This window comes from Chitinilyticum litopenaei DSM 21440, assembly GCF_000428145.1.
GTDB lineage: Bacteria > Pseudomonadota > Gammaproteobacteria > Burkholderiales > Chitinibacteraceae > Chitinilyticum > Chitinilyticum litopenaei.
Genome location: NZ_ATZJ01000018.1, coordinates 1 through 54,355 on the forward strand (window position 1 = coordinate 1; position 54,355 = coordinate 54,355).

At 65.2% G+C, this 54,355-nt stretch carries 59 protein-coding genes (1 of these 59 cut by a window edge); 24 read left to right on the forward strand and 35 right to left on the reverse strand.

Annotation, left to right across the window (positions count from 1 at the left end; genetic code table 11):
* Positions 1-535: 535 nt before the first annotated feature.
* The 11 genes from C515_RS0108585 to C515_RS23520 all read right to left on the reverse strand — a co-directional run bounded on the left by C515_RS0108585 (position 536) and on the right by C515_RS23520 (position 11,158).
* Positions 536-1,843 carry a DUF58 domain-containing protein gene (locus C515_RS0108585; protein ID WP_028455186.1) on the reverse strand — a complete coding sequence of 436 codons (1,308 nt, stop codon included), beginning with the start codon at positions 1,841-1,843 and terminating at the stop codon, positions 536-538.
* Positions 1,840-2,814, reverse strand: coding sequence for an AAA family ATPase (locus C515_RS0108590; RefSeq protein WP_028455187.1), 975 nt, complete (start codon positions 2,812-2,814; stop codon positions 1,840-1,842). The genes C515_RS0108585 and C515_RS0108590 overlap by 4 nt, the downstream gene beginning before the upstream one ends.
* The gene (locus C515_RS0108595; RefSeq protein WP_028455188.1) at positions 2,811-4,037 is read right to left on the reverse strand and encodes a DUF4350 domain-containing protein; all 1,227 of its coding nucleotides are present in this window, start codon (positions 4,035-4,037) and stop codon (positions 2,811-2,813) included. The genes C515_RS0108590 and C515_RS0108595 overlap by 4 nt, the downstream gene beginning before the upstream one ends.
* Complete coding sequence (locus C515_RS0108600) at positions 4,034-5,638, reverse strand: DUF4129 domain-containing protein (RefSeq protein WP_028455189.1); 1,605 nt, start codon at positions 5,636-5,638, stop codon at positions 4,034-4,036. The genes C515_RS0108595 and C515_RS0108600 overlap by 4 nt, the downstream gene beginning before the upstream one ends.
* Positions 5,635-6,579 (reverse strand): stage II sporulation protein M, encoded by a 945-nt coding sequence (locus C515_RS0108605; protein ID WP_028455190.1) that lies wholly within the window; start codon positions 6,577-6,579, stop codon positions 5,635-5,637. The genes C515_RS0108600 and C515_RS0108605 overlap by 4 nt, the downstream gene beginning before the upstream one ends.
* Positions 6,576-7,313, reverse strand: coding sequence for an RDD family protein (locus C515_RS20310; RefSeq protein WP_051304788.1), 738 nt, complete (start codon positions 7,311-7,313; stop codon positions 6,576-6,578). Before C515_RS20310 ends, C515_RS0108605 begins: the two co-directional genes overlap by 4 nt.
* Positions 7,306-7,830, reverse strand: coding sequence for an RDD family protein (locus tag C515_RS0108615; RefSeq protein ID WP_028455191.1), 525 nt, complete (start codon positions 7,828-7,830; stop codon positions 7,306-7,308). The genes C515_RS20310 and C515_RS0108615 overlap by 8 nt, the downstream gene beginning before the upstream one ends.
* 463 nt (positions 7,831-8,293) lie before the next feature.
* The gene (locus C515_RS0108625; RefSeq protein WP_028455192.1) at positions 8,294-9,070 is read right to left on the reverse strand and encodes a hypothetical protein; all 777 of its coding nucleotides are present in this window, start codon (positions 9,068-9,070) and stop codon (positions 8,294-8,296) included.
* A 12-nt stretch (positions 9,071-9,082) separates the two neighbouring features.
* Positions 9,083-9,832, reverse strand: coding sequence for a hypothetical protein (locus tag C515_RS0108630; protein WP_158380799.1), 750 nt, complete (start codon positions 9,830-9,832; stop codon positions 9,083-9,085).
* Positions 9,833-10,466: 634 nt separating this feature from the next.
* Entirely contained in the window at positions 10,467-10,718 is a 252-nt protein-coding gene (locus C515_RS0108635) for a hypothetical protein (protein ID WP_144290406.1), read from the reverse strand.
* Positions 10,719-10,951: 233 nt separating this feature from the next.
* A complete protein-coding gene (locus tag C515_RS23520) occupies positions 10,952-11,158 on the reverse strand; it encodes a hypothetical protein (protein ID WP_028455195.1) in 207 nt (68 codons plus the stop codon).
* Positions 11,159-11,384: 226 nt separating this feature from the next.
* Here C515_RS23520 and gspD point away from each other — a divergent pair, with 226 nt between their 5' ends.
* The 14 genes from gspD (at position 11,385) to vapC (ending at position 22,143) form a co-directional block, all read left to right on the forward strand.
* On the forward strand, positions 11,385-13,373 hold the full coding sequence (gene gspD / locus C515_RS20315; protein WP_081686839.1) for a type II secretion system secretin GspD: 1,989 nt from the start codon (positions 11,385-11,387) through the stop codon (positions 13,371-13,373).
* A complete protein-coding gene (locus C515_RS24360; RefSeq protein WP_028455196.1) occupies positions 13,370-13,741 on the forward strand; it encodes a hypothetical protein in 372 nt (123 codons plus the stop codon). Before gspD ends, C515_RS24360 begins: the two co-directional genes overlap by 4 nt.
* The gene (locus C515_RS0108655) at positions 13,738-15,117 is read left to right on the forward strand and encodes a GspE/PulE family protein (protein WP_211234018.1); all 1,380 of its coding nucleotides are present in this window, start codon (positions 13,738-13,740) and stop codon (positions 15,115-15,117) included. Before C515_RS24360 ends, C515_RS0108655 begins: the two co-directional genes overlap by 4 nt.
* Positions 15,117-16,064, forward strand: coding sequence for a hypothetical protein (locus C515_RS0108660; protein WP_028455198.1), 948 nt, complete (start codon positions 15,117-15,119; stop codon positions 16,062-16,064). Before C515_RS0108655 ends, C515_RS0108660 begins: the two co-directional genes overlap by 1 nt.
* A complete protein-coding gene (gene gspN, locus C515_RS0108665) occupies positions 16,061-16,711 on the forward strand; it encodes a type II secretion system protein N (RefSeq protein WP_028455199.1) in 651 nt (216 codons plus the stop codon). Before C515_RS0108660 ends, gspN begins: the two co-directional genes overlap by 4 nt.
* On the forward strand, positions 16,708-17,991 hold the full coding sequence (locus C515_RS0108670) for a type II secretion system F family protein (protein WP_081686842.1): 1,284 nt from the start codon (positions 16,708-16,710) through the stop codon (positions 17,989-17,991). The genes gspN and C515_RS0108670 overlap by 4 nt, the downstream gene beginning before the upstream one ends.
* Positions 17,991-18,410: a type II secretion system major pseudopilin GspG gene (gspG, locus tag C515_RS0108675; protein ID WP_043648804.1), complete on the forward strand. Its 420-nt coding sequence runs from the start codon at positions 17,991-17,993 to the stop codon at positions 18,408-18,410. Before C515_RS0108670 ends, gspG begins: the two co-directional genes overlap by 1 nt.
* On the forward strand, positions 18,407-18,904 hold the full coding sequence (locus C515_RS0108680; protein ID WP_211234019.1) for a GspH/FimT family pseudopilin: 498 nt from the start codon (positions 18,407-18,409) through the stop codon (positions 18,902-18,904). Before gspG ends, C515_RS0108680 begins: the two co-directional genes overlap by 4 nt.
* Entirely contained in the window at positions 18,888-19,262 is a 375-nt protein-coding gene (gene gspI / locus C515_RS0108685; RefSeq protein ID WP_028455203.1) for a type II secretion system minor pseudopilin GspI, read from the forward strand. Before C515_RS0108680 ends, gspI begins: the two co-directional genes overlap by 17 nt.
* A complete protein-coding gene (locus C515_RS0108690) occupies positions 19,249-19,752 on the forward strand; it encodes a prepilin-type N-terminal cleavage/methylation domain-containing protein (protein ID WP_028455204.1) in 504 nt (167 codons plus the stop codon). Before gspI ends, C515_RS0108690 begins: the two co-directional genes overlap by 14 nt.
* The gene (locus C515_RS0108695; protein WP_028455205.1) at positions 19,749-20,591 is read left to right on the forward strand and encodes a type II secretion system minor pseudopilin; all 843 of its coding nucleotides are present in this window, start codon (positions 19,749-19,751) and stop codon (positions 20,589-20,591) included. The genes C515_RS0108690 and C515_RS0108695 overlap by 4 nt, the downstream gene beginning before the upstream one ends.
* Positions 20,588-21,403 carry a hypothetical protein gene (locus tag C515_RS0108700; protein WP_028455206.1) on the forward strand — a complete coding sequence of 272 codons (816 nt, stop codon included), beginning with the start codon at positions 20,588-20,590 and terminating at the stop codon, positions 21,401-21,403. The genes C515_RS0108695 and C515_RS0108700 overlap by 4 nt, the downstream gene beginning before the upstream one ends.
* A gap of 147 nt (positions 21,404-21,550) precedes the next feature.
* Positions 21,551-21,745 carry a type II toxin-antitoxin system VapB family antitoxin gene (locus C515_RS0108705; protein WP_028455207.1) on the forward strand — a complete coding sequence of 65 codons (195 nt, stop codon included), beginning with the start codon at positions 21,551-21,553 and terminating at the stop codon, positions 21,743-21,745.
* Positions 21,742-22,143 (forward strand): type II toxin-antitoxin system VapC family toxin, encoded by a 402-nt coding sequence (gene vapC, locus C515_RS0108710; RefSeq protein ID WP_028455208.1) that lies wholly within the window; start codon positions 21,742-21,744, stop codon positions 22,141-22,143. The genes C515_RS0108705 and vapC overlap by 4 nt, the downstream gene beginning before the upstream one ends.
* 86 nt (positions 22,144-22,229) lie before the next feature.
* Here vapC and hisD read toward each other — a convergent pair whose 3' ends face one another.
* The 15 genes from hisD to C515_RS0108785 all read right to left on the reverse strand — a co-directional run bounded on the left by hisD (position 22,230) and on the right by C515_RS0108785 (position 33,383).
* Entirely contained in the window at positions 22,230-23,522 is a 1,293-nt protein-coding gene (hisD, locus tag C515_RS0108715) for a histidinol dehydrogenase (protein ID WP_373277250.1), read from the reverse strand.
* A gap of 45 nt (positions 23,523-23,567) precedes the next feature.
* Positions 23,568-24,509, reverse strand: coding sequence for a Cif family virulence factor (locus tag C515_RS0108720; protein WP_028455210.1), 942 nt, complete (start codon positions 24,507-24,509; stop codon positions 23,568-23,570).
* A 19-nt stretch (positions 24,510-24,528) separates the two neighbouring features.
* A complete protein-coding gene (hisG, locus tag C515_RS0108725) occupies positions 24,529-25,167 on the reverse strand; it encodes an ATP phosphoribosyltransferase (protein WP_211234020.1) in 639 nt (212 codons plus the stop codon).
* Positions 25,168-25,403: 236 nt separating this feature from the next.
* A complete protein-coding gene (locus tag C515_RS20320; protein WP_043648809.1) occupies positions 25,404-25,808 on the reverse strand; it encodes a DUF4870 domain-containing protein in 405 nt (134 codons plus the stop codon).
* 117 nt (positions 25,809-25,925) lie between these two features.
* Positions 25,926-27,179, reverse strand: coding sequence for a UDP-N-acetylglucosamine 1-carboxyvinyltransferase (gene murA / locus C515_RS0108735; RefSeq protein WP_028455212.1), 1,254 nt, complete (start codon positions 27,177-27,179; stop codon positions 25,926-25,928).
* A gap of 174 nt (positions 27,180-27,353) precedes the next feature.
* Positions 27,354-27,551: a hypothetical protein gene (locus C515_RS0108740; protein ID WP_028455213.1), complete on the reverse strand. Its 198-nt coding sequence runs from the start codon at positions 27,549-27,551 to the stop codon at positions 27,354-27,356.
* Complete coding sequence (locus C515_RS0108745; RefSeq protein ID WP_028455214.1) at positions 27,551-27,784, reverse strand: BolA family protein; 234 nt, start codon at positions 27,782-27,784, stop codon at positions 27,551-27,553. The genes C515_RS0108740 and C515_RS0108745 overlap by 1 nt, the downstream gene beginning before the upstream one ends.
* Before the next feature lie 165 nt (positions 27,785-27,949).
* On the reverse strand, positions 27,950-28,705 hold the full coding sequence (locus tag C515_RS0108750; RefSeq protein WP_028455215.1) for an ABC transporter permease: 756 nt from the start codon (positions 28,703-28,705) through the stop codon (positions 27,950-27,952).
* Entirely contained in the window at positions 28,702-29,619 is a 918-nt protein-coding gene (locus C515_RS0108755; protein WP_028455216.1) for an ABC transporter ATP-binding protein, read from the reverse strand. The genes C515_RS0108750 and C515_RS0108755 overlap by 4 nt, the downstream gene beginning before the upstream one ends.
* A complete protein-coding gene (locus C515_RS0108760; RefSeq protein WP_028455217.1) occupies positions 29,616-30,383 on the reverse strand; it encodes an MlaA family lipoprotein in 768 nt (255 codons plus the stop codon). Before C515_RS0108760 ends, C515_RS0108755 begins: the two co-directional genes overlap by 4 nt.
* Before the next feature lie 19 nt (positions 30,384-30,402).
* Entirely contained in the window at positions 30,403-30,684 is a 282-nt protein-coding gene (locus C515_RS20325) for an STAS domain-containing protein (RefSeq protein WP_051304790.1), read from the reverse strand.
* The gene (locus C515_RS0108770) at positions 30,681-31,283 is read right to left on the reverse strand and encodes an MlaC/ttg2D family ABC transporter substrate-binding protein (protein WP_081686845.1); all 603 of its coding nucleotides are present in this window, start codon (positions 31,281-31,283) and stop codon (positions 30,681-30,683) included. The genes C515_RS20325 and C515_RS0108770 overlap by 4 nt, the downstream gene beginning before the upstream one ends.
* 3 nt (positions 31,284-31,286) lie before the next feature.
* A complete protein-coding gene (mlaD, locus tag C515_RS0108775) occupies positions 31,287-31,766 on the reverse strand; it encodes an outer membrane lipid asymmetry maintenance protein MlaD (protein ID WP_028455219.1) in 480 nt (159 codons plus the stop codon).
* 19 nt (positions 31,767-31,785) lie between these two features.
* Positions 31,786-32,580, reverse strand: coding sequence for a lipid asymmetry maintenance ABC transporter permease subunit MlaE (gene mlaE, locus C515_RS0108780; protein ID WP_028455220.1), 795 nt, complete (start codon positions 32,578-32,580; stop codon positions 31,786-31,788).
* A 2-nt stretch (positions 32,581-32,582) separates the two neighbouring features.
* Positions 32,583-33,383, reverse strand: a complete 801-nt coding sequence (locus tag C515_RS0108785) for an ABC transporter ATP-binding protein (RefSeq protein WP_028455221.1) — start codon at positions 33,381-33,383, stop codon at positions 32,583-32,585.
* Between the two features lie 526 nt (positions 33,384-33,909).
* Between C515_RS0108785 and C515_RS20330 the strand changes: the two genes are divergently transcribed.
* From C515_RS20330 to C515_RS0108830, 9 genes are read left to right on the forward strand one after another with little or no spacing between them, the layout of a single operon-like run.
* Positions 33,910-35,607, forward strand: coding sequence for a pilus (MSHA type) biogenesis protein MshL (locus C515_RS20330; RefSeq protein WP_081686846.1), 1,698 nt, complete (start codon positions 33,910-33,912; stop codon positions 35,605-35,607).
* Positions 35,604-36,773: a tetratricopeptide repeat protein gene (locus C515_RS0108795; protein ID WP_028455222.1), complete on the forward strand. Its 1,170-nt coding sequence runs from the start codon at positions 35,604-35,606 to the stop codon at positions 36,771-36,773. Before C515_RS20330 ends, C515_RS0108795 begins: the two co-directional genes overlap by 4 nt.
* Positions 36,770-38,491 carry a GspE/PulE family protein gene (locus C515_RS0108800; protein ID WP_028455223.1) on the forward strand — a complete coding sequence of 574 codons (1,722 nt, stop codon included), beginning with the start codon at positions 36,770-36,772 and terminating at the stop codon, positions 38,489-38,491. The genes C515_RS0108795 and C515_RS0108800 overlap by 4 nt, the downstream gene beginning before the upstream one ends.
* On the forward strand, positions 38,488-39,681 hold the full coding sequence (locus C515_RS0108805; RefSeq protein ID WP_028455224.1) for a type II secretion system F family protein: 1,194 nt from the start codon (positions 38,488-38,490) through the stop codon (positions 39,679-39,681). The genes C515_RS0108800 and C515_RS0108805 overlap by 4 nt, the downstream gene beginning before the upstream one ends.
* Entirely contained in the window at positions 39,678-41,210 is a 1,533-nt protein-coding gene (locus C515_RS0108810; RefSeq protein WP_028455225.1) for a hypothetical protein, read from the forward strand. Before C515_RS0108805 ends, C515_RS0108810 begins: the two co-directional genes overlap by 4 nt.
* On the forward strand, positions 41,207-41,803 hold the full coding sequence (locus C515_RS0108815) for a hypothetical protein (protein WP_028455226.1): 597 nt from the start codon (positions 41,207-41,209) through the stop codon (positions 41,801-41,803). The genes C515_RS0108810 and C515_RS0108815 overlap by 4 nt, the downstream gene beginning before the upstream one ends.
* A complete protein-coding gene (locus tag C515_RS20335; RefSeq protein ID WP_043648812.1) occupies positions 41,800-42,138 on the forward strand; it encodes a hypothetical protein in 339 nt (112 codons plus the stop codon). Before C515_RS0108815 ends, C515_RS20335 begins: the two co-directional genes overlap by 4 nt.
* The gene (locus C515_RS23525; RefSeq protein WP_028455227.1) at positions 42,135-43,418 is read left to right on the forward strand and encodes a hypothetical protein; all 1,284 of its coding nucleotides are present in this window, start codon (positions 42,135-42,137) and stop codon (positions 43,416-43,418) included. The genes C515_RS20335 and C515_RS23525 overlap by 4 nt, the downstream gene beginning before the upstream one ends.
* The gene (locus C515_RS0108830) at positions 43,396-44,127 is read left to right on the forward strand and encodes a prepilin-type N-terminal cleavage/methylation domain-containing protein (RefSeq protein WP_051304792.1); all 732 of its coding nucleotides are present in this window, start codon (positions 43,396-43,398) and stop codon (positions 44,125-44,127) included. Before C515_RS23525 ends, C515_RS0108830 begins: the two co-directional genes overlap by 23 nt.
* A 175-nt stretch (positions 44,128-44,302) precedes the next feature.
* Here the strand turns inward: C515_RS0108830 and C515_RS0108835 are convergent, their stop codons facing one another.
* The 9 genes from C515_RS0108835 to C515_RS20340 form a co-directional block, all read right to left on the reverse strand.
* Complete coding sequence (locus tag C515_RS0108835) at positions 44,303-45,031, reverse strand: amino acid ABC transporter ATP-binding protein (protein ID WP_028455229.1); 729 nt, start codon at positions 45,029-45,031, stop codon at positions 44,303-44,305.
* A gap of 13 nt (positions 45,032-45,044) precedes the next feature.
* Entirely contained in the window at positions 45,045-45,698 is a 654-nt protein-coding gene (locus tag C515_RS0108840) for an amino acid ABC transporter permease (protein ID WP_051304793.1), read from the reverse strand.
* A gap of 1 nt (position 45,699) precedes the next feature.
* Positions 45,700-46,437, reverse strand: a complete 738-nt coding sequence (locus C515_RS0108845) for an amino acid ABC transporter permease (RefSeq protein ID WP_028455231.1) — start codon at positions 46,435-46,437, stop codon at positions 45,700-45,702.
* A 141-nt stretch (positions 46,438-46,578) separates the two neighbouring features.
* Positions 46,579-47,463 (reverse strand): transporter substrate-binding domain-containing protein, encoded by an 885-nt coding sequence (locus C515_RS0108850; RefSeq protein WP_028455232.1) that lies wholly within the window; start codon positions 47,461-47,463, stop codon positions 46,579-46,581.
* Between the two features lie 161 nt (positions 47,464-47,624).
* Positions 47,625-48,386 (reverse strand): amino acid ABC transporter ATP-binding protein, encoded by a 762-nt coding sequence (locus C515_RS0108855; protein ID WP_373277251.1) that lies wholly within the window; start codon positions 48,384-48,386, stop codon positions 47,625-47,627.
* Positions 48,387-48,773: 387 nt separating this feature from the next.
* Positions 48,774-49,589 carry a 16S rRNA (adenine(1518)-N(6)/adenine(1519)-N(6))-dimethyltransferase RsmA gene (rsmA, locus tag C515_RS0108860; protein WP_028455234.1) on the reverse strand — a complete coding sequence of 272 codons (816 nt, stop codon included), beginning with the start codon at positions 49,587-49,589 and terminating at the stop codon, positions 48,774-48,776.
* Between the two features lie 132 nt (positions 49,590-49,721).
* Positions 49,722-50,738, reverse strand: a complete 1,017-nt coding sequence (gene pdxA, locus C515_RS0108865) for a 4-hydroxythreonine-4-phosphate dehydrogenase PdxA (protein ID WP_028455235.1) — start codon at positions 50,736-50,738, stop codon at positions 49,722-49,724.
* Positions 50,735-52,012, reverse strand: a complete 1,278-nt coding sequence (locus C515_RS0108870) for a peptidylprolyl isomerase (RefSeq protein ID WP_028455236.1) — start codon at positions 52,010-52,012, stop codon at positions 50,735-50,737. The genes pdxA and C515_RS0108870 overlap by 4 nt, the downstream gene beginning before the upstream one ends.
* Positions 52,013-52,016: 4 nt before the next feature.
* Positions 52,017-54,194 carry an LPS-assembly protein LptD gene (locus C515_RS20340; protein ID WP_051304794.1) on the reverse strand — a complete coding sequence of 726 codons (2,178 nt, stop codon included), beginning with the start codon at positions 54,192-54,194 and terminating at the stop codon, positions 52,017-52,019.
* Between the two features lie 61 nt (positions 54,195-54,255).
* Here C515_RS20340 and C515_RS0108880 point away from each other — a divergent pair, with 61 nt between their 5' ends.
* Positions 54,256-54,355, forward strand: partial view of an aminoglycoside phosphotransferase family protein gene (locus C515_RS0108880; RefSeq protein WP_028455237.1) — the beginning only. It continues 905 nt past the right edge of the window; the window shows 100 of its 1,005 coding nt (coding positions 1-100); it begins with the start codon at positions 54,256-54,258; its stop codon lies off the right edge, out of view.

Here is a 54,355-nt window from a genome sequence, read left to right on the forward strand (position 1 = left end):
TGCTCAAGATCGGCGCGGCGGTGATCCGCAACACCCGGCGTATCCGGATCCTGTTTGCCAGCCATCACCCACTGCGTGAGGTGTATCGCCTCGCGGCAGAGGCACTGGCCAGCCCATAGTCAAAACGAGTGCGGCCCCGACACGTTGACGCTTCGGGGGTAGGGGAAGCTGCGCCCGCAATCTGGAAAGCAGGCCAGTGCCCGCGCTGCAGAGCGGCGATCTGCTATCCGGGAGGAGTTTCTGCTGCTTGAGCCCGCTCAGTGAGCAGGTGGTGAAAAATCCGGGCTAGCAGCGTAGCGGGCGGGATGTTGCGGTGCAATGTTGTGGTGTGTGCGAGGCACGCAAGCGGTGTGCTTGTTCGCAAACATGCCATCGATCCGGCTCTTCGCAGTTCGGTCATTAACGTGAGCGGGACTGCGCATGCCGCGTTGCTGCTGGCACGCAGGGCCGCTACCGATCTCGAAAGTGCCAAGAAATTTGTCTGGGTATTGGCATGTGGCCTTTTTCTATAAATGGCTACAGCCATACACCCTGCTTATAGTGCGCCGCTTTCCTTCAGCTTCAGATAGTTGTTGACCAGCGCCGTGGGCAGTTGCTGCGGGGTGACGTCGAGCAGGTCGCGCGTGCGCAGCGCCAGGCGGCCCATGGCCTCGCGGCGGGCGCGCAGGTAGTCGAGCGTGCCGGCGTGGCGCAGTGCGTCCTCGAAGCTGCCGACGGGCTGGGTGATGGCCTGGTCGAGTGCGGTTTCGCGCAGCGAGGCGCACAGCGTCAGGTGACGGCCGGACAGCAGCGTGAGGCTGGCGGCCAGCGTGTCCTCGTCCTCGTCGCGCAGATTGGTCAGCAGCACGACGAAGGAGCGCTTGCGCGCCTTTTCCAGCACCCGTTCGGCGGCGGCGAGGTAGTCGGGCGTCGCCAGTGTCGGCTGCAGGTCGTAGACGCCTTCCAGCAAGCGATCTATGCCGATGCGGCCCTTCTGTGGCGGGAGCCAGCGCTCGGTACCCCCAAAGGTATACACGCCGATGGCATCGCCCTGCTTTTGCGCCGTCCACGCCAGCAGGAGCATCGCGTCAAGGGCGTGGTCGAAGTGGCTGCGCTCGTCGTCCTGCGCCTGCATGCGCCGGCTGCAGTCGAGCAGGAAGATGATCTGCTGGTCGCGCTCTTCCTGGTATTCGCGGCTGATGGGCTTGTGAAAGCGCGAGGTGGCCTTCCAGTCGATCGCGCGCAGGCTGTCGCCCTGGCGGTATTCGCGCAGCTGGTGAAAATCGGTGCCCTCGCCGCGGCGACGACGGCGCAGCACGCCGCCCTGCGTGCGCGTGTCGGTGGCGTGGATGCTCTGGTGCAGGATGCGTGCGAAATCGGGAAAGACGCGCACGCTTTCCGGCTCGCCCAGCCATTGCCGGCGTTCCCACAAGCCCCAGGGGCTGGCAATGCGCGCTTCGAGGCGCTCAAAAAAGTGGTTGCCGCGCAGCAGCGGGCGCAAGCGATAGCTGAACTGGCTGGCGCTGCCCGCGAGCAGCTTGCTTTGCAGGCGGTAGGGCTGGCCCGTCATGTCCCAGCCCTGCGGGTAATGGTCGAAGATGCGCAGCTGCAATGGCCGGCCGGCCGGCATCGCCAGCGTCAGCTGCACCTCGCGCCAGCGTCCCTGCGACCAGACGCCGGGATGCTGGCGGCTGGCGCTGATCGGCGGCACGCGCCAGCCGCGCCAGGCATCCAGCAGCGCGAGCAGCAGCAGCGCGCCGGCCAGCAGCAGCCAGGGTAGCGCCAGCTGTGCGCGCAGCACCGGTGCGATGGCCAGCAGGGCCAGCAGCAGGATGAGCCCGAGCAGGCGCCGCGCCGGAATCATGCGCGCGGGGCCGGCAGTTGTTCCAGCAGGCCGCGCAGCAGGCGGTCGGCGTCCAGCCCTTCCAGCTCGGCCTCCGGCGTGATGGCGACGCGGTGGCGCAGCACCGGCAGCGCGCAGTGCTTGATGTCGTCCGGCGTGACGAAATCGCGGCCTTCGAGCAGCGCCCAGGCGCGCGCGAGGCGCACCAGCGCGATGCCGCCGCGCGGGCCGGCGCCGATGCCGATTCCCGGCCAGTCGCGGGTGGCGCGCACGATGCGCACGGTGTAATCGAGTACCTGCTCGTCAACGCGCACATGCGCGGCGACCTGCTGCAGCGTGACGACGGTTTCGGGCTTGATCACGGTATTGACCGCCGCGACATCGAGCCCGTCGCCGACGCGGTTCTGCGTGGTGAGGCGCGCCAGCGCCAGCTCTTCGTCCGCGCTCGGGTAATCCATCATTACCTTGACAAGGAAACGGTCGAGCTGCGCCTCGGGCAGCGGGTAGGTGCCCTCCTGCTCGATGGGGTTTTGCGTGGCAAGCACCATATAGGGGGCTTCCAGCGGGTGCGACTCACCCTCGATCGTCACCTGGCGTTCCTGCATGACTTCCAGCAGGGCGGATTGCGTCTTGGCCGGGGCGCGGTTGATTTCGTCAGCGAGCAGCAGATGGGTGAAGATCGGCCCCTTGCGCACCGCGAAGGTCTGGTTTTTCAGGTCGAAGACGGCGTGGCCGACGACGTCGGCCGGCATCAGGTCCGGGGTGAACTGGATGCGCGCAAACTGGCCGGCGAAGGTTTTGGCCAGCGCCTTGACCAGCAGCGTCTTGCCCAGGCCCGGCATGCCTTCGAGCAGCACGTGGCCGCCGGCAATCAGGCTGGCCAGCGTGGCGCGCACGGCATCGCTCTGGCCGACGACGGCGCGGCCGATTTCGGCCTGCAGGCGCTGGGCAATCTCGGTGGCCTGGGTGAAATGTTCCGGGCTGACGCTCATAAACGGTTCCTCAAGGTGTGCAACAGGGTGATGCGGCTGGTGAATTGCAGGGGATTGCGCGGGCAGGGCGCCTGCATGGCAGCCTGCAGCGCGGTGATGGAAATGTCGTAGCGTTGCGCCAGAATGCCCAGCAGCTCGGCGTCGGGCTTGCGCGCCAGCTCGGGCAGTCGCTGGGCAATGCGCAGCCGCAAGGCCTGACGCGCCGCGCCGAGCAGGTGCTCGCGCCCTTGGTCGCGTTGCCACAGCCAGCGCGCGCTGGCATCAATGTGTTCCAGAATGGCGCGGCGCGGCGCCGCGCTGGCTGGCAGCAGGGGGCCAAAGCGGCTGCCCGCGCGCCACAGGCCCAGGATCAGCAGGACAGCCAGCGTCAGCAGCAGCCAGTGGAAGTGCTGCCACAGCAAGGCATGCCAGGGCAGGATGCTTTGCGTGCGCACCAGCCAGACGCGCGGCTGCGGCGTGTTGAGGTGCGCCAGCTGCAGCAGCAGCTCGGCATGGTCGAGTTGCGGCAGATTGTCATTGGCAAACAGCAGTTCCGGCGAGCTGGCCACCACGATCCAGCCGTCGCCCTCCCGGAAACCGGCCAGATAGGGGCCGCGATCATCTTCCCAGTCTGGCTCGACCTCGCCGATGGCCAGCCGCCACTGGCCGCGATGGCGGAAGTGCAGCGGGTACTCGCTGTCGGGCAATTCGACGCTGGCGGCATTGGGCACCCGCAGCGGCTGACCTTCTTCGGCCTTGCCGGCGCTGTCGCCTGCGTCGCTTTTCTCGTCTTCCTCCTGGTCTTCGTCCTCGTCGTCGCTGCCGCTGTAGAGCTGCAGGTCGAGTTCGCGCAGCAGGGGGTCATGCGGGCGCGGGTCGACATAGTCGCCATCCTCGTATTCGGCCCGGCCGGTGGCGGTGATCAGCACGCCGCCCTGGCGCACCCAGGCCATCAGCCGTTCATGCTGTTCGCCGCTCTGGCCGCTGCTGCGCCAGGGCAGGATGATGACATCGGCATTCTTGAGCTGATCCAGGCGATTGGTCAGGTCCGGGATGGCGCTGACCGACCGGCCCTGGCTTTCCAGAAAGCGCCGGGCCAGCAGCAGCGGGTCGGCGCGTGTTTCGGCCGGTTGCGCCCGCCTTACCCATTCCGGGCGGCGTTCCATGGCGCTGAACCACCACAGGGCGATGCCGAGCAGCACGAGCAGGAACAGCGTGGGCCAGAGCAGGCTGCGCAGCTTCATCGTTCATCTCCGATGCTGGCGCGCCAGGAGCGGCACAGCGACGAGAAGCGCTCGTCGTCCAGCCAGCGGTCGGCATACGCCGCGGCCTGCCAGTGCCGGGTCAGCTCGGTGAAGAACTCCAGCGTGGCGGCGCGCAGCGTGCCGCGCTGCTGCGCCTGGCGAGCAACTGCCAGGCAGTCGCCCTCGGTAAAGCCGGCGGCCAGCTCCAGCTGCTGGGCATGCGCCAGACGCGACAGGCTGGCGCGGTAGAGCAGGGCCAGCGCGGCGCGGCGCTGGCCATCGCGCCACAGGCGCAGCACGCTGCTCGGCACATCGTCCGGCAGGCTTTCCGGGCGGATGTCCAGCCCGCAGATTTCGTGTGCCGGGGTCGGCTGCGGGTCTTTGTCGCGCGTTTCCAGCAGCCGGCCCAGCAGGGCGCGGTTGCGAAACAGCAGCCAGGCCACCAGCAGCACCAGCAGGGTGATGAAGGTCACCTTGAGTATTTCCGCCACCGGCAGGTTCGGGCCATCAAAATCGCCGAACAAATCCTGCAGCCATTTCGGTGGCGGATCTGCTTCGCGCTCCTTGTCCTCGACGGTTTTTTTGGCCTGCCAGGTTTCCCGGCATTCCCACACGCTGAATTCCGGGCCCGCGGCCAGCCGGTCGATGTCCGCGCGGATGGCCGTCTGCGCGCTGCCCTGGCTGGCCGGGCGCGACGCCGTGGCGCGCACGGGCATACCATATTTATTGGTTTTCGGCAGCTGGCTGCAGTCTGGCGCGGCTTGCGCTTCGGGCGCCGGCAGGGCCAGCCAGCACAGGCAGGCCAGCAGCAGGGTTGCGGCGGCCTTGCCGCTGGCCAGCAGCTGCGAGCTGCGGCGGTGCGCCAGCTTGCGCAGCGTGATTTCGATGTCCCAGCCTTCCAGCTCGGCGCGGCGATTCAGATAGAGCGTAAAACAGCCGGCGGTATAGATCGGCCCCATGATGCCGCCGCTGAGCAGATAGGTGAACAGCGGCAGATGGTTTTCCCAGCTGCCCGGCGCGAACTCGTCCTGCAGCAGCAGGAAGGGCGTGATGCTGTCCGGATCGGACAGGAAAATGCCCAGCAGGCTGATCAGCGCAAACTGCAGCACGAATTCGAAATGCGCACAGATCACGCCATACCATGCTGCCGAACCATAGGCGCCGCGCGCGCCCAGCACGCGCCGGCGCTGGCTGGCGAACTGGCCGCGCGCGCCTTCGAGCTGCCACACCGGCTGCCACAGGCCCCGACCGATCACGATGGGCCGCCACCAGGTCAGCGTGCGCAGCCAGCCCAGGCGCAGCTGCGCGGGCCAGGCGCGCAGCGTGTCGCGCACGCCGACTTCTTCATTGAAGACCGCGCGCGACAGGATGAAGATCGTGCTGCGTTCGATCAGCGGGCGCAGCCACCACAGCACCAGCCAGTTCCACATCAGCCAGTCCTGCGGCGTGAGCAGTGCCAGCAGCCCGGCCAGCGTCGCCCAGATCGCCCACCAGCTCAGGTAAACCGTGCGCGCGTGCCGGCGCAGCAGCGCCATGCCCAGATCGATGGCCTGCCAGTAGGGACGCGGGCGCGCGTCGATCTGCAATTGGTCGAGATTCATGCGCGCCCCCGCCCGGCAAGCAGGAAGTAATACAGCACAGCGCTCCACAGGAGGCCGCCGGCAATGTATTTCCCCAGCGGCGGCACATCGGCACGCGCCGACCAGAAGGCCTCGATGAAGGCCGCAAGAAAGGTCATGACGGCGGCACCGATCAGCATGGGCACGATATGGTCGGCGGCCTGGCGCAGGCTGGCGCGCCGCGTGAGACGCCCCGGGCGCAGCAGCGCCGCACCCAGCTTGAGCCCGGCGGCGGCGGCCAGGATCAGCCCGGTCAGCTCCAGCGCGGCGTGGCCGATGACGAAGGACCAGAAATTCTCGCGCGTGGCCGGATTCAGCGTCAGCCAGGTGGCGATCAGACCGAAATGCACGCCATTGAAGGCCAGGAAAAACAGCGAGCCGATGCCGAACAGCACGCCGCCGGCAAACACCCGGAAGCAGATCGACACATTGTTCCAGATGTAAAAGCCGAACATCATGATGTCGCTATCGGCCGTGCGCTGGCCAAAGCGCTCCTGGCCATCGGTGTACATGGTCTCGTAGCCAGCCAGCTCATAGGGATTGGCGAAGCTGTAGGCATAATCGCGCTGCAGCCAGACGGCCAGCGCCACCAGCCCGGCCGTCAGCAGGAAGAGGCCCAGCGACAGCAGCACCAGACGCCACTCGGCGCGCACCAGGCGCGGGAAATCGCGGCGCAGCCAGCGGGTGAGCACCAGCTCGCGCTGGCCGGGCGCGCCATAAAGCAGCCGGTGCGCGGCGAGCGCCAGCTGGTTCAGACGCTCGATCAGCGAAGGGGAATAGCCGCGCTGGCGCGCCAGCGCCAGCGTGTGGCACAGCGTGCGGTAGCGCTCGGGAAAATCGCTGGCCGGTGACTTGGCGGCAAGGCTTTGCTCGATGCTGGCCCACAGCGCGCGGTGACGCGCTTCGAATAGTTTCTGTTTCATCGCGCGGTATCGGAAATCGTGCCGGTAGAAGGGGGGGGCGCGGCCGCTTGCTGGCCCGCCAGTCCGGCGGCGTAATCACGCAGGCGTTCCAGCGAAGCGTTGCCCGCGCGGCCGGTCAGCGGCTGGGCCAGATTGGCCAGCTCCAGGAGGCGCGCCGGCGGCAGGCGCGGCGCGCGCTCCACCAGATCGAGAATGGCATGCTGCTCTTCCGGCTTTAGCGGAAAGGGCAAGTCACGGGGGGTACCTTCCGGCAGCCTTCGCTCCTTGAGCTTTTGCGGTCGATACACCACCAGGGTACCTGCCAGCAGATCGCCCAGCCGGCGAAACTGCGGATCGGCCAGCATCGTCAGCAGACCCAGCCCGTACCACATCGGCAGGAAATCGGCCGCGCGCAGCAGATTGCGCAGCAGGCCCTCGCGCCAGCCGATCGGCAGGCCGTTGTCACGTACCACCTGCACCCCGACCAGGCGCTTGCCCGGCGTCATGCCCGCGCCATACACCTCGAACAGCACCGGGTAGGCCCACAGCAGCAGGAACAGCAGCAAGAGCCACAGGCCGGTTCTCACTTCGCCGGAAAAGCCGACCAGGCTGATCAGCAGCAGCAGGATGCCGCCCGCCATCAGGCGCAGCAGGAAATCCACCAGCCAGGCCAGCGCCCGCTTTGGCGGCCCGGCGGGCGTCAGCGGCAGCGTGATGCCTTCCGGCGTTTGCAGATGCAGGCGACCGTCAAGCATGTTGCGGCTCGCGGATGACGATGGTGTCGGCCAGGTCGTCGTGCAGGCAGCGTAGCGAGCCGCGGAAAATGGCCAGAATGTCAGCCAGTGAAATCAGGTTGCCCAGTATCGGGATGGCTTTCAGAAGAATCATCAGGATTTCGCGCAGCAAGATGTAGCGCAGCAGGCCGCACGGCGAATAATCGCTGCGCACAACGCGAATGCCCAGCCAGTATTTGCCCAGTGTCTGGCCGTGTCGCACGATCCACACCACTTGCAGCAACAGGCCGGCACAGATGGCCCAGACGGGCATGAGAATGGCCACAAGGCTGCTGTCAAACGCGCGGTATGGCACGAATTGGCTGTAGAGCACCTCGACCAGAGTTGACAGGACAAGACAGACAATCAGGACCGCGACATTGAGCAGTACTGCGCTCAGGCGGCGCCAGCGGCTGGCCAGTTCCGGCCGTGGCTTTGGAGAGAGCGTGTCGGGAATGCTCAGATCCGCCTCGGGCGGCTGGTAAGGATTGGTACTCATCGCGAAAGGCTTGGCGGGTGGACGGCCATTGTAGCCAGTTTTGCAAAAGGCAACACCCCGCTTTCGATTTTTGTCAGAGCTGTATGGCGAAAGCGCCACGCTGCAGCACCTTCCCACCGCGTCCGACAGGGCAAGATCGGCCGCGCCTGCCCTTGGCGGATGTGGGCAGGAAGGCTTCATAAACCCAATCTGAATGCCGCACTATTGATCCGGCCTGTAGAAGTTTGAATTTTCGCAGGAACCAGCATGCTCGCGCAGCATTGCTGCTCGCGAGCATGCTGGCCCCTGCGACTGAAAACTAGCGGTCAGCATGCGCTTGCGTTTCCGCCGCCTCTTCCGCTGTTTCAATCGTGAACTGCAGTGGCGGCGCTGTCCGCCACGCTGAAGCTTACCTCCTGCTCCGTCGTGCGCAGCGGCGGCGTGTACTCGGGGAGTTTGCTGCTGATTTGCATGGCGCGCGCCTTTAGGCTGTCGTGTCGATGTGCGGTTGGAGTTGCTTGACGGCTAAAGCCAATGATTCTGAAAATCCATCGATCTTGATGATGATGGGTTTCCCTTTTACATATGGCTGCTCCATCATTGCTTCACCGTACTTGCTGTAGGCTTTAATGTCATTCAGTAGGGCGCGAAACTTGATGGCGCCGCTATCCAATTGTTTGGCGACATCCTTGTAGATGTTTTCGGATGATGCAAATCGATTGTTGAGCCGTCCACCCATATGGCCGCCGTACTTGTGATCATAGCCATCGATGATAGCCAGGCTGTATTGTGTAACCGCGTGGCGTAATATGTCATTATCGTTTAGCTGCTGCTCCAGCCATGCTTTGTCATCTTTGCTTAGCTTGTCAGATACTACGGTCAACTTCCCCTTCGGTGAAATGGAAGCATAGTCTTCATCTTTGTTCAGCGACTCTGATAGCGCACCAAGCTGCCCATTGGTCATGGTGAAATCAAAATCATGCCGAAGAATATGCGGGCGCTCCCTGTTGATTTTTTCGACAAGCTTGTCCCATTCCTGGCCAATGGTCCTGCTTGGTTCTATCGCTTTGGTCCTCGACCAAAAGCTGCGTGAAGAATCGAATTGGCGCTTTGAAAATTCCTCCGGTGTTTCAATATGGCCTGTAGGCACCTCCCCGGTTGCGCGGGGAGTGCGGCTGCTGTCCGCCACGGTGAAGGCGATTTCCTGCTCCGTCTTGCGCAGCGGCGGCGTGTAGTCGGGGAGTTTGTTGCTGATCTGCATGGCTGGCTGCCTTCAGACTTTTGTATCGATATGAGGCTGGAGTTGCCGCATGGCCAAATCTATGGCTGCAGTAAAGGGGTCCCTTATTAATACCTTGTCTGGCCCTTTTGCATAGCCAGCACTATATGTGGGCTCCATCCAATTTCCGTATTTTCTGAAGGTTGCAATGTCATCAAGAAATGCCCGGTATTTGAACCCGCCGTTGCCGAGCTGTTTGTCCACATCTTTGTAGATGAGGCTGTCGCCTACACCTGTTAAATGCTTGGCAAAAGAAGATGTGCTTCGATCAAATCCTCCGGCTAGATCCTTGTTGCTGTCATAGTACATGGCAACACTTTCATTATAAATTTCGATGGGTTCTTTAAGTTGCGTGTTGCTGTTGATTTTTTCTTCTAGCCATGACTTGTCTTTCTCGTTCAGCTCATCGGATATCACAGTCAGTCTGCCATTTATCATTGTGAAGTCAAAGTCTTCTCGCAGAATATTGGGGCGCTGCTTGTTGATATCGGCAACGATGTCATTCCAGGTGGATGCCATGTTTCGGGCGGCTTGTGGTCCGTACTCGTCATGTATTTTATACCAAAGGCTTCGTCGCTCCTCATGTTGTTGGCGAATGGCATTGTTGTCTTCAATTGTGAATTGCAATGTCTGCGAATTGTTTGTGTAAGAGCTGGCGGAGCTATCCTTTACGTCAAAAGAAATTTCCTGTTCGGTTGTGCGTGGTGGTGGAACATATGCGGGGATTTTGTTGTTGATATGCATTTTCTATCCTAGAGTGTGGCATGGCTAGCATATTGATAGCCATGCTTGCTGGAATAAATTTTTTGTAAATTACAGGCCTATGATCCGTTCTTCGCAAATGTGGATAAAGGACGGTCTTTTGTTGCGATCATCAAGTGCGGCAGATGAGTTGGGGAGGTTTATTTCGTATTTTTGGATTTTGTAGCGAATGCGCCATCGTGTTCCGCTATCGTCGGTGCGAATTGCTTCGCTAGCAGTTGAAACATCACAAATAGGGAGGGTCAAGTTAGCTGCAACCTGGCCCAGGCTGTCGGTCTAGCGGATGACCTTGGTCGTGCCGGGGACGTCCGTGTAAATTTCCACTTCCTCACCCGGCGCCACGACTTGCCCGCTGGCGTTCCTGATCGTGGCGCCAATCAGCAGCTGGCTGTGCGCTTCAACCTTTCCGCCATCCCTGACCAGGCGGGTGAGCGCTTCGGTATTCGAGGCATCTGGCGTTGACCACGAACTGGTAACAGTTCAGGTAGCCGGCTGCCGGTGTGGTGTGCTGGTAGGCCGTGTTCGGATTGATCGCGAGGCAACCCGGAACCGGGTTGGCGGCTGCGAGGGGGGCTGCCGCAGCGCTGCGCACGCTGCCTTTGCGCGCGGTTGAGGCCTAGGGGCTGCTTAGCCAGTGAAAGCCGCCAAGTTGCGCCAGCGCCGGAGCATCAAGCTGCTGCGCCTCGCCGGCCTGGCGGATAAGGACAGCGAAACCGGGGTCATCGCTGCCTGATGCCGGCGTCGCGAGCCCCAAGCCGGATTCGGCCTGCAGATGGCCATCCAGTGTGAAGGGCTGCGCGGCGGCGAGGCCGCTGCCAAGGGTGGCGCAAAGCATGAGCGCGCAGAGCGTGCGAATTTTCCTTTGCATTTTCCAATCGATTTCTTTCGGCTGAAGACAGCAATAACTCTATCAATTGCTTTCTTTTTTAGAAAGTGAAAAATATTAATGGTTTTCCTTTTGCTTTCGTGATGACGAGGAGTCGGCATGGGCCAACCAGCCTTGCCCCAGGCCATGCCGGGTGAGGTCGCGCAGCGGCGCTGCTGGCGGGCAGGGCGTGCTTCTCTGTGGTAATTCCTTGGGTATTGATCTGCAGCCCTTTCTTATAAAAGGGTGTAGATCAATACCCTCTGTTTTTTATCGGGAAGGATCTGCTTCGCGCGCCAGAGCGGCAGCAGCCGCACCGGTTTGGGCCGGTCAGTGCGCATGCGCAGGGGCAAGCTGTCTGGCGGTTTTTTCTGGCCGGCTTGCAATTCCCGCAGATGTGAACGGCTTGGCCCGCCCGCTGTCTGCTGCAAGGCGTGCCGCATGCGCCTGCACTTGCCAGTCGCGGCCGGGATGACGGTTTTCGCTGCACTTTGCGGCAGAAGCGGCAGGCCAGCGTTCTGGCCAGGTTTGCTTGCACAAGAGCGGGGAGGATTCCCGGTCTTGCCTGTAAGCAAAATGCACAATACGTTTAATATCCCGTCGATATAATTACCGATTTGCTACAAACCCTGCGGCCTTGCGGCTGCGGGTCTTCGGGCGCCAAATTCCATGAAATTCCGACACCTCCTGCTCAGTCTTGGTTTGTGTTCCGCGCTGGCGCAGGCCGCCGGCGACGGCATGATGCTCAACTTCGTCAATCTGGAGCTGGAGCAGGCTGCCAAGGTGCTGGCCGAGCTGACGCGCCGCAATGTGGTGATCGATCCGCGCGCCAAGGGCACGCTGAACGTGATTTCCTCGCGTCCGCTCGATCCGGCCGAGTCGTACCAGCTGTTTTTGTCGGCGCTGCGCAGCCAGGGGCTGGCGGCGCTCGATGATGGCGTGGTGCTGCGCATCGTGCCCGATACCGAGGCGCGCCAGCAGGCCGGCCCGGTGCTGCGCGATGGCAAGCTGCCCAGGGGCAGCCGCGTGGTCACGCAGCTGGTGCGCATCAGCAACAATTCGGCGCCCCGGCTGGTCGAGGCGCTGCGGCCCTTTGTCAGCCCCACCGGCACGATCTCGGCCTCGCCCGGCGACAATTCGCTGATCATCACCGACTATGCCGACAATGTCGCGCGCCTGTCGAAAATGGTGGACGGGCTGGAGGCGCCGGAAAGCAATGAAATCTTCATGCTCAAGGCCCGGCATGCTTCGGCGGTGACGCTGGCCGGGCTGATCGCGCGCGTGATGCCGGAAGTGGCCGTGCAGGGCACCAGCAGTACGCTGCCACCCAATGATGGCGCGCGGCGCTCGGTGATCGTTCCCGATGCGGCGAGCAACACGCTGGTGGTGCGGGTGATTTCGCTGGCGCATGGCAAGGAAATCCGCCGGCTGGTCGAGGCGCTGGATCAGCCCGAGTCCGGCAACAATTTCCGCGTGGTCTATCTGAAGAATGCCGACGCCTCGCGGCTGGTGGAAACGCTGCGCGGCGTGATCGGCGCGCGCGCCACCAATCTGAGCAGCAGCGGCGCCACGCCCGGCAAGGAGGGCGCGCCCAATGCCGCCGGCATGGCGATTTCCGGGCAGCTCGACGGCCTGCCGGTGTCGATCCAGGCCGATACCAGCAACAATGCCTTGCTGATCTCCGCGCCAGAGGCCGTCTACCAGTCGCTGAAGACGGCCATCGAGGCGCTGGACGTGCGCCGGGCGCAGGTTTTTGTCGAGGCCATGATCGCCGAAATCAATACCGACCGCGCCGGCGAGCTGGGCTTCCAGTGGCTGTTCGGCGGGCTGGGCGATGTCTCGACGCTGGGGGCGGTGGCGCTGGGCACGGGCAAGAGCAATCTGGGCAATCTGCTGAGCGCGGCCGCCAACAAGGATCCGGCCGGCATTCCCAATGGCATGACGCTGGGCCTTTTCAATGGCGACCCGAACAACAAGAACAATCTGCCCTCGATCGGCCTGATCGCCAGTGCGCTGGAGCAAGACGGCCTGGGCAATGTGCTGTCCGCGCCGACGCTGATGATGCTGGACAATGAAGAAGCCAAGATCCAGGTGGGCCAGAACATCCCCATCATTACCGGCTCGCAGCCTTCGACCGGCTCGAATCCCAATCCCTTCATCACCGTCGAGCGCAAGGATGTCGGCGTGATGCTCAAGGTGCGCCCGCAGGTGTCCGAAGGCGGCACGATCACGCTGAACATCGAGCAGGAAGTCTCGGCCATCGATCCGACCGTGCAGACCGGCAATGCCGGCATCGCCACGCGCAAGCGCGAGGTGAAGACCCGCGTGCTGGTACAGGATGGGCAGATGGTGACGCTGGGTGGCCTGCTGGAAGAAAAGATCGTCAATACCCAATCCAAGGTGCCCTTCCTCGGAGACATTCCCGGTGGCGGTTTTCTGTTCCGCAACGAGCAGCGCGGCTACAGCCGCACCAATCTGGTGGTGTTCCTGCGGCCCATGGTGGTGCGCGACAGCCTGACGGCCACCACCATCACCAATCAGCGCTACCAGCAGCTGCGCACGCAGCAGGGCGAATATTCCGACAAGATGCGGGGCCGCTCGGCCTTGCCGGATGTGCCGGCCGTGCAGCTGCCCGCCGTGCCGGGCGTACCGCAATGAAGTGGCTGAACGCGGCCAGCCCGCGTTTGCTGATCCTGCTGCTGCTGGCCGCGCTCATGCTGGTGCTGGCGCTGCGCGAGCAGCGCGCCGCCGCCGAAAGCGCTGCCCGGCTGGCCGCCGACGAGCTGGCCGAGGTGCGCATGTGGCTGGCCGCCCCGCCTGCGCCGCCCCGCCTGCCGGCGCGCGAGCTGGCCGGCAATCTGCCCGGCGCAACGCTGACGGAAGCCAATGGCCGCTGGCGCGTGCAGGCTTCGGCTGTCGCCGCCAGCACGGTCAGTGCCGTGCTGGCCCAGACGCGCCCGGCGCGCGTGACACTGACGCGCAGCGGGCCGGGGCTGGTCGATGTGGACATGGAGCTGCTGCGATGAGTGTGGTCCTGGATGGGGTGCAGCTGCGCTGGCAGCTGGCCGGCGATTGCCTGCTGGTCACGGCCTGCGAGGGGTTTGATCCGCGCGAACTCGATGTGCTGGCGGCGCGCCACGGTTTGCCGGTGCGGCTGCAGGCCGTGCTGCCGGCCGCCGAGTTTGCCGCGCTGGCGCAAAGCCCGGACGCGACGCTGCCCGAACTCAGCGGCCTGCCCGACAGCCCGGACGAGGAAGGCCAGGCGGCGCTGGACGACAATTCGCCGATGGCGCGCTATGTGGCCGACCTGCTGGCGCGCGCCAGCGCCGAGCGCGCCTCGGACGTGCACATCGAGCCCTATGAAAGCGGCACCGTCATCCGCCTGCGCGTGGACGGCCAGCTGCGCGAGCTGGCCACCTTGCGCCGCAGTGCGCATGCGGGCCTGCTCTCCAGGCTGAAGATCATGGCCGAGCTCGACATCGCCGAACGCCGCCTGCCGCAGGATGGCCGCATCCTGCTGCGCGAAAACCGCCTGAATCTGGATATCCGCCTTTCCACGCTGCCGACGGCGCATGGCGAGCGCGCGGTGATGCGCCTGCTTGACCCGGCGCAGGAGCGGCGCGGGTTGGATAGCGTCGGCATGCCCGCCGACATACTGGCGGCGCTCGACCAGGCGCTGGGTCGCCCGCATGGCCTCCTGCTGGTCACCGGCCCCACCGGCTCGGGCAAGACGACGACCCTGTATGCCGCGCTGGCCGGGCTGGACGTGGGCGCGCGCAACATCATGACCGTCGAGGATCCGGTCGAATATGACCTGCCCGGCGTGGCGCAGACCGCCGTCATGCCGCGCATCGACATGAGCTTTGCCCGTGCCCTGCGCGCCATCCTGCGCCAGGATCCGGACGTGGTGATGATCGGCGAAATCCGCGACCGCGAAACGGCGCAGATCGCCGTACAGGCCTCGCTGACCGGCCATCTGGTGCTGGCCACGCTGCACACCAATACCGCCGTGGGCGCGATTTCGCGCCTGCTCGACATGGGCGTCGAGCCCTTTTTGCTGGCTTCCTCGCTGACCGGCGTGCTGGCGCAGCGCCTGGTGCGCCGCAACTGTCCGGCCTGCGCCGCGCCCGATCCGCTGTTTGCCGGCGGCCAGCGCGGGCGTGGTTGCCCGGAATGCCGCCAGACCGGTTATCGCGGCCGCGTTGGCGTGTATGAATGGCTGGGGCTGGATGCGGGTCTGCGTCGCATGATCCATGACGGCCGCAGCGACGACGACATGCTGGCCCATGCCCGCCAGCAGCTGCAGATGCGCACGCTGGCCGAGCACGCGGCCGTACTGGTCGCTCAGGGCGTGACCGCGCGCGAGGAAGTGCTGCGCGTGACCGGCATGCAGGAGGACTGATGCTGCACATCCTTGCCCATGATGGCGCCTGGCGCTGGGCGCGCCTGCAGGCCGACCGCGTGGTCGCCGACGGTGTCGCCGCCGACTGGGCCGCGCTGCCGCCCGACAGCGAGCGCGTGCTGCACCAGCCCATGCTGGTGCTGCCGCTGGCGCTGCCGCCGCACAAGCCGGCCCAGCGCGCGGCGCTGCTGGACAACGCCCTGCTGGCGCAGGGCATCACGGCTGCGCCGCTGGGCGTGGTGGCAGCGGCTGGCCGCCAGTGTGTCTGCCTGCCGGTGCCCGGCGCCATGACGGATGCACCGGCAGACGTGCCACGCCTGCCGCTGGGCGCCACCCTGCTGGCCGGCGAGGCCTGCCGCATCGGCGCACAGCTCGTCCTGTGCCGCGCGCCGGGCGAGTGGGGCCTGCTGCAGGCGACCGACGAGTTGCCGCTGCCCTCCGGTTATCAGCCGCAGGACTGGGCCGCCACGCTGGGCCGTCCGCACTGGCGCGACTGGCTGCTGCCCGCCAGTGCGCCGGCCGCGCGCCGCAGTCAGCGCCAGCCCTTCCCCTGGCGCCGGCTGGCCTTGTGGGGTCTGCTGCTGTGCGGTGCGTTCGCCGCGCTGGAAGGCAGTGCCTGGCTGCGCGCCAGCCTCGCCGCCCGCGAGGCGCGCGCAACGGCGCTGGCGCTGGTGCAGGCGCGCCAGCCGGGCGTGACGATCAGCGACCCGGTATTGCAACTGCGTGCCGCCCAGGGCTGGTTGCCAGGGGGTATGGTATTGCTGGCCAAGCTGAATCAAGGGCTGCCGGCCAATACCCAGGTGGAAAAGCTGGAGGCCGGCAGTGACAGGCTGATTCTGCAACTCGCCGCGCCGCTGGCGCCGGCCGATGAACTGACGCTGCGCCAAACGCTGGGTGAGCCTTACCAGTCCAGCCCCTTGCGCTGGGAATGGCGGGTTGCCCCATGAAACGCCTGCTGCTCTGGAGCGTGGCGGGTGCGGCAGGCCTCTTGTTGCTGATGCCGCCGCTGTGGCTGCACGCGCTGCCGAATGTGCAGCTCGATGGCCTGAACGGTACGCACTGGCAGGGGCGCGCCAGCGCGCTGGGGGTGGGCGGCGTGCGCCTGCTGCGCGATGTGCAATGGCGCTGGGAGGCCGCCGGCCTGCTGCAGGGTGAACTGCGCTGGCAGCTGGACGCGGCGGGCGGCAATCGCGCCCTGCTGGTGCTGGATCGCGACGGCGTGGCGCTGCGTGCTGCCCGCCTGCAGCTGCCGCTGGCGCCGCTGGCCAGCCAGCAGCCATTGCTGAACGACCTGCGCCTTGACGGCGAGCTGCTGGCAGCGGTCGACGACTGGCGGCCCGGCCAGCCGCTGGGCCTGCGTTTGCAGGGGCTGCAGATCGTGCGCAATGGCGCGCCGCTGCCGCTGGGCGCCTGCATGGTGCAATTGCAGGGCGAGCGCTGGACGGTCAGCGCCGTATCCGGCTCGCCGCTGGCGCTGAGTGGCACGGGGCAGGGCCGCAAGGGGAATCTCAGCCTGCAGGCCGCATCGCCGGCCGGCACGGCCCTCCTGCAGGGTATGGGCTACGCCTCGGGGGTAATGACTTGGAGCCTATGAAGAAACTGGGTTCGCTGCTGGATGGGTTAAAGGGTATGTTGCCGGCCGCGCGCAGCAGCGGCTGGTGGCGCGTGGACGGGCTGGATGCGCAGGGGCAGGAAGTCCGGCTCAAGCTGGCTGCCAGCGATGCCGAGCAGGCCCGCGCCGCCGCCGTGCGCCAGGGCCTGTGGGTGACGCGGCTGACGCCCGCGCACGGCGAGGGCGCGCTGCTTGCCCGCCGGCCGGCGCGACTGGGGCAGCGGCAGGTGACGCGCTATGTGCGCCAGCTGGCCTCGCTGCTGCAATCGGGCCTCACCGTCGAGCAGGCGCTGGTGGTGCTGGCCGATGACGACGAGGATGCACAGACCCGCCAGCAGGCTGCCGCGATGCGCGAGGCCATTCGCGGCGGCGCCACGCTGGCGCAGGCCTTTGCGGGACATTCCCATGGCCAGCCCGGCGGGGCGCGCTTTCCCGCGCTGTGCCGCGCGGTGATCCACGCCGGCGAGCTGTCCGGCCGGCTGCCGCAGGTGATGGACAAGCTTGCCGAGCATTTCGAGGCGCGCGGCGCAACAGAGAGCAAGGTGCTGGCTGCGCTGGTCTACCCGGCCGTCGTGGCTGTCGTGTCGCTGCTGATCGTTTCCGGCCTCATGCTCTGGGTGGTGCCGCAGATGGTGGGCGTGTTTGCCCAGCGCGGCGTGTTGCCGCTGCCGACGCGCATCCTCATGGCGGTCAGCGGCGGCCTGCGTGACTGGGGCGTGCCGCTGCTGGCGGGCAGCCTGCTGGCCGGCGTGCTGGCTGCCGCCAGCGTGCGCCGCTCGCGCGAGCTGGCGCTGCGCTGGTCGGCCGCGCTGTTGCGCCTGCCGCTGTTCGGCCGCCTGCTGCGGCTATCGGATACCGCGCGCTTCGCCAGCACGCTGGCCATTCTCACGCGCAGCGGCGTGGGCATACTTACCGCGCTGGAGGCTGCAGGCGACGTGATCGCCAACCGCTATCTGCAGGCCGGCATCCGCAAGGTGACGCAGGACGTGCAGGGCGGCGTGTTGCTGTCGCGCGCGCTGGCCGCCAGCCGCCTGTTTCCGGCGGTGCTGATCCACATGGTGCGCAGCGGCGAGGCCACCGGCGAGCTGCCGGCGATGCTGGAGCGTTCCAGCCAGCAGATGAACCGCGAGCTGGAAGAGCGCGTGAACGTGCTCACCAGTCTCCTGGGGCCGGCGCTGGTGCTGGTGATGGGGCTCCTGGTGCTGTTTATCGTGCTGGCCATCCTGATGCCGGTGTTCGAGATCAACGAGATGGTGCGCTGATGCGAAATCGCGGATTTACCCTGCTGGAATTGCTGGTGGTGCTGCTGATCCTTGCGCTGCTGGTGTCGATTGTCGCGCCGCGCCTGATCGACAAGCCCGACCAGGCGCGCGTGCAGGCCGCGCGTGCCGACATGCAGACCATCGTGCAGGCCTTGCGGCTCTACAAGCTCGACAACGGCGCTTACCCGAGTGCCGCCCAGGGGCTGGAAGCGCTGGTGAAAAAGCCGGAAGCCGCCCCGCAGCCACCCAACTGGAAGCCCGGCGGCTATCTGGAACGCATGCCGCGCGACCCCTGGGGCCAGCCCTATGTCTATCTGAACCCCGGCCTCATGGGCGAAATCGACCTCTTGAGCCTGGGCAGTGACGGCCGGCGCGGCGGCGAGGGGCATGCGGCTGACCTGGGCAGCTGGGAGGAGTGAGCGTGCGCATGCGGCGGGATGGCATTCCCGGGCTCGCGTCCGGCATGACATTGCTGGAAATCCTGGTGGTGATGGCCATTATCGCCATTCTGGGCAGCCTGCTGGCGCCGCGCCTGCTGCCTTCGCCCGCGCAGCAGCTGGCTGAGGAAAGCCGGCGGCTGGAACTGCTGCTGAGGCAGGCGCGCAGCGAATCGATCCAGAGTGCGCAGGTGATTGCCGTCAGCTTTGCGGACGGGCAATACCGCTTCTGGCGCTGGCAGGGCCGTGACTGGGCGCTGATCGAAAGTGCAACACTGCGCCCGCGGCGCTTGCCCGAGGGCCTGCGCCTGGACGAGCTGCAGCTGGAAGGCCGCGCCGGGCTGGCGGGCGAGAAAATCATTTACCGCCCGCAGGGCATTGCGCCGCGCTTTTGCATCAGCCTGCGGCATGAGGCAGGCAGCCGGCGCCAGCTCTGTGGCACACGCCTGGGAGGCGTCGATGTGCGCGAGGGCTGAACGCGGCTTTACCCTGCTGGAAGTGCTGGTGGCGCTGGCCATCGTCGCGATTGCCTTTGCGGCCGGCAGCAAGGCGGTGCTGGCCGGCATCGACGGGGCGGCCGCCTTGCGCAGCCGCACCGTTGCGCTGTGGGTGGCGGAAAACCGCCTGGCCGAGCTGACCGTCGCTGCCGCCTTGCCGCCGGTGGGCAGCAGTAGCGGCACGGTGCGTCAGGGCGACAGCGAGTTTGTCTGGGAGCAGGAGGTCAGCGCCACGCCCAATTACAGTTTCCGCCGCGTTGATCTGCGCGTCTTCACCCCGGGCAGCCGTCACGCGCTGGCCCGGCTGACCGGGTATGTGTCCAATGTGCCGCGCTGACTGGCGTCCTGCGCCCTGGCGTGCCGCCGGCTTCACGCTGCTGGAGCTGCTGGTGGCGCTGGCCGTCATGGCCGTGCTCGCCACGCTGGCCTTCAGCGGGCTGGGGCGCATCCAGAGCCATCTGCTTGCTACCGAGGCCGAGGTTGATCACTGGCAGCACCTCAATGCCGCGATGGAGCTGCTGGCCGATGGCCTGCGCCATGCCGACCGCGTGACGGGCGAGGCCAGCCAGGTCGCCGTCGAGCGCGGCCCCGAGCGGCTGACGCACGCGGTGGCGGATGGCCACTGGCAGGTCGGCGATGCCAGTGGGGTGGAAAAACTTGTACCGGCGCGCGACTGGCAGCTTGCCTATCTGGACGCCGGCCAGCAGTGGCGCAGTGACTGGCGCGAGGCCTCGGTCCCGGTGGCGGTGCGCTACCGGCTCAGCGTGCCCGGCCCCTATCCCGACAGCCCGCCGCGCCGCTTCGAGCGCTGGGTGGTGCTGCGATGAGGCGGCAGCGCGGGCTGGCCATCGTGGTCGCCATGGTGATTGCCGCGCTGATTGCCACCGGCGTGTCCTGGCTGGTCTGGCGGCAGTCGCTGTGGCTGCGGCAGATCGGCAATCAGCAGGATCTGGCGATGGCGCGCAGCATTGCCCGCTCGGCGCTCGATCTGGCGCGCCTTACCCTGCGCGACGACGCGGCCCGCGGGCAGAGCGATGATCGCAGCGAGGTCTGGACCTTGCCTTCACCAGCGATCAATGTCGACAGCGCGCGCGCGCGCGGTCAGATCAGCGACGAGCAGGGACGGCTGAATCTGGCCATGCTGCTGGATCAGAATGGGGGTATACGGCCAGAGCGCAAAGAGCTGTTGGGTGAGCTGTGTACACGCATTGGGGTATCGTGTCCGCTGGACAGGCTGCTGGCCCTGCTGCCCGGCCGCCGCCCTTCGCCTCTGCGCCTGCCGGGCCTCTTGGCCGAGGCGGGCTTCAGCCCTGCCGACATCGAGCGCCTGCGCCCGCTGCTGACCTGGTTGCCCGCAGACAGCCCGCTGAATGTGAACTTTGCCCGTCCCGAACTGCTGGCGCTGGTGCAGCCGGGCCTGTCCGCCGGCACCGCGCAGGGCTGGCTGGCCAGCCTGCGCCGCTTTGCCTCGCTGGCCGATTTTCAGGAGGCCTGCGGCTGCGCCAGCCCCGCACGCTGGCCGCTGGGTGTGGGGTCGCGCTACGTGGTGGCGCGCATCGAGGTCGAGCTCGGCCAGATCCGCCTCAGCGAGAATTATCTGCTGGACCGCACGCGCGCCGTGCCGGCCATCCTTGACCAATATCCGTCCGAGAGCAGCCTGCCATGACGATCTTCAAGCGCATCGCCTTTCCCGACACCCTTTCCGGGGCCCTGCCCGCCATCGACTGGTCGCGCGCCATCGCGCTCGTCGGAGGCCTGCTGCTGGTGCTGCTGCTGGCGCGCCTCGTCTGGCTCTGGGCCTTGCCGCAGCCAGCCGGCACGCTGCGCGCTCCGCTGCCGCCACGGACCATCGAGCTGCGTAGCGACTGGTTTGGCGGCGCGGCAGCAATGGTGAGTGCCGCCCAGGCTGCGCCTGCCACGACGAGCGCCACGGCCGCGCTGGAGTTGCGCGCCATCGTTTCCGGGCCCGGCGCGTTTGCGCTGGCGCTGCGCGATGGCCGCGCCGTCGTGCTGCGCGTGGGCGACAACGACGGTGTGCAGGTCAGCGCCATTGACCGCGACACCGTGACGCTGGCCTCGGGCGCAACGCTGCGCCTGCGCACCGCTGCCGATGCCAGCGCCGCACCGCTGCCCGAGAGCGCCGCACCAGCGGCCAGCGCCACCGGCAGCGCGCCGCAGCTGGCGCCGCGCACCATTGCCCGCGCCGAACTGCTGGCCACCCTGGGTGACATCAATATCAGCGACTGGAACTCCTGGCTTGGCGTCGCCAGTCCCGGCCTGCGCCTGCAAAAGCCCAACCGCCTGCTGGCCAGCCTGGGCCTGCAGCAGGGCGACATCCTCGACAGCGTCAATGATCGCCCGCTCACCGTGCCTGCCGACATTTCCCTGCTGATCCAGTCGGTGACCAACTCCCCGCAAACCCGCCTGCAACTGCGCCGCGACGGGCAGGCCTATGGCTTGCTGATCCAGAGCAACTGAGGTGCAGGCTGCGGGAAAGTCCGGTAGGCAATGCTTCCGGCAGCCCGGCTCGCGGCTTGAATGGCCGCCGGATTGATCGTCACGGCAGCTTGTCCGGTGTAATGGGTAGGGCTAGAATGTGTATTGAACTTAACGGGGGTACACATCATGCGCACGAACATCGAAATCGATGACAAGTTGATGAGCGACGCACTGCGCTTGACCGGTGCTAAAACCAAGCGGGAAGCCGTTGAGATGGGGTTGCGGACACTTTTGCGATTAAGCCAGCAGCAAGAGCTTCGGCGTTTCAAGGGCAAGCTGCTCTGGGAGGGCGACCTGGATGCCATGAGGACCGACAAGTGATTCTGGTCGACTCCAGTGTCTGGATTGATTTCTTCAGGGGAGCTGCAACCGAACAGGTTGAGCGCCTTGACCAACTGCTGGGCGATGAGCTCATTATGGTCGGGGATTTGATCCTGGCTGAGGTGCTGCAGGGTTTTGCGAACGAGCGGGACTTTAATCAAGCCAAAAAACTGCTGCTGGCATTGGATGTCATTGAAATTGGCGGTACGCAGATCGGGATTGAGGCCGCCCGGAATTTCAGGCTGCTCAGGTCGCGCGGCATAACCGTGCGAAAGACCATCGACACGCTGATTGCCACCCGTTGCATTGAGTCGGATATTGCGCTGCTGTACAGCGACCGGGACTTTGACCCGTTTGTCGAATATCTTGGCTTGCGTTCAGCCATGGCGGGTTGTTGAAAATTCGGTATTCGCATCAGGAGCTGCCCCCGGCCTGTCGCAACAACGGCGTCCTGCGGACGCCGTTTTGCTTGTGCTGACCGTGCTTATTTCAGCCGGAATTCTGCCGCATTGGCGTGCGCTGTCAGCCCTTCGCCGTGCGCCAGCACGCTGGCGATCTTGCCCAGCTTCTGCGCACCGGCCTCGGACACCTTGATCAGGCTGGAGCGCTTCTGGAAGTCGTACACGCCCAGCGGGCTGGAGAAACGCGCGCTGCGCGCGGTGGGCAGCACGTGATTCGGGCCAGCGCAATAATCGCCCAGCGATTCGCTGGTGAACTTGCCCATGAAGATCGCGCCGGCGTGGCGGATCTGCGGCAGCAGCGCTTCCGGATTTTCTACTGAGAGTTCCATGTGCTCCGGCGCGATGTAGTTGCAGATCTCGCAGGCTTCAGCCAGATCCTTCACCACAATCAGCGCGCCGCGATTGGCCAGCGACGCGGCGATGATGTCGCGGCGCGGCTGGGCGGGCAGCAGCTTGGCGATGCTGGCGGCCACCGCATCCACGTAGGCGGCGTCCGGACACAGCAGGATGGATTGCGCGATTTCGTCGTGTTCGGCCTGGCTGAACAGGTCCATCGCCACCCAGTCCGGATTGGTCGTGCCGTCGGCCAGCACCAGGATTTCCGACGGGCCGGCGACCATGTCGATGCCGACGATGCCGAACACCGCGCGCTTGGCGCTGGCGACGTAGGCATTGCCGGGGCCAGTGATTTTGTCGACCTGCGGTACCGTCTGCGTACCGAAGGCCAGCGCGCCAACCGCCTGTGCGCCGCCGATGGTGAACGCGCGCGACACGCCAGCGACATAGGCCGCCGCCAGCACCAGATCGTTCTTCTCGCCCTTCGGCGTCGGCACGACCATGATGATTTCCTTCACGCCGGCTACATGCGCCGGAATGGCGTTCATCAGCACGGACGACGGGTAGGCCGCCTTGCCGCCCGGCACGTAGATGCCGACGCGATCCAGCGCGGTGACCTGCTGGCCCAGCAGCGTGCCGTCTTCGTCTTCATACGACCACGACGCCATTTTCTGCTTTTCGTGGTAGCGGCGTACGCGCTCGGCGGCGGCCTGCAGTGCTTCGGCCTGAGCAGCAGGCAGGCGCTCGAAGGCGGCCTTGAGTTCGGCTTGTGTGAGTTCCAGCTCGGCAAAGTCCTGCGCGTGCATGCCGTCGAAACGGTTGGTGTATTCGATCACCGCCGCATCGCCGCGTGCTTTCACATCGGTGAGGATGGCGGCGACGCGATGATCGACGTCCGGATCCTGCGACGTTTCGAAGGCCAGCAGCGCGGTGAGTTTCTGCTGGAAGTCGGCGGAAGAAGAATCAAGGCGGCGAATCATGGTGGTCGTCCTGTATCGCAAAAAACAAGTGTGGGGCTGCCGGGTTCAGCGTTGAGTCGTCGTGTTGTGCACGACGGCTTCACTGCGCAACAAAAGTACTTTGCCGTTTCGGCGGATCAAGGTATCGGTGGCATCGGCTTTGATGTTGATGATGGAGCCACCGACATCCAGCTGACTGCTGTAAGTGACCGTGGCCTGTTTTCCGTCATCCGATACCGTGATGTCGTGTATTTCGTAGTGGTGGTCGAGTTGCATGATGCCGCCCATTTTTTCACCCAGGTCCTTGATCAGGCTGAAAAATTCCTCGCTGGCGGTGCATGATGCTTGTTTGTCGATGTTGCCGGTATTGCTGATGCCCTGGAAGTCATCGGCAAGCAGCGCGCACATGGCCTTGGGGTCGCGCGACAGCAGGGCGTGCTCGCTTTTTGCCAAATAGTCGCGCGCCTGTGCTTCGCTGATGCTGCGCCCGGCGACAAAGTACCACCAGCCGGCGGCGGCCAGCACCACCACCAGCAGCAGGATTTTGCCAAGCGGCAAGGGCTCGCGTGTCGGACGAAAGCCTTGCTGGGCCGGGCTGGCCGTGACCGCGACGGCTGGCCCGGTTGCGGCCGGTTTGGCGGCCTGGGCGGCCAGCATGCGCGGCATGTCGCAGCCGCAATCCAGGCACAGCGTGCGCTTGGGCTGGACGCGGGCGCATTTCGGGCAGGTGATTTCCTCGACCGGCGGCGCTGCGTGTGGCAACGCCGGGGCCAGCGGAGCCAGCGGCTCGGCCCTCACCTCCACGCCAGCCTGGGCAAAATGCTGCAGGTAGCGCTCCAGCTGCTGCTGGGGAACCTCTTTCTTGATGAGTGCCGGCGCCTTTTGCAGCAAAGCCTGTGCCTGAGACCGCTCCAGCTTCATAAGGCGTGCCAGATTCTCGGTAGCCAGTTCCGCAGGGGTGCCGGGCAGAATGTTGCCGGTCAGGATCAACTGGTAACTGGCGCTCATCGATCAGGGGGCTCGCAGTTTATTTGCCGATTGCATCGGCAAAGGCGTCGAGCATGGGCTGCAGGCGGTCGCGTTTCAGCTTCAGCGCGGCCTGGTTGAGTACCAGCCGGCTGGAAATATCACGGATGTGCTCGACAGCAACCAGCTTGTTGGCGCGCAAGGTGCCGCCAGTGGAGACCAGATCGACAATCGCGTCGGCCAGACCCACCAGCGGGGCCAGCTCCATCGAGCCATAGAGCTTGATCAGATCGACGTGCACGCCCTTGTCGGCGAAGTGTTCGCGCGCCTGCTTGACGTATTTGGTGGCGATCTTGAGGCGCGCACCCTGTTTGACCGCGGCGTCGTAGTCATAGCCTTCGCGCACGGCGACCATCAGGCTGCACTTGGCGATGTCGAGGTCCAGCGGCAGATACAGGCCATCGCCGCCATGTTCCAGCAGCACGTCGCGACCGGCCACGCCCAGATCGGCTGCGCCATGCTCGACATAGGTCGGCACATCGGTGGCGCGCACGATGATCAGGCGCACGTCGTCGCGGTTGGTGCCGATGATCAGCTTGCGGCTTTTCTCCGGATCTTCGGCGGGTGTGATGCCGGCTGCGGCCAGCAGCGGCAGGGTTTCTTCAAAAATGCGGCCTTTGGAAAGCGCGATGGTAATCATGATGTGTGGTGATCGTTTTGAACCACAAAGCGACAGAGATGCATGGCCGGACTTGATTGCACGAGGCCTGGGCTTGCGGGAAAGCGTTGCCAGTCAGGTGGATGGAAAGGGGTATTCCCGTGCAGCCTTTCTATCTCTTTGCCTGTGGGTGCATACCCGCAGGCATATCCTGATCGGGAGGCATATTCTCTGTGTCTCTGTGCCTCTGTGGTGAAAGGGGTTCTAAGGATTATCCCTTATTTGAACAGCTTGAGCGTAACAGGGTATTTCGACTTCCAGCCGTTGATGGCCTTGGCGCCCTCCCAGAGGCTGAACATGGTTGAGCCAAGCCCCACCCACCACAAGGGAAAAATGCTCTGGAATACCATCGTGGCCAGCATGGCCACCACATAGAAGCAGCCCATCAGCAGCTGGAAATTGGTGGCCTGCACCGCATGCTGCTCGACGAATTCCGAATGGACGCGGGCGAACTGCAGGATGAGCACCGGCACCAGCAGCGCCAGAATCGGCACGGGCAGGATGGGCAGCCAGAACACGCCGGCCATGTGCGCCAGTGCGGCAAAGCCTTTTTCAACCTGCTTGGGCGGCGGCGGCGTGCCGTCGCTGTCATTGCCAGAGGGTTTGGGATTGAGCGTCAGCATGTGAGGTATCCAGAAAAGCGTTCAACGCAGAGGCGCAAAGACGCAGAGGAAGGCAAAAGGCGAGAAACGGGATTATCTCTGCGCCTCTGCGTCTCTGCGTTGGGTTTGATCAAGAGATCAGGAGCGAAGGCGTTCAATCTGCGCGCCGACGCCGCCCAGCTTGGTTTCGATGTGCTCGTAGCCGCGATCGAGGTGATAAATCCGGTCGACGACGGTTTCGCCATCGGCCACCAGGCCGGCAATCACCAGCGAGGCGGACGCCCGCAGGTCGGTCGCCATCACGGTGGCGCCCGAGAAACCCTCGACGCCGGTCACAAAGGCCGAGTGGCCGTCGATCTTGATGCTCGCGCCCATGCGCGCCAGTTCCGGCACGTGCATGAAGCGGTTTTCGAAAATGGTTTCGGTCATCACGCAGCTGCCGGTCGCGAGCGCATTCAGCGTCATGAACTGCGCCTGCATGTCGGTCGGGAAGGCCGGGTATTCCAGCGTGCGGATGTCCACCGCCTTCGGGCGCTGCTTCATGTCGATGGCGATCCAGTCGTCGCCGGCCTCGATGTGCGCACCGGCCTCGGTCAGCTTGTCGAGCACCGCGCCGAGGATGTCGGCGCGGGTCTTGCGCAGCACGACCTTGCCTTGGGTGGCGGCGGCGGCTACCAGGAAGGTGCCGGTTTCGATGCGGTCGGGAACGATGGCATGCTCGGCGCCGTGCAGCTCCTTCACGCCTTCGATGGTGATCGTATCCGTGCCGTGGCCGCTGATCTTCGCGCCCATCTTGATCAGGCACTCGGCGAGATCGACGACTTCCGGCTCGCGCGCGGCGTTTTCCAGAATGGTCGTTCCCTCTGCAAGGGTTGCGGCCATCAGCAGGTTTTCCGTGCCGGTGACGGTAATCATGTCGGAACGGAAACGGCAGCCCTTGAGCTTGCCTTTCGCCTTCACATAGCCGTGCTCGATCACGATTTCCGCGCCCATCGCCTGCAGGCCCTTGATGTGCTGGTCAACCGGGCGCGCGCCGATCGCGCAGCCGCCAGGCAGCGACACCTGCGCCTCGCCAAAGCGCGCCAAAGTGGGGCCCAGCACCAGAATCGACGCGCGCATGGTCTTCACCAGCTCGTACGGGGCGACGAGGCTGGTGATGTTGTTGGCGGTGATTTCGTATTCGTGGACGTTGTCGGTCATCACGCGCACGCCCATGCCCTGCAGCAGCTTCTGCGTGGTCTTCACGTCGGCGAGCTGCGGCACGTTGGTGAGCCTGAGCGTTCCGGCGGTCAAGAGGCCCGCACAGAGAATGGGCAGGGCGGCGTTCTTGGCGCCGGAGATGGTGATTTCACCATTGAGCGGCGTGCCGCCGACGATTTTCAGTTTGTCCATTGTTCAGTCAGTCACTTTGCGCCTGCGGCGCGAAAATCGAATAAATACGAACCACAGAGGCACAGAGTACACAGAGCGCTTTCGGTATGTTTCGCGGGAAAAACGGGCAGTGAATGCCTTGCCATACCGGGTTTCTCTGTGTGCTCTGTGCCTCTGTGGTGAATAGCGCTTGGCTTAGCGCCAGAAGAAATACCACAGCGCCCAGATGACCGCGACGATCATGATCGGCAGGTTGGCCAGCGCGGCCAGCCGCCCGCTGCTGCGGTTGGCTTCCTTGTCCATGGCGGCCTTTTTGGCGGCGGCGAGCGCGGCCTGTTGTTCGTCGATGACGTCCAGGCCGAAACGGCGCGGTTCCTTCTGTGGCCCGCTCATCAGGCGACTTCGGCCGGTGTCTTGGTGGCGCGCAGCGAGAGCGCATGCAGCTCGCCCGAATCCAGATGGCCTTTCAGGCGCTCCTTGACGAGGCGGTGGCGCTCGAGCAGTTTCAGCCCCTCGAAGGCGGACGAGACAATGCTGGCGTAGAAATGATGGCCATCGCCTTCCACCTCGACGGCGGTACAGGGGAGGGCGGCTTCGATCAGTTGCTTGACGTGTTCGGGCGACATGGCGATCCGGGTAAACAGCATGAAAGGGGGCTGGCGGCCCAGGTCGATCAAAGCAGAAAACTTCAATGCAGAGAGGCAGAGGGCGCAGAGACAACCGGCTGGTTTTGCCTTGCTCTGCGTCTTTGCGTCTTTGCGTTGGGTTTTGCTTTTTCGGGCTTGTAAGGGCTAATGGCGCAGCTTGTAGCCGGATTTTACCAAGTGCAGGGTGTACAAGGCGAGCGCCGCACAGCAGCCGCCAGCCACCAGCAGCGATACCCAGGGACTGGTATCGCTGACGCCGAAGAAGCCGTAGCGGAAACCGTCGATCAGGTAAAAGACGGGATTGGCGTGCGAGACCTTTTGCCAGAAGGGCGGCAGGCTGTGGATCGAGTAAAACACCCCGGACAGGAAGGTCAGCGGCATGATGAGGAAATTCTGGAAGGCGGCGAGCTGGTCGAATTTCTCCGCCCAGATGCCGGCAATCATGCCGAGTATCGCCATGATGAGACTGCCCAGTACGGCAAACACCAGGATCCACAGGGGGTATGTGAAGGAAGGCAATGCAAAGAATAGGGCTGCAATAAATACCCCCATGCCCACCACCAGGCCGCGCAGCATGGCGGCCAGCACGTAGGCACCGAAGAATTCCAGATGCGACAGCGGCGGCAGCAGGATGTAGACGATATTGCCGGTGATTTTCGACTGGATCAGGCTCGACGAGGTGTTGGCAAAGGCGTTTTGCAGCATCGTCATCATCGCCAGCCCGGGAATCAGGAAGGCCGTGTAGCGCACACCCGGATAAGGCTCGACATGCGCATCAAGCACATGGGCGAAGACCAGCAGATACAGCAGTGAAGTAAGCACCGGTGCGGCGACGGTCTGGAACGACACCTTCCAGAAACGCAGGATTTCCTTGTAGAACAGCGTGTAAAAACCGGTCATGCCTGTTCCGTCCGGGGTTGGCTACGCATCATGTCGAGGAAAATGTCTTCAAGGTCGGGTTTGGCGACCTCGATGTCGCGCAGCTCGACGCCGGCCTGCCGGATTTCGCTGAGGATGCGCTCCAGCGTCGCGCAATCGTCGAGGTGCAATTCGAAGGCGTCGTCGCGCCGGCCTTGCAGCAGGGGTTGCAGCGCGGGCGGCAGCTCGGCGGGTTTCAGGCGCAGCAGCAGGCTGCGCGCCTTGCCGCGATTCATCAGCCGGTGCTTGTCTTCCAGCGCGATCAGACGGCCCTGCTTGAGCATGGCGATGCGGTTGCACAGCTCCTCGGCTTCTTCGAGGTAATGCGTGGTCAGCACGATGGTGTGGCCGTCGGCGTTCAGCCGCCGGATAAAGGCCCACAGCGTCTGGCGCAAGGCCACATCGACGCCGGCGGTGGGTTCGTCGAGCACAATCACCGGCGGGCGGTGCACCAGCGCCTGCGCGACCATCACGCGGCGCTTCATGCCGCCCGACAGCGCGCGCATATTGCTGTTGGCTTTTTCGCTCAGGCCCAAATTGGCGAGAATTTCATCAATCCAGTCGTCGTTGTTGCGGATGCCGAAATAGCCGCTTTGAAACTCGAGGGTTTCGCGCACGGTGAAAAAGGGGTCGAAGACCAGCTCCTGCGGGACGATGCCGACGCTGCGCCGTGCCGCGCGATAGTCCTGCTGGACGTCGTGGCCCATCACGCGCGCGCTGCCGCGGCTGGCGCGCGTGAGTCCGCCAAGGATGGAAATCAGTGTGGTCTTGCCGGCGCCATTGGGGCCAAGCAGGGCAAAAAAATCGCCCTGTTCGACGCTGAAGCTGACGTCGTGCAGCGCATGAAAATCACCGTACTGCTTGCCGACGCCGTCAAAGGCGATGGCTGCACTCATTGCGTCGCACCGGTGGCCGCGCCGCTTGCCGGATCGTTTGCCCCGGCGGCTTTGTCGGCGTCGCCATCGTCATCGGGATCGCCCATGGGCAGCGGATGCGGCGGATTGCCATCGTGCACCTTGAACCAGCGACGCTGCAGATAGCCGTCGCGCATGAAGGCGTAAGGATCGAGCGCTTCGTCCAGTGCTGCGTCGAGCGGCAGCAGTTCGGCGCGCAGGTTGACAAGCCCCACGCTGTAGTAGCCGATCTGGCCGGCCAGCGGTTCGATGTAGTCGATTGGTCCCCAGGCCAGGCGGGACAGCGGGTCGACCGAGTCGCGCAGGGTCAGCGGGCCATAGAAGGGCAGCATCAGGTAAGGGCCGCTGCCCACGCCCCAGTAGCCCAGCGCCTGGCCGAAATCCTCGTCCTGCTTGGCCAGCGGCACGCGGCTGGCGATGTCGAAGAGGCCGGCGATGCCGAAGGTGGTGTTCATCAGTACGCGGCCGGTGCCGGTGGCCGTCGATTGCCACTTGCCCTGCAGCGCCGATGCGGGAATGGCGAAGAGATCGTCGATATTGCCGAAGAAATTGCTCACGCCGGTCTGGATCGGTGGGGGCATGTAGTCGCGCCAGCCGGTCGCTACCGGGCGCAAGAGCGCCTTGTCCACCGCACGGTTGAAGCCGTAAATGGGCCGGTTTACCGGCTCAAGCGGGTCATAGTTGTTGCCGGGGCTGGCGCAGGCGGCCAGCAGGGTGGTGAGCAGCAGCGGGGCAATCAGGCGCATGGCGGTCTCTCGCTATCGGTCAGGCGGCAGCAGGGGGGGCTGCAGGCAGGAGGGCTTGCAGGCCGTAAACCTGCAGCAGGCGCACGATGGCGGTCGGCGGGTTCGCGATCTCCAGCGTCAGCCCCAGGCTGCGTGCCTGCCGTTGCCAGTGCAGCAACACGGCCACGGCGGCTGAATCGGCTGTGCCGACGTGTTGCAGGTCGATGCTTACCGTGGCAGGGCCGCGCAGGTGATCCAGCAGCGGCAGGTGTTGCCGGGCTGTCTGCATGGTCAGCTCGCCGTTGACGGTCAGGGTGTTCACTTGTTGCCCGTGCTGGCGTTGCGGCTGGCCAGCTGCTTGATCAGGCCGTCGATGCCATCGTTGCGGATGACCGAGGCAAAGGTGTTGCGGTGGTTGTTGATGAAGCTGACACCACCTACGGAAATATCGTAAACCTTCCAGTCCTGGCCGTTCTTTTCAAAGCTGAAGTCCAGCGTGATCGGCTTTTCGCCTGGCAGGGTGACTTCGGTGCGCACGTCCTGCTCGCTGGGCGAGTTGCCGGCGCGAACCGACTTCACTTCCACCTGCGCGTTCTTGTAGATGGTCAGCGCCGACAGATAGGTGCGCACCAGCATGGTACGAAATTCGCGCGTCAATGCCTGTTGCTGCTCGGGAGTGGCGCTGCGCCAGTGGCGTCCGGCAGCCAGTTGCGTCATGCGGGTGTAGTCGGCCAGCGGTGCGACGCGTGCGTCGACCAGCTCGCGGACCTTGACGGGGTCTTTTTCATTCTTGCGGATGATTTCGAGCACGTCCCTGCTGCTCTGGCGGACCAGCTGCTCGGGCGTTTCCGCGGCGGCAAGGCTGGTGCCCGTGAATGTACAGGCGGTAAGGATGGCCAGCATGCCAAAAAACTTGCGCATTGTTTACTTCTCCATGGTGGTGTTGTCGTCACCCGCTGCCTTGGAAAACAGGAAGCGGCTGATGATCTGTTCCAGGACGATGGCCGACGAGGTGATTTTGAAGCTGTCGCCACTGCCCAGTGTCTTGTCGTCGGCGCCACTGGCAATGCCGACGTACTGCTCGCCCAGCAGGCCGGAGGTGAGGATTTCGGCGCTGCTGTCACGGCTGAAGCGGTATTGCTCGTCCAGCGCCATCGTCACGCGCGCCATATAGCGCTCGGTATCCAGCTCGATGGCGGTAACGCGACCGACCACCACGCCGGCGCTTTTCACCGGGGCGCGAACCTTCAGACCGCCGATGTTTTCGAAGTTCGCCGTCAGCGTGTAGGTGGAGCTTGCCGGCAGGGCGCCCTGATTGCTGACCTTCAGGGCCAGGAAGAGCAGTGCTGCCGCCCCCATCAGTGCAAACAGCCCTACCCAGAAATCGATGGTCGTGCGTTTCATTGCTGCATCCTCAATCTGTTTATACACCGCGGAACATGAACGCAGTGAGAACGAAATCCAGTGCCAGCACCACCAGGGCGCTGGTGACCACGGTGCGGGTCGTGGCGGTGGAAATGCCTTCAGCCGTGGGGGGCGCATCATAGCCTTCGAAGGCGGCGATCAGGGCAATGGCGCAGCCGAAGAACACGCTCTTGATCACGCCATTCATGACATCCAGCCGAAAATCCACTGCACCCTGCATTTGCGACCAGAAGCTGCCCTCGTCCAGTCCCAGTAGCGGCACACCGATCAGGTAGCCGCCGAATATGCCGGTGGCGCTGAACATGGCCGCCAGCAGGGGCATGGAAATCACTCCGCCCCAGAATTTCGGGGCGATGACGCGCGCCATCGGGTTCACCGCCATCATTTCCATGGCACTCAGCTGTTCGGTCGCTTTCATCAGGCCGATTTCGGCCGTGATGGCCGAGCCCGCACGGCTGGCGAACAGCAGCGCGCCAACGACCGGGCCCAGCTCGCGCACCAGCGACAGCGCGACCAGGATGCCCAGCGACGAGGATGCGCCAAAACGCTGCAGCGTGTCGTAACCCTGCAGCGCGAGCACCATGCCGACAAACAGCCCCGATACGGTGATGATCAGGATGGACAGCACGCCGGCAAACCAGATCTCGCGCGCCAGCAATTGCGGCCGGGCAAAGGCCGCCGGGCTGTGCCGCAGGATGCCCAGCAGGAAGCGGCAGGCAAAACCGAGCTTGATGATCCGTGCGGTCAGCGGTGCGCCGATGGACTGGCAGAGGCGGACAAAGCGGTTTCCCATGCTCATGGCTCCAGCCCCAGTTCGCGCAGATAAGGCGCTGCAGGCTTGTGAAACGGCACCGGGCCATCCGGTCTGCCATTGATGAACTGGGCCACGAAGGGGTGGGGCGAGGCCCGCACTTCATCGGGCGTGCCGGCAGCAATGATGCGGCCATCGGCCAGAAAATAGATGTAGTCCACCAGGGCCAGCGATTCGGCGACATCGTGCGTGACAATCACCGAGGCGGTGCCCAGTGCGTCGTTCAGTTCGCGGATCAGCGTGCCGATGGTTGCCAGCGAAATGGGATCCAGCCCGGTGAAGGGCTCGTCATAGAGCATCAGCTGCGGGTCCAGCGCGATCGCGCGAGCCAGCGCCACGCGCCGCGCCATGCCGCCGGAGAGCTCGTGCGGCATCAGCGTGGCCGCACCGCGCAGGCCCACGGCCTGCAGCTTCATCAGCACCAAGTCGCGAATCACGCTTTCGGGCAGGTCCGTGCGTTCACGCAGGGGAAAAGCCACATTGTCGTAGACGCTCAGATCGGTAAACAGCGCGCCAAACTGGAACAGCATGCCCATGCGGGTGCGCAGCTGGTAGAGCGCGGCTTCGGACAACTCGCGGGTATTGCTGCCGGCCACCCGCACCGCGCCCGCATCGGGCAGCAGCTGGCCGCCAATCAGCCGCAGCAGTGTCGTCTTGCCCGAGCCCGAGCCGCCCATGATGGCCACGAGCTGGCCGCGCCGGATCTGCAGGCTGATGTCCTGCAGGATGGCCTTGTCATCGTAGGCAAAGCTGACATGTTCGAAATCGACTAGGAGGTCCGGCATGGTCTGGGAGGGGAGTAAACGGCAATCATTCCAGCGCAGTGTCTCAGGTGCAAAACGCGAGCGTACCTGAAGGGGATGACTGGGCAATATGAAATTTTACCTTGCCCAGGGGGTAAGGGCTGTAACAAAGCGCATCCGGCTGCCAGGTTCTGCCGATGCTCTGTTTGTGTTTGTGCCGGATTTAATTGCCGCGCCGGATCAAGGGCTTGTGAGCACTGCATGGCCGCATGCTCGTGCAGCCGGGATGTGCAGTCGGCACAAAAGCGCCACACGCGGCCGTCATGTCCACAAACTGCTCGCACCGTTTCTGGCATGACAGGACCAGGCGCCGTGCTTCGGCCTGGCACCAGGCCAGAACCGGCATCAACGGACAGCACAAGCAAAACACCCACAGGATCTGGAGCTTGCCGGCATGCCGAAGCGGCCTGGCTGTTGCCGTTTTCATCCCGATTTGTGAAGAAAAAATTTCTTGGTAATGATTTATTGCTGACCTAGTCTGTAACCTAATTTTCTTGCGGACCTGCTGATGCGACCTCTGTGCTGCCCTTTGCTGCTGGTGTTTTGCCTTGCCGCCTGCGCCGTGCGCAGCCCCGCGCCACTGGATGCCGGCCAGCATCTGGGCAAGCCTGCCGCCACGCTTGCCGCACCGGCACTGACGCCGGTCGCGCCGGCCCTGCCCAGGCCACAACCCTTGCGCAAGCAGGAAACCTACAGTCTGGTCGTCAGTGATGTGGACATCCGCAGCCTGCTCTTTGCGCTTGGCCGCGACGCCAGGATGAATGTCGACGTGCACCCGGAGCTGAACGGCCGGGTGACGATCAATGCGCTGAACCAGACGCTGCCACAGCTGATGACGCGGCTGGCGCGCCAGGTTCCCCTGCGCTGGTCGGTCGATGCCGGGGTGCTGCATGTCGAGCCCGATGCCCCCTATCTGCAGACCTACAAGGTCGATTACCTGAATGTGCGGCGCGCGGTGAAATCCAGCGTCGCCATCGCCAACACGGTGTCCTCGACCGGTGGGTCGGTTGCCGGTGGCAAGGCCGCGGCGACGCCGGCTTGCGGCATGAGCGGCAGCAATGCCTCCTGCACCCTGCTCGATTACAGCAGCGACAGCCAGTTCTGGAGCCGGCTGGAGCACAATCTGCAAGCCATGCTGGGCCTGTCCGCCAGCCCGGCGGCTCCTGCCGAGGCGACGCGTCCGGCGCCGGCCGCTGCCGATGGCCGGCTGGTGGTCGTCAATCCGGAAACCGGGCTGGTGCTGGTGCGGGCCAGCCAGCGCGACCAGCAGAAGGTGGCGGCCTTTCTCGCTCAGATGCAGCTTGCCGCACAGCGGCAGGTGCTGATCGAGGCCACCATTGTCGAGGTGACGCTGGGTGACCAGTACCAGGCGGGCGTGGACTGGAGCCGGATTGCGACCGGGCAGGGCTGGTCCTTCGGGCAGAACCTGCTGGGGCAGAATCTGGCCGGAGCACCGGCGGCCGGGATTGTGTTCCAGAGCAGCCAGTTCGAGCTCACCGTCAAGCTGCTGGAGCAGTTCGGCCGCACGCGCGTGCTCTCCAGTCCCAAGCTGATTGCGCTGAACAATCAGACCGCCATCATGAAGGTGGTCGAAGAGCAGGTGTATTTCTCGCTCGAACTCGATGAAGACAAGAACAGCGATGGCGAGGTGACCGGCCGCAACATCACCAGCACGCTGCATACCGTGCCGGTGGGGCTGGTGATGCAGGTGACGCCGCAGATTGCCGACAGCGGCCTGGTGGCGCTGAACGTGCGCCCGACCATCACCAATGTCAGCGCCTATGTCGAGGATCCGGCCGTGGCGCTGATTGCCGCCAGCAGCAATACCGCCGTGAAGAGCCTGGTGCCGGTCTTGCAGGTGCGCGAATTCGACTCGACGCTGAATGTGCCCTCGGGGCAGGTCGCCGTACTGGGCGGGCTGATCCAGGATGCCATCAAGACCAGCCGGCAGGGCGTGCCGGGGCTGTCGCGCCTGCCCACACTGGGTGATCTGTTCAGTTTTCGCGACGACAAGGCAGGCAAGAGCGAACTGGTGGTGTTTCTGCGCCCCCTGCAGATCCGTGAGGCAAGCGTGAACGGCGATCTGGCGGCATTCAAGGGGTATATGCCGGATGCCGATTTCATGATTGGGTCTGGAGACCATACCCTCTCTGCGTATCAGGCAGGTGCCGTACCGCTTCCGGCCCCACTCCGGGAGCGGCCATGAGCCGTGTCCTGCAGCTGATGAAACCGGCGAGTGCGGCGCTGCCCGCTGGCGATCGTGTCGCCGAGCCTGGCGCTGCGGACCTGAGTTTGCTCGCCCTGGCGCCAGCCGGCACCGACGGCGCGGCCAGTCTGTCGGCGCCAGTCACCGAGTCAGGCAGTGTGGCGCCGGAACAGGATGCTGCTGCGCCGATCATCCCGGTGCTGCCCGCTGCCGGTCCCGAGGCAGCAGCCGGTTTGTCTGGAGCACGGGGAGCAAGCCGGCTGGCGCTGCTGGCCGCTGCCGGCCTCGCCCTGGCTGTCGCGGCATGGTTGCTCCTGCTGGCGTCCGGCCTCCGCAGCAACGGCCAGATCCGCCCAGCCGCAAATTTCGCCTCGCCATCCCCGCTTGCCGTGGCAATGCCGGCCAGCTCGCCCGTACTGGTCACAACGATCCCGGGGCGTATGGCCTCGCCAGCCCTGGATGAATACCCCGCACGCACGCCGGCTCACACCGGCAGAGCGGTCCAGGCCCAAGTCGCCACGCCCTCAGGGGTAACTGCCGATGCACTGCCCGTGCTGGCCGCGGCCGCGCCGGTGGTGGCGCGGCATGAGCGGCAAGAGCCGGATGTGCTGCTGCAGGCCTGGCAGGCCTACCAGCATGGCCGTCTGGACGAAGCGCGTGCCTTGTACGCCCGGGTGCTGGCCAGCGAGGCCGACAACCGCGATGCCCTGCTGGGCATGGCCGCCATTGCCCTGCGCGAGGGTGACTGGTCCGCCGCTGCCGCGCGCTATCGCCAGCGCCTGCGTCAGGCCCCTCATGATGCGCTGGCGCGGGAAGGCCTGGCCTCGCTGGCCGCGCAGGCGCAGCCGGCGGCCGGGCAGGAGGGCGACGAGCAGGATCCGCTGCCGGATGCCAGCGTTGAAGAATTGCAGCTGCTGGCACACGCGCATGCCGGCCGCCAGCGCTGGCAGGCGGCGCAGGCTCTGTATTTCCGTGCCTGGTCGCAGGCGCCGCACAATGCCGAGCTGGCCTACAACCTGGCCCTCGCGCTGGATCACCTTGGCCAGTACCGGCAGGCGCGCGAGTTCTACCGCAAGGCACTGGCCGCTGGCATGCAGGCAGCAGACCGGCTTGATCGTGACGCGATCGCGCAGCGGCTGGTCGTGCTGGCGGGAGCGGACTCATGACGACGGCAAACTTGCCGCGCCTGCGCTTGGGCGCCTTGCTGGTCGGCAAGGGCGACATCACCGAAGACCAGCTGCGCATCGCCCTGCTGGAGCAGCCGGGTTCCGGACTGCCGCTCGGTCGCCTGCTGGTAAGACTGGGCTTTCTGGATGAGGCGGCCTTGCGTGTGGCGCTGGCGGCGCAACTGGGCTGCGCGAGCATCGAACTGGCCCGGGTCGTGCCTGACCCGCAGGCGCTCGCGCTGCTCGGCAAGGACGCCGCCCGGCGCCTTCTGACCCTGCCGCTGGCGCTGGATCGCCCGGCGCGCCGCTGGCGGCTGGCCATGGTCAATCCCAACGACCTGCAGGCGCTGGATCAGTTGCGCGCACTGTCGCAGGGCTGCGAGATCGAAGTTCTGCTGGCCGGCGAGGCCGAACTGCTGCAGGGCATTGAGCGCAGCTATGGCTGCGAACTGGCAATTGACGGCATTCTGCAAGAGATCGAAACCGGCGCAAGCGCGCCAGCGACGGCCACCGGCGGGTACGGCGAAGCCCTGCAGCCGGTGGTGCGGCTGATCGATGCCCTGCTGGCCGACGCCGTGTTGCGCGGCGCTTCCGATGTGCATTTCGAGCCGGAAGAGCACTTTGTGCGCATCCGCTACCGGATCGACGGCCTCCTGCAGCAGGTACGGGCGCTGCACCGCAGTTTCTGGCCCGCCATGGTGGTGCGGCTGAAGGTACTGGCCGCGCTGGATATCGCCGAAACCCGGCTGGCGCAGGACGGGCGGCTGTCACGCACCCTCAACGGTCATGAAACGGATTTTCGCGTTGCCAGCCAGCCCACGCTCTGGGGCGAAAATCTGGTGCTGCGCATTCTCGATCGCCGCAAGGGCCTGGTGCCGCTGGATGCGCTGGGACTCGACGCCGCCAGCCTGCATCGCCTGCGGCTGATGATCGCCCGCCCGGAAGGCATCATTCTGGTGACCGGGCCAACCGGCTCCGGCAAGACCACCACGCTGTATTCCATCCTTGCGCAGCTCAATACCACCGACGTCAATATCATGACGCTGGAAGATCCGGTCGAATACCCGTTGCCGCAAGTCCGCCAGACGGCGATCAACGACGCCGCCGGCATCGGTTTTGCCAACGGCATCCGTTCACTGATGCGCCAGGACCCGGATGTGATCCTGGTTGGCGAAATCCGCGACCGCGATACCGCCGACATGGCGTTTCGCGCCGCCATGACCGGCCATCAGGTTTACACCACCCTGCATGCCGGCTCGGCACTGGGCGTCATTCCGCGCCTGTTCGACATCGGCATCCAGCCCGATGTGCTGGCCGGCAACATCATCGGGATCGTTGCGCAAAGGCTGGTGCGCAACCTGTGCCCGCATTGCCGCGAGGCCTATGTGGCCGATGCCTTCGAGCGGCAGCTGCTGGCCCACGCCGATGCCGCGCCCCTGACACTCTATCGCGCGCGTGGTTGCGCTGCCTGTGCCGGGCAGGGTTACAAGGGGCGCAGCGCCATCATGGAAGTCCTGAAGATCAATGCCGAGCTGGATGCGCTGATTGCCCGGCGCGCCACGCTCCACGAATTGCGCGAGGCGGCCGTGCGGCTGGGAGTGAGCACGCTGGCCGAGCTGGCCTGTCAGCGGGTGCTCGCTGGTGAGACATCACTGGAAGAAATCGCGCGCGTCGTCGATCTGACCGATCGGGTCAGTGCCTGGCAGGTGGCGGCATGAAGGCGTATCGCTACCGCGCAGTCGATGCCGCCGGAGGCCTTCAGCAGGGCGAGCTGCAGGCACCCGATCTGGTGACGCTGGAGCGACGGCTTGCCGGCATGGGGCTGACGCTGCTTCGCGCCTGCCCGGCGGCTTTCTGGCGTTTGCCGGGTCGGGTGGCCGCACGCCGCGATCTGCTGACCCTGTGCTACCAGCTGGAGCAGCTGCTGCGTGGCGGCGTGCCCCTGCTTGATGCTTTGACGGAGCTGCAGCCGACGCTGTCGCCAGCACTGCGCGGCATCGTCGCGGCGCTGATCGATGACATCAATGCCGGAGCGACACTGTCGCAGGCGCTGGGCAGGCATCCCGCCGCATTCGATGCGGTGTTCGTCAATCTGGTGGGGGCCGGCGAAACCGCGGGGCGCCTGCCGGACATGCTGGCCAGCATCGCCGGGCAATTGCAGTGGCTGGACGAACTGGCGGCGCATGGCCAGCGCGCCTTGCTTTACCCGGCCTTTGCCGGGCTGGTGGTACTGGGCGTGCTGGTGTTCATGCAACTGTATCTGCTGCCCCAGCTCGCCGGTTTCATTGCTGCGATGCAGTCGACCCTGCCCTGGTACACCCGCGTGCTGATTGCCGGTGGCGACTTCCTGCGTGCGCATGGCGCCGCCGTCCTGTTTGTGCTGGCGGCCATGGTGCTGCTGCTGCGCTGGCGCATCCGCCGGGATCGCGCGCTGTTGCTGTGGTTGCATGCGCGTGCACTGAAGGTCTGGTTGCTGGGCCCCATCGTGCACCAGCTGCTGCTCGCCCGTCTGGCGCGGCATCTTGCCCTGCTGTATCGCGCCGGCATCCCGGTGCTGGATTGCCTGGAGATTCTCCAGGGCCTGATCGGCAACCGGGCGCTGGCGGCGGCGGTCACCGTCATCGGTGAAGACATCCGCGCCGGCTCGGGCATGACGGCCGCGTTTGCGCGCAGCGGTTTTTTCCCGCCGCTGATGCTGCGCCTGCTGCGCATCGGCGAAAGTACCGGCCGGCTGGATGATGCCCTGCTGCAGGTCGCCCATTTTCACGAGCACGATGCCAGGGCTGCCATCGGGCGCATTCAGGCGCTGATCGAACCGGTGCTGACGGTCGTGCTGGGCCTGCTCTTGCTGTGGCTGATGGCGGCCGTGCTCGGGCCGGTATTCGCTACGCTGGGGCAGCTGCGATGAGGCGCCCGGTCTGCGTGCTGGTGCTTGGCAATGCCGGGCTGATGCTGTGGCAGGTGCGCGAACGCACGCCAGTGTTGCTGGACCGGTTTCTGCTGGATCCGTCGGCATTGCCATCCAGCGGCATCGAGGGCCTGCGCCCCTGGCTGCCGCGCCTGCGTGCAGCGGTCTGGCATCTGCTGGTCGATCAGCTTGCCGACGAATTCCGCCTCGAAGCGCTGCCCGTACTGGGGCGTGCCGACCGCGATGCCCTGCTGCAGCGGCGACTGCAGCAGCAGGTGTCGCCGTATCGCAGCGCGCAGGCGGCCGGTCGTGCGGATGGCAAGCCGCGCTATCTGCTCAGTGCGCTGGGCCGGCCCGCCCTGCTGGATGCCCTGCTTGATGCCTTGCAGGCGGCCGGCTGTGCGCTGGCCGGGGTTCATGCGCTGGCGGACGTGCTGGCCGGCTGGCGCCGCCGTGCTGACGGCGAGGCTGACCTCCTGCTTGGCAGCATCGTGCCGGGGCAATGCCGGCAGGCCTGTCTCAGCGCTGGCGAGCTGGTGTTTTCGCGTCAGGGGCCAGGCGCTGCAGACGGGACGGATGTGCGCCAGGTCGCCGCCTTGCTGGCGGCCGAATTGCGCCAGAGCAGGCAGTATCTCGCGGGGCAGCGGCTGTTGCCGCCGACAGGCGTGCTGCAGGCCTGCGTGTTTGCCGGGGCAAGCGAAACAGAAGCTCTGCAGCAGGCGCTGAGCGCCGAGATCACGGTAGCGGCCGAGCAGATCGCCGTGCAGGTGCTGGCGGCGGAAACGGCAGGCGGGTGGCTGGCGCAGGCCGTGCTGGACATTGCCGCTGGCCGGGTGTCCGCCCGCCACACGCCTGCCGGCAGGCTCAGGACTTACCGGCTGCGGCAACTCAATCGCGGCTTGCTGATTACTGCAGGTCTGGTCATGCTTGTGGCCTTCGCGGGGGCGGCCGTCTGGCAGGCCCGCACGGGGCAGCAAGAGGCTGGCCACGATGCGGTCGCGCTGGCATCCGCCCGGCAGGCCTTGCAGCAGGCCAGGGCTGGGCTGGCGGCCTACCCCGGTCTGGACGCCCGGCATGTAGCCGGCGCGGCCTGGTGGCATGCACAGCTGGCCGCCCGTCCGGCCGACCCGGAGCGGGCTGCCCGCGAGCTCAGTGTCATCCTGCTGGATTACCCCGAGCTGCAGATCGATGCGCTGGACTGGCAGCTCGACCAGCCCTTTGCCGCCACAGCCGTGGCCACACCGCCGGCCGCTGCGCCGCAAGCCAGAGATCTGCCGGCATTGCCGCAAGGAGAGTATCTGCTGCTTGACGGCCGCCTGCTGGCCGGGCCTGCCGACTACCGCTGGGGGCTTGCCCGCTTCGAGTCCTTGCTGGCCCGCCTTGTTGCGGAAGGCTATGGCGAGCCGACGGTCTTGCGCTGGCCTATCGATTTGCGAACGGAGGGCCAGCTGGAGCAGCCCGCAGTCGCAGCAGGGCAGGCGCACCGTTTCCAGCTGCAGATTGCCCGGCTTCCGGGAGTCCGGCCATGAAGCTGGGAGGTGTTCCGCGAGGCGATCTGCGTCTTCTTGCTCCGGGCCTGCTGGCGCTGGCACTGGCCATCACGCTGGCCACCGTCCTGGCTGTTGCACTGCTGCGGCAGTCACAGCACGGGCAACAGGCGCAGCGCGTCCATACGCAGGAGCTGGATGACCTGCGCCAGCAGCTGGCACAGACCCGCCGGCATGCCGACTGGCTGGCGCGCCATGCCGCTGAGTTCCGGGCCTTGCAGGTGCAGAATCTGCTGGAGCACGAACACCGCCTGCACTGGCTGGAGCAGCTCGATGCCCTGCAGCTGGCGCAACCGGCCCTGCAATTGCGCTACAGCATCGCCGCACGCCGCATCGTGTCGACCGCGCCCGGCGAAGGCGAGGCGGCGCTCATGGCCAGCGCGATGACGCTGAACTACCTGGCCCGCGACGAAGAAGACTTCTCGCGGGTGCATGCGCGCCTGCAGGCCTTGCCGGGGCGGCTACTGCCACGGCAATGCCGGCTTGCCCGCCAGGCCGCATCCGGGTTCACGGTGAGTTGCCGTTATGACTGGCTGACCATTGCGCCACTGCCTCCATCGGGAGCGACGCCATGAAGCGCTTGCTGTTGCTGCTGGGCCTGTGCTGTTGTGCCCAGCTCGGCGCCGCCGGCCCGCAGTGGGGGCGGCTCTTCCTGACTCCCGCCGAACGTTTGCACAGCGCACCGGCGACGGAGGCCGCCGGGGCAGCAGGCGTGACGGCGAGTGGCGTCGCCGCCGCGCCGCGCCGTTTTGACGGCATGCTGCAGCGCTCGCAGGGCCGGCCCTTGTACTGGGTTGACGGCCAGCCGCAGCGTCAGCCGCCGCCAGCGCGCGTGCGCCCCGGAGAAATCTGGGGGGAGGCGGCATCGGGCGCTGCCGCCTTCCCGCGCATCCGGCTTGGCCAGCCATGAACCGCACGCGCGCCCGGCAGCACGGTGCCGCCCTCCTCTTGCTGCTTTTTATCGTCGTACTGGGAACGCTGAGCCTGCTGCTGGGCGCGACCGGCAGGCAGGACGCTGATGTCCGGCGCCGGCAGCAGAGCATGGCCGCGCTGCAGCAGGCCAGACAGGCCCTGATCGACTGGTCCGTGGCGCAGGCGGGCAATGCCGGTGTGGGCAATTGCGCCGGCGGCGGCACCGGACAGGCCTGCAATCCCTTCGAGCTGCCATGTCCGGACCGCAATGCCCCCAATCTGCTCGCCGCCGGTTCCTCCAGCCTGCCCTGCAATGGTGGGGCTGCGACGCGCAGTGGCCGTCTGCCCTGGCGCACGCTGGACTTGCCGCCGCTGGTCGACGGTTACGGCGAGTCGCTGTGGCTGGTGGTCGATGCGGCTTATGCCAAGCGCAATGGCGCCAATGAGGCGCGCAAGGTCAATCACGATGCGCTGGCGACGCTGGAGGTGTTCGACGCCAGCGGGCAGTGCCTGACGCCGCCCGGACAGCGCGCGGTGGCGGTCGTGTTTGCGCCCGGTCCGCCGCTGGCTGGCCAGAGTCGCCCCGCCAATAGCGCCGCCGACTATCTGGATGCCGCCGGCGGGCGCGACAATGCCGTGGCAACCGGGCCCTTTCATGTTCCGCCTGCCGGCAGCGGGCAGGCCAACGACCAGTTGCTCATCATCACCGCCGCCGATCTCGAGCGGGCGGTGCAGCAGCGGCTCGGCCGCGAAGTCGCCGGCATTCTGGCTGCCCACTGGCAGCGTCATGGCCGCTATCCGGCGCCGGCGGACTGGACGCAGCCCGTCTGTCGCGACGCCAATCCCGTGTCCTTCTGCGACCCGGGGCCGGTGACGCGCTGTCGCGGCATCCTGCCCAGGCGTTATCCCGGTGACACGCCGGAGTATCCGGGCGCGGGCTGGTTTGTGCAGAATGTCTGGCACCGCACCGTGTATCTGGCCGTCGGCGCCGGCAATGACGCGGCCTGCAGTGACCCGCAGGTCGCGGGGGTGAGCGGCGCGTTTGACGCGCTCTTCCTTCTGCCCGGCCCGCCGCAGGGCAGCCAGACCCGGCTGGCCGGCACGGCACTGCGCAGCGACCTGACGCTGGCCGAGCTCTTTGAAGACCCCGAAAATCAGGATGGCTGGGATGCTGCCAGCCCGGGGCGCGACCAGTATGTCCTGCCGGCGGCGGGCAGCAATGACCGGCTCTATCTGTGCCGACTGGGAGAGTGCCGTGAAGCGCGCCACTGGCCCTGATCGCTGCCGCCATGGCGGCTTTACCCTGGTCGAAATGGCCGTGGTGCTGCTGGTGGCCGGCCTGCTGCTGGGCATGGCGCTCGGGCCGCTGACCGCCCAGCTGGAAGCCCGCAGGCATGCCGAAACCCGCGCGGCACTGGCGCAGGCGCAGGAAGCGCTGACCGGCTATCTGCTGATCAACAAACGCCTGCCTTGCCCCGCCGATCCGGCCCTGGCCGACACGCAGGGCGCCGCCGGTCTGGAAGACGGCGGCCGTGATGCACTGGGCCAGTGTGCGCGACTGGAGGGCGCACTGCCCTGGCTGGAGCTGGGCGTGCCGCAGCTGGATGGCTGGGGGCGGCGTTTCACCTATCGCCTCAGCCCGGCATTCAGCCGTCAGAGCGGCGCGCTGGCCTGCGGCTCGGCCGCCCATGCTCAACCCTGCTTTGCCCTGACCAGCGCCGGCGTGCTTACCGTGCGGCGCGTGGCGGGAGCCAATCTGGCCACCAGCCTGCCGGCCGTGCTGCTGTCGCATGGCGCAAACGGCGCGGGCGCCTGGCAGGCCGATGGCAGCCAGCTCCCCGGCGCGCAGGGGGACGAGCTGGAGAATGCCGATGGCGATACGTTGTTTGTCGGGCGCAATGCCGACGAGGGCTTTGATGATCTGGTCGTCTGGTTGGCGACGCCGCCGCTGATGAGCCGGCTGGTCAGTAGCGGCGCACTGCCCTGACCTGGCCGTTTTGAGAAGCAAAAGCCCTAAACAGTCAACGCAGAGGCGCAGAGGAAAGACAAAAGCCGTGTTTTTTTTGCGTCGCTGCGTTGAGCCTGGTTCTGGAGTGGAATTCCATGGGTATGGCCGTCAGGGTCAATAAGCTAATGGGTTGCGTGCTTATACCTGCGGCTGTTTAGTGCTGGAGTATCTTCGACAGGAACTGCTGGGCGCGTTCCGAGCGGGGCGCGCCGAAGAAATCATCCTTGGCGGCATCCTCGACGATCTGGCCCTGGTCCATGAAGATGACCCGGTGTGCAACGCGGCGGGCGAAGCCCATTTCGTGCGTCACGCACATCATCGTCATGCCTTCGGCGGCCAGCTGCGTCATCACGTCGAGCACTTCGTTGATCATTTCCGGGTCCAGCGCCGACGTCGGCTCGTCGAAGAGCATGGCGATCGGGTCCATGGCCAGCGCGCGGGCAATGGCGACCCGCTGCTGCTGGCCGCCGGAAAGCTGGCCGGGAAACTTGGCGGCATGTGCCTTCAGGCCGACGCGATCAAGCAGCTGCAGGCCCTTTTCCCGCGCTTCGTCGGCATTGCGTCCCAGCACCTTGATTTGCGCTAGACACAGGTTTTCGGTAATCGACAGGTGCGGAAACAGCTCGAAATGCTGGAAAACCATGCCCACGCGCGAGCGCAGCTTCGGCAGGTTGGTGCCGGGTGCGCCGACCGAGGTGCCGTCGACCAGAATGCTGCCGGACTGGAAAGGCTCAAGCCCGTTCACGCACTTGATCAGCGTCGATTTGCCGGAGCCGGACGGCCCGCACACCACCACGACCTCGCCCTTGGCGATGCGCGTCGTGCAGTCGGTGAGCACCTGGAACTGGCCGTACCACTTGCTGACTTTGTCGATCTCAATCATGGAATTGTCCTTGCTAGCGGATGACCGCAATGCGCTTGTGCAGGCGCTTGAGCAGCATCGAAATCGGGAAACACACGCAGAAATAGGCGATGGCGGCAAAGGTGTACATCTCGGTCATCGCGCCGTTATTGCTGGCGACGACGCTGGTGCTGCCCATGAAGTCCTTGATGCCGATGATGGTGACCAGCGAGGTGTCCTGAAAGAGCACCACCGTCTGCGTCAGCATCACCGGCAGCATGTTGCGCAGGGCCTGCGGCAGGATCACATAGCGCATGGTTTGCGGATAGGTGAGCCCGAGCGCATAGGCGGCCGCGAGCTGGCCACGGGAAATCGACTGGATGCCGGCGCGGATGATTTCGCTGAAATACGCCGCCTCGAAGAGGGTGAAGGTGATGAACACCGACTTGTCCGGCCCGATCTGGAAGCCGAAATAGGGAATCAGGAAATAGAACCAGAAGATCACCAGCACCAGCGGCACCGAGCGGAACAGGTTCACATAGGCGGCCGAGAGCAGCGACAGCGGCTTGAAGGCAGACAGGCGCGCCAGCGCCAGCAGGCAGCCCAGCACGATGCCGCCCAGGGTGGCGAAGGCGGTCAGCTGCAGCGAGTAGAGCATGCCCTCGGTGAGCAGCTCGCGGTTGTCCAGCACCAGTTGCAGGTCGATCATGTCAGCGCCCTCCACCGATCATGCCGGGAATGCGCGACTTCCTTTCCAGCCAGGCCATGCCGCGATTGACGGCGAAGGCCATCACCATATAGATGGTGGTGACCGCTGCAATGCTGACGATGACCTCGTTGGAATACTCGACCATCTGCTTCATCTGGAAGGTCAGCTCGGTCAGTCCGATGGCCAGCGCGGCGGCGGAATTCTTGAAGATGTTCATGAATTCGCTGGTCAGCGGCGGAATCACGATGCGGAAGGCCTGCGGCAGCACTACGAGGCGATAGGTCTGCGGCAGCGTGAAGCCCAGCGCCAGGGCGGCGTTTTTCTGGCCGCGCGGCAGCGACAGGATGCCCGATTTCACCTGCTCGGCCACGCGCGCCGCGGTAAACCAGCCGAGCGCCAGCGCGGCGGTGATGAATTCGGGGTAGGGCATGTCCTGCTTGTACCACAGGCCGATTTCGCGCGGCAGCAGCTCGGGCCAGACAAAAAACCAGAAAAACAGCTGCACCAGCAGGGGAATGTTGCGGACGACTTCCACATAGGCGTCGCCCAGCCAGGCCAGCGGCTTGTAGGGCAGCGTGCGCATGACGCCGACGATGCTGCCGACCAGCAGGGCCAGCGCCCAGCCGGTCAGCGCGGTGGCGACGGTCCACTTCGCCCCGGTCCACAGCAGCTGCCAGTAGGGGCCGTCGCCGGTGGGCGATTCCTGCAGCAGCACGCCCCAGTCAAGATTGAGATCCATCACGCGTCTCCGTCAGCGCCGGTTCCGGTTGGCCGCCCGGCAAGACTTGCTTCGCCGGCAAGCGACCTGCCCGGCAAACCGGGCGCTTGCGTATGCCTGCCACCCTATTGGCGGCAGGCCTTTTTCCAGCTTGGGTTATGCTCAGATACCCTTGTCGGACGGGTTCTTCAGCAGCTCCCTCATCTTGTCCGACATCGGCATGTTCAGATTGATGCCCTTGGGCGGAATCGGCGACATGAACCACTTGTTGTAGAGTTTTTCCATTTCCGGCGACTTGTATGCCGCCGTCAGCGTGGCATCGACCAGTTTCTTGAACTGCGGATCGTCGCGGCGCAGCATGATGCCGTAGGGCTCGCCGGAGAGCACTTCGCCGGCAATCGTGAAGTCTTTCGGGTTCTTGCTGGCGGCAATCTTGGCGGCCAGCAGCGTGTCGTCCATGACGAAGGCGGCGGCGCGGTCGGTTTCCAGCATCAGGAAGGAATCGTCGTGATCCTTGCCGTAGAGGTTCTTCACGTCGATGCTCTTGCCCTTTTCGTGCAGCTTGATATAGCGGTCCGAGGTGGTGCCGGTGGTGGTGACGACCGGCTTGCCGTTCAGATCCGCCACGCTCTTGATCCCGGAGTTGGCCTTGACCGCCATGCGCACGTTCACCCAGAACATGTTCACGCCGAAGGCCACCTGCTTCTGGCGCTCCATGCTGTTGGTCGTCGAGCCGCATTCCAGGTCGATGGTGCCGTTCTGCATCAGCGGGATGCGCGTTTGCGAGGTGACCGGCTGGTAGACCACGTCCAGCGTCTTCAGCTTCAGCTCTTTTTGCACCTGGTCGACGATCTTGTTGCACAGCTCGACCGAATAGCCGGTGTACTGCTTGTTGCCGACCAGAAAGGAGAACGGTTGCGAGGCATCGCGCACGCCAACGACGATGCGGCCGCTGTCCTTGATTTTCTTGAGGGTGCCGGTGAGTTCTTCGGCATGGGCGGTGCCAAACGCGGCCAGCGCCAGCGCAAGGGTCAGGCAGGTTTTCATGGTCAAGCCTCCGGAAGGGGTCGGGAGAAACGCTGCCCGGAGTATAGGCAAGGCTGGCCGGCCCTGCCTTTGGGGAAAGGCCGTATGCGCTGCCTGTGGAAATATGCCAGGTATATCGCCACAACCTTTTTACTTGAATGGCTGTGGCAACATACCCCTGCTTATTGGTGCAGTGGTGCGAGAATTTGCCGCAGAAACTGGCGTGCCCGCTCGCTGCGCGGATTGGTGAAGAATTCTTCCGGGCGGGCGTCCTCGACGATTTCGCCCTGGTCGAGGAAGACCACGCGATCGGCCACCTCGCGGGCAAAGCCCATTTCGTGCGTGACCACCATCATGGTCATGCCCGACTCGGCCAGCTGCTTCATCACGGCCAGCACTTCGCCGATCATTTCCGGGTCGAGCGCCGAGGTTGGCTCGTCGAACAGCATGACCTGCGGATTCATCGCCAGCCCGCGCGCAATGGCCACGCGCTGCTGCTGCCCGCCGGACAGATTGGCCGGATAGGCGTCCTTCTTGTGCGCCAGGCCGACGCGCTCGAGCAGTTCCAGCGCGGTGCGCTCGGCCAGATCGCGGGTGATCTTCTTGACCTGGATGGGCGCCAGCGTGATGTTGTCCAGCACCGTCAGGTGCGGGTAGAGGTTGAAGTGCTGGAACACGAAGCCCACTTCGGCGCGCAGCGTGTTGATGTCGGTGCGCGGGTCGTTCACGCGCACGCTGTCGACCCAGATTTCGCCGTCGTTGATCGGTTCGAGCTGGTTGATCGTGCGGATCAGCGTCGATTTGCCCGAGCCGGATGGCCCGCAGACGACGACGACCTCGCCCTGGCGCACTTCCAGATTGATGTTCTTCAGCACGTGGTGATCACGGCCGTACCATTTGTTGACATTGACGAAACGGATCATGGTGCTGGCGTCGGCATTCATGGGGATGGTCCGGATTGTGGCGGTGGGCCGGCAGCGGCGGCAAGCGGGGTTATCCCTAAATGAGTACTAAATTATTGATCCGGGCCTTTGATGTTTTCACTCGTAGGAGCGAGCTTGCTCGCGATCAGCATCGCTTCGCGAGCAAGCTCGCTCCTACATAAATTCATACTTGTGAGGGCGGATCAATAGAAGATTAGAAACTCTTCTCGGCAAGCCACAAAAACCTGTTTGAACCACAGAGACACTGAGGAAGCAAAACCCTGAGAAATGCACGATGACGTGCTCCCGGTTTTCTCTGTATTCACTGTGTCTCTGTGGTTGATTCGGGTTTTGCCGAGAAATCATTGTTTCTAAATAAAGCCGCCTGGAGCGGTCCGGGCAAGCCGCTCAGTTGCGTGCGGCCAGCCGCCCGGGGTGCTTTTGCGCCAGCCAGTTGGCCAGCCGCACGTAATCGGCGACCGATAGGTTTTCCGGGCGGTCACCGGGGGTCAGTCCCAGTGCTTCGAGTTCTTCCGCGCTGGCGATGCCCTTCAGGTTGTTGCGCAGCGTCTTGCGGCGCTGGGCAAAGGCGGCCACCACCAGTTGCTCGAACAGTTCGTAATCGTCGGCCGTATGCGGCAGCTCGGGCCAGGGCACCATGCGCACCACGGCGGAATCGACCTTGGGCGGCGGGTAGAAGGACTCCGGCGGCACGTCGATGATGTGGTCCATGATGTAGCGGTACTGCAGCATGATGGACAGCCGGCCGTAATCGGGCGTCGAGGGTTCGGCGACCATGCGGTCGACGACTTCCTTTTGCAGCATGAAGTGCATGTCGTGGATCACCTCGGCGTAGCTGGCGAGGTGAAACAGCAGCGGCGTGGAGATGTTGTACGGCAGGTTGCCGACCAGCTTCACGCGCCCGCCGGGCGCAAGCTCGCGCGCCAGCGCGCCGAAATCGAAGGCCAGCGCGTCGACATTGTGGATGACGAGGCGCTCGGCCGGAAAGCGCTGGCTGAGGTGGGCGACGATGTCGCGGTCGATTTCGACGACGTGCAGCTGCGGCACGCGCTGCATCAGCGGCTCGGTCAGCGCGGCCAGCCCCGGCCCGATCTCGATGATGACGTCGCCGGGCTGCGGGTCGGTGGCATTGACGATGTCGGCAATCACGCCCTGATCCTGCAGGAAGTTCTGGCCGAAGCGTTTGCGGGGAATATGGCTCATTGGGCGGGGTCTCGTGGTGCGCGCAGGACAAAACGGCGGGTTTGTCCGGTGGCGGCTGCGGGCAGAAGGGGAGCTTGACCTACCTCTGCTGTGCTGCGCCGCTGCGTTGGATGTTGCATAGGCAGGAACGTATCAGGCCTGGCTGGTCTTGCTGCGGTTTTCCGCCAGCCTGGCCGCCAGACGGGTGGCGGTGAAGAGGCTTTCCGGGTCGGCGCGGCCGCTGCCGGCCAGATCGAGCGCCGTACCGTGGTCGACCGAGGTGCGGATGAAGGGCAGGCCCAGCGTGATGTTGACGCCCTGGCCGAAGGTGGCGTGCTTGAGCACCGGCAGGCCCTGGTCGTGGTACATCGCCAGCACGGCGTCGCCCTGGGCGAGCACCGGCGGGTTGAACAGCGTGTCGGCCGGCAGCGGGCCGATCAGCGTCATGCCCTCGGCGCGCAGTTGCTCCAGTACCGGGATGATGGTGTCGATTTCCTCGCGGCCCATGTGGCCGGATTCGCCGGCGTGCGGGTTCAGCCCGGCGACGAGGATGCGCGGACTGGCCAGGCCGAATTTGTCGCGCAGGTCGGCGTGCAGGATGCGCAGCGTGGCGACCAGCCCCTCGCGGGTGATGGCGGCAGCCACGTCCTTCAGCGGCAGGTGTGTGGTCGCCAGCGCCACGCGCAGCGGCAAGCCGTCACGGGTGTCGCCGGCCAGCATCATTACCACGCGCGCGGTCTGGCTGCGCTCGGCCAGGTATTCGGTGTGGCCGCTGAAATACTGCGCGGGGTCGGCGTCGTTGATCACGCCCTTGTGGATGGGGGCGGTGACCATGGCGGCGAATTCGCCGGCGCGGCAGCCGGCAATCGCCACATCCAGCGTGGCCAGCACATAGCCGGCATTGGCCGGATTCAGCGCGCCGGCGGCGGCCGGGACGGCCAGTGGCCGGTGCAGGATGCTGACCGGGGCGTCGCTGCCGGGCTGGTAATCCGGCCAGTCGCAGGAGAGGCCAAGCTGCGCTGCCCGGCTGGCCAGTAGCGTGCGATCGGCAATGATGACCAGGGGGTTTTCTTTGGGTATGTTGCTCTGGCCCAATTGCACGCAGAGTTCGGGGCCAATACCCCCGGGTTCGCCGGAGGTGATCGCGAGTGGCGGCCTGAAGGAACTCATTCGTCTTTCAGCTTGTAAACGACGTAGGCGCGGTCACGCAGCTGGCGCAGCCAGTCTTCAAACTGTTCCTCGGCCTTGCGCTGGCGGATTTCCATGCGCAGCTTGGCGCGTTCGCGATCCTTGCTCACATCCTGGTCGCGACGCTCGAGCACCTGGATCAGGTGCACGCCGAAGGGCGAGAGCACCGGCTTGCTCAGTTCGTTGATGTCCAGCGCGTCCATGGCCTGCTCGAACGGCGGCACGGTGTCGCCCGGGCTCAGCCAGCCCAGGTCACCACCCTTGGCGGCGGTGCCGTCGTCCGAATGCAGCTTGGCCAGCTCCTCGAATTTTTCGCCCTGGCGGATGCGGGTGCGCAGCTGGTTGAGCTTGCGTTCGGCATCATTGGCCGATACCAGCTCGTTGGTGCGCAGCAGGATGTGGCGTGCCCGCGTCTGGCGCACGATGACCTTTTCGCTCTGCGCACGCTTGTCGGTCAGCTTGAAGAGGTGGAAGCCGCCCGGGGTGCGCACCACATCGGTGATGTCGCCGACCTTGGTCTTGTTCAGCAGGTCGACAAAGGCGGTCGGCAGCGATGCCGCGGGGCGCCAGCCGAGACTGCCGGCCTTGGCGAAGGCTTCGGTGCTGTAGGTGGCGGCGACGGTGGCGAAATCGCGGCCGCTGACCAGTTCCTTGCGCGCCTCGTTGATCTTGACGCGCGCCGCCTGGATCTGTTCCGGGCTGGCCTTGTCCGGCAGCGGAATATAGATCTGCGAGAGTTCATACTCGACCGGGGCATTGCCCTCGGCCAGTTTCAGGTAGTCGTCCAGTTCGGCATCGCTGACCACGACCTGGCTTTCCACTTCCTTCTCGCGCAGCCGGCCCAGCAGGATCTGCTGGCGGATGGTCTCGCGGAACTGGCGCCAGTTCAGGCCGCTGCCTTCGACGCGCTGGCGGAATTCCGGCAGGCTCATGTCGTTCTGGCGCGCGATGCGGGTCAGGCCGGCTTCGAGCATGTTGTCGTCCACGCGCAGGCCGATGTCCTGGGCGCGCTGCAGTTGCACCTGCTCGAGCACCAGGTTTTCCAGCACCTTTTCCTGCAGTACGCTGGCGGGCGGAATTTCCGCCTGGCGCTGGCGCAGCGAGGCGCGCACTTCCTCGACGCGCTGGTCGAGTTCCTGCTGGGTGATGGCATTGCGGTTGACGATGGCAATCACGCGGTCAACGGTCGGAATGGCGGCCTGAATGGGGCTGCTGCCCAGCAGGGCGGCCAGCAGTAGCGGGACGTACAGTTTCATGAAACTACCTCGGGCGCGGGGCGTCGGTGCGGAACGCGTCATAATAATCGGGAATGGATTCCTGCAGCAGGCGGACCGGGCTGGAGCCTACACCACCCAGTCCGGAGAGCTCCAGCGTGAAGAAGTAATTGGTCTGGTAGTCACCCCGGCTGGTCGGGTAGCGTTGCGCCGCCAGGCGCAGGCCCCAGCAGCCGGCCTTGTATTCGACCCCCAGCAGTGCTTCCAGGCCGGAGTGATCCTGCAGCGAGTAATTGTACTGGCCCAGCGCGTACCAGCCCCCGCCGATATTCCATTGGCCGGAGGCGCCCACCTGCTCGATGTCGGTCGTGCGGTTGCGCAGGTAGCGCAGGTTCAGCACCTTGCCGGCTTCGGGCGACCAGGACAGTTTCAGGTTGGCGCGCTGGGTGATGGCATTCTGGAAGTTGTACTGCAGGTCGTAGGCGGTGCGGAACTGGCCCAGCTGCGAGCTGATGGAAAACAGCGCGTCAGCGGTGGTTTCGCCGCTGGTGTTGCCGGCCAGCCCCACGCGCGGCTGGGTGAAGTAGATGCGCTGGCCGATCGTGGTGTTCAGCAGCTCGTGGCCCTGCTCGGAATCGAATAGCCGCGAGGTCAGCGCCAGCGTGACGTCGTTGGCGTCGTTGATGCGGTCATGGCCGGTAAAGCGGTTTTCCATGAACAGGCGGTTGAAGGTCAGGTCGGCTTCGCTGGTGTCGAACAGCGGAATGGCGCTCTGGTCCTTGTAGGGCACATACAGGTAGTAAATGCGCGGCTCCAGCGTCTGCACGAAGCTGGTGCCGGCGTAGCTGCCCTCGCGCTCGAAGAACAGCCCCGTATCCAGGCTGAGCATCGGCAGGCTGCGGTCTATCGTTTGCCCGTCCCGGCCATTGAAGGCGTCCAGCCGGTACTGGGTGTAATCGAAGGAAAGCTTGGGCGTGATGAAGCTGTAGCTGTTGGCGAAGGGCAGGCTGACCGAGGGTTGCACCCAGCTGCGCCAGCCGGACACGCCATCGGTTTTCTGGAAATTGGTGGCCTCGGCCTCGATGCCGGTTTTCAGCATGCCGTGCAGCACCGGCGCGGCGCTGAAGGTGAATTGCGGTTCGAGGTTGTAGGGTGGCACAACCGGATTCTGCTCGCTTTGCAGCACCTGGAAGGTCTGCCAGCGCATGCCGGCATTCCAGCCGTCGCCGCGGTAGCGCAGCTGGCCGTCGCGCGGCAGCGTGGTCTGCGAGCTGGCTTCCAGGCTGTTGCCGAAGTCGTTGAAGTAATTGTCGTCCGAGGCCCTTTGCAGATCGAGCTGCAGGCTGAGGCGTTCGGTCAGCTGTTGCTGGTGCTGGAACAGCACGCTGTAGCGGTTGTCGTCGGTTTTCCGGTCGCTGATGGCTTCGGCGCGCAGCACACCCTGGAAGCTGGGCCACAGATAGCGCGCCTCGCCGCCCAGCATCAAGCCGCGTTCGCTGTACCAGGTCGGCCAGAAGGTGGCGTCGTAATTCGGCGCGATATTCCAGTAAAACGGTGTGCCGATGACGGTGCCGTTGCCCGAGCTGTAACCGACCACCGGCGGCAGAAAGCCGGTCTTGCGCTTGTCGTTGAGCGGAAAGTCCGCCCAGGGGTAGTAGGCGACCGGCACGCCCTTGAATTCGAACCAGCCGTGCCACGCATCGCCGATGCCGGTGGTGTAGTCCAGATTCAGCTCGCGGGCGCGCAGATACCAGTCGTTGTTGCCGGCCGGGCAGGTGGTGAAGCTGCCTTCCTCGATGCGGTAGCGGTCGCGGCCTTCGAAGAACAGCGTGCGGCCGCTGCCGCGCGCCAGGCCCTGCGCCATGGCGTATTCGGGGTTGTCGAGCGTGCCCTCGCGGGCATCGACCGCCAGATCCAGCCGCGTGCCGCTGAGCGTGTCGCCGTCCTGCGTGAGTTTGACGCGGTCTCCGGCGTGCAGCTGGCCGCTGACGAGGTTGTACTTCACCCAGTCGCTTTCGCTGGTCAGGCCGGCGCGCGTGATGACGACATTGCCCTCGGCGTAGGCCGCCTGGCCATGCCTGACCTCGGCGCGATCCGCTTCGAGGTGGATGGGCGGCTCGGGAGTCGCCTCGCCCTGGCCGTCATCCGCTCTGGCGTGGGGAAGGGTGGCCAGCGCAAGCGCCAGCAGGGTCAGCGAAGAGGGTGGGGTGCGGGGCACACGCATGTGGCCATTCGGGCAATGATAGAATCAGCGGATTCTAGCAGCATTTCCCGGATCGACAGCAATGAACCACCCCGATATCCAGCAACAAATCCACGCCTGGCTGCTGCAGCTGGGCCAGCAGCCGCAGACCCTCGTTCCGGCCGCCAGCGACGCCAGCGCGC

Bases quoted from the DNA above. Each gene is read 5' to 3' on its own strand.
- C515_RS0108805 (WP_028455224.1), top strand. From the start codon at position 38,488: ATGAAGGCGTATCGCTACCGCGCAGTCGATGCCGCCGGAGGCCTTCAG.
- hisG (WP_211234020.1), bottom strand. From the start codon at position 25,167: ATGATTACCATCGCGCTTTCCAAAGGCCGCATTTTTGAAGAAACCCTG.
- C515_RS0108655 (WP_211234018.1), top strand. From the start codon at position 13,738: ATGAGTGTGGTCCTGGATGGGGTGCAGCTGCGCTGGCAGCTGGCCGGC.
- C515_RS0108740 (WP_028455213.1), bottom strand. From the start codon at position 27,551: ATGAGCGGGCCACAGAAGGAACCGCGCCGTTTCGGCCTGGACGTCATC.
- C515_RS0108755 (WP_028455216.1), bottom strand. From the start codon at position 29,619: ATGAGTGCAGCCATCGCCTTTGACGGCGTCGGCAAGCAGTACGGTGAT.
- C515_RS0108845 (WP_028455231.1), bottom strand. From the start codon at position 46,437: ATGGATCTCAATCTTGACTGGGGCGTGCTGCTGCAGGAATCGCCCACC.
- C515_RS0108835 (WP_028455229.1), bottom strand. From the start codon at position 45,031: ATGATTGAGATCGACAAAGTCAGCAAGTGGTACGGCCAGTTCCAGGTG.
- C515_RS0108855 (WP_373277251.1), bottom strand. From the start codon at position 48,386: ATGAATGCCGACGCCAGCACCATGATCCGTTTCGTCAATGTCAACAAA.
- C515_RS0108810 (WP_028455225.1), top strand. From the start codon at position 39,678: ATGAGGCGCCCGGTCTGCGTGCTGGTGCTTGGCAATGCCGGGCTGATG.
- pdxA (WP_028455235.1), bottom strand. From the start codon at position 50,738: ATGAGTTCCTTCAGGCCGCCACTCGCGATCACCTCCGGCGAACCCGGG.
- C515_RS20340 (WP_051304794.1), bottom strand. From the start codon at position 54,194: ATGCGTGTGCCCCGCACCCCACCCTCTTCGCTGACCCTGCTGGCGCTT.
- C515_RS0108595 (WP_028455188.1), bottom strand. From the start codon at position 4,037: ATGAAGCTGCGCAGCCTGCTCTGGCCCACGCTGTTCCTGCTCGTGCTG.
- C515_RS0108800 (WP_028455223.1), top strand. From the start codon at position 36,770: ATGACGACGGCAAACTTGCCGCGCCTGCGCTTGGGCGCCTTGCTGGTC.
- C515_RS0108635 (WP_144290406.1), bottom strand. From the start codon at position 10,718: ATGCAAAGGAAAATTCGCACGCTCTGCGCGCTCATGCTTTGCGCCACC.
- C515_RS0108585 (WP_028455186.1), bottom strand. From the start codon at position 1,843: ATGATTCCGGCGCGGCGCCTGCTCGGGCTCATCCTGCTGCTGGCCCTG.
- C515_RS0108700 (WP_028455206.1), top strand. From the start codon at position 20,588: ATGACGATCTTCAAGCGCATCGCCTTTCCCGACACCCTTTCCGGGGCC.
- gspG (WP_043648804.1), top strand. From the start codon at position 17,991: ATGCGAAATCGCGGATTTACCCTGCTGGAATTGCTGGTGGTGCTGCTG.
- C515_RS20330 (WP_081686846.1), top strand. From the start codon at position 33,910: ATGCGACCTCTGTGCTGCCCTTTGCTGCTGGTGTTTTGCCTTGCCGCC.
- C515_RS23525 (WP_028455227.1), top strand. From the start codon at position 42,135: ATGAACCGCACGCGCGCCCGGCAGCACGGTGCCGCCCTCCTCTTGCTG.
- gspI (WP_028455203.1), top strand. From the start codon at position 18,888: ATGTGCGCGAGGGCTGAACGCGGCTTTACCCTGCTGGAAGTGCTGGTG.
- mlaE (WP_028455220.1), bottom strand. From the start codon at position 32,580: ATGGGAAACCGCTTTGTCCGCCTCTGCCAGTCCATCGGCGCACCGCTG.
- C515_RS0108840 (WP_051304793.1), bottom strand. From the start codon at position 45,698: ATGATCGACCTGCAACTGGTGCTGGACAACCGCGAGCTGCTCACCGAG.
- rsmA (WP_028455234.1), bottom strand. From the start codon at position 49,589: ATGAGCCATATTCCCCGCAAACGCTTCGGCCAGAACTTCCTGCAGGAT.
- C515_RS0108870 (WP_028455236.1), bottom strand. From the start codon at position 52,012: ATGAAACTGTACGTCCCGCTACTGCTGGCCGCCCTGCTGGGCAGCAGC.
- C515_RS0108705 (WP_028455207.1), top strand. From the start codon at position 21,551: ATGCGCACGAACATCGAAATCGATGACAAGTTGATGAGCGACGCACTG.
- C515_RS0108750 (WP_028455215.1), bottom strand. From the start codon at position 28,705: ATGACCGGTTTTTACACGCTGTTCTACAAGGAAATCCTGCGTTTCTGG.
- C515_RS20320 (WP_043648809.1), bottom strand. From the start codon at position 25,808: ATGCTGACGCTCAATCCCAAACCCTCTGGCAATGACAGCGACGGCACG.
- C515_RS0108630 (WP_158380799.1), bottom strand. From the start codon at position 9,832: ATGCATATCAACAACAAAATCCCCGCATATGTTCCACCACCACGCACA.
- C515_RS0108600 (WP_028455189.1), bottom strand. From the start codon at position 5,638: ATGAATCTCGACCAATTGCAGATCGACGCGCGCCCGCGTCCCTACTGG.
- gspD (WP_081686839.1), top strand. From the start codon at position 11,385: ATGAAATTCCGACACCTCCTGCTCAGTCTTGGTTTGTGTTCCGCGCTG.
- C515_RS20310 (WP_051304788.1), bottom strand. From the start codon at position 7,313: ATGCTTGACGGTCGCCTGCATCTGCAAACGCCGGAAGGCATCACGCTG.
- C515_RS0108720 (WP_028455210.1), bottom strand. From the start codon at position 24,509: ATGAGCGCCAGTTACCAGTTGATCCTGACCGGCAACATTCTGCCCGGC.
- mlaD (WP_028455219.1), bottom strand. From the start codon at position 31,766: ATGAAACGCACGACCATCGATTTCTGGGTAGGGCTGTTTGCACTGATG.
- C515_RS0108850 (WP_028455232.1), bottom strand. From the start codon at position 47,463: ATGAAAACCTGCCTGACCCTTGCGCTGGCGCTGGCCGCGTTTGGCACC.
- C515_RS23520 (WP_028455195.1), bottom strand. From the start codon at position 11,158: ATGCGGCACGCCTTGCAGCAGACAGCGGGCGGGCCAAGCCGTTCACAT.
- C515_RS0108590 (WP_028455187.1), bottom strand. From the start codon at position 2,814: ATGAGCGTCAGCCCGGAACATTTCACCCAGGCCACCGAGATTGCCCAG.
- C515_RS0108670 (WP_081686842.1), top strand. From the start codon at position 16,708: ATGAAGAAACTGGGTTCGCTGCTGGATGGGTTAAAGGGTATGTTGCCG.
- murA (WP_028455212.1), bottom strand. From the start codon at position 27,179: ATGGACAAACTGAAAATCGTCGGCGGCACGCCGCTCAATGGTGAAATC.
- C515_RS0108625 (WP_028455192.1), bottom strand. From the start codon at position 9,070: ATGCAGATCAGCAACAAACTCCCCGACTACACGCCGCCGCTGCGCAAG.
- C515_RS0108785 (WP_028455221.1), bottom strand. From the start codon at position 33,383: ATGCCGGACCTCCTAGTCGATTTCGAACATGTCAGCTTTGCCTACGAT.
- C515_RS20335 (WP_043648812.1), top strand. From the start codon at position 41,800: ATGAAGCGCTTGCTGTTGCTGCTGGGCCTGTGCTGTTGTGCCCAGCTC.
- C515_RS0108795 (WP_028455222.1), top strand. From the start codon at position 35,604: ATGAGCCGTGTCCTGCAGCTGATGAAACCGGCGAGTGCGGCGCTGCCC.
- C515_RS0108770 (WP_081686845.1), bottom strand. From the start codon at position 31,283: ATGCGCAAGTTTTTTGGCATGCTGGCCATCCTTACCGCCTGTACATTC.
- C515_RS0108695 (WP_028455205.1), top strand. From the start codon at position 19,749: ATGAGGCGGCAGCGCGGGCTGGCCATCGTGGTCGCCATGGTGATTGCC.
- C515_RS0108815 (WP_028455226.1), top strand. From the start codon at position 41,207: ATGAAGCTGGGAGGTGTTCCGCGAGGCGATCTGCGTCTTCTTGCTCCG.
- C515_RS0108745 (WP_028455214.1), bottom strand. From the start codon at position 27,784: ATGTCGCCCGAACACGTCAAGCAACTGATCGAAGCCGCCCTCCCCTGT.
- C515_RS24360 (WP_028455196.1), top strand. From the start codon at position 13,370: ATGAAGTGGCTGAACGCGGCCAGCCCGCGTTTGCTGATCCTGCTGCTG.
- hisD (WP_373277250.1), bottom strand. From the start codon at position 23,522: ATGATTCGCCGCCTTGATTCTTCTTCCGCCGACTTCCAGCAGAAACTC.
- C515_RS0108690 (WP_028455204.1), top strand. From the start codon at position 19,249: ATGTGCCGCGCTGACTGGCGTCCTGCGCCCTGGCGTGCCGCCGGCTTC.
- C515_RS0108760 (WP_028455217.1), bottom strand. From the start codon at position 30,383: ATGCGCCTGATTGCCCCGCTGCTGCTCACCACCCTGCTGGCCGCCTGC.
- C515_RS0108615 (WP_028455191.1), bottom strand. From the start codon at position 7,830: ATGAGTACCAATCCTTACCAGCCGCCCGAGGCGGATCTGAGCATTCCC.
- gspN (WP_028455199.1), top strand. From the start codon at position 16,061: ATGAAACGCCTGCTGCTCTGGAGCGTGGCGGGTGCGGCAGGCCTCTTG.
- C515_RS0108660 (WP_028455198.1), top strand. From the start codon at position 15,117: ATGCTGCACATCCTTGCCCATGATGGCGCCTGGCGCTGGGCGCGCCTG.
- C515_RS0108605 (WP_028455190.1), bottom strand. From the start codon at position 6,579: ATGAAACAGAAACTATTCGAAGCGCGTCACCGCGCGCTGTGGGCCAGC.